This is a genomic window from Nocardioides antri (genome assembly GCF_008373765.1).
Classification (GTDB): domain Bacteria; phylum Actinomycetota; class Actinomycetes; order Propionibacteriales; family Nocardioidaceae; genus Nocardioides; species Nocardioides antri.
Window position 1 is genome coordinate 110,534 of the sequence record NZ_VUJW01000006.1, and the last position, 57,003, is coordinate 167,536.

54 protein-coding genes and 1 tRNA gene (2 of these 55 only partly in view) are annotated in these 57,003 nt (G+C 71.1%); 37 read left to right on the forward strand and 18 right to left on the reverse strand.

Features of this window, described 5'->3' with window-relative positions:
- Both F0U47_RS12610 and F0U47_RS12615 read left to right on the forward strand, forming a co-directional pair.
- Window positions 1–294 carry the 3' portion of a peptidylprolyl isomerase gene (locus tag F0U47_RS12610; protein WP_149750827.1) on the forward strand. The gene continues 264 nt to the left of window position 1, outside the view, so the window shows 294 of its 558 coding nt (coding positions 265–558); the start codon falls outside the window, past its left edge; its stop codon occupies window positions 292–294.
- 1 nt (window position 295) lies between these two features.
- Window positions 296–1,234: a rhomboid family intramembrane serine protease gene (locus F0U47_RS12615; RefSeq protein ID WP_149750828.1), complete on the forward strand. Its 939-nt coding sequence runs from the start codon at window positions 296–298 to the stop codon at window positions 1,232–1,234.
- A gap of 79 nt (window positions 1,235–1,313) precedes the next feature.
- Here the strand turns inward: F0U47_RS12615 and F0U47_RS12620 are convergent, their stop codons facing one another.
- A complete protein-coding gene (locus F0U47_RS12620) occupies window positions 1,314–1,838 on the reverse strand; it encodes a cell division protein CrgA (protein ID WP_149750829.1) in 525 nt (174 codons plus the stop codon).
- An 86-nt stretch (window positions 1,839–1,924) separates the two neighbouring features.
- Between F0U47_RS12620 and F0U47_RS12625 the strand changes: the two genes are divergently transcribed.
- Window positions 1,925–2,725, forward strand: coding sequence for a DUF881 domain-containing protein (locus F0U47_RS12625; RefSeq protein WP_149750830.1), 801 nt, complete (start codon window positions 1,925–1,927; stop codon window positions 2,723–2,725).
- On the opposite strand, the gene pknB is transcribed toward F0U47_RS12625, so the two are convergent.
- From pknB to F0U47_RS12660, 7 genes are read right to left on the reverse strand one after another with little or no spacing between them, the layout of a single operon-like run.
- Entirely contained in the window at window positions 2,726–4,672 is a 1,947-nt protein-coding gene (gene pknB, locus F0U47_RS12630) for a Stk1 family PASTA domain-containing Ser/Thr kinase (RefSeq protein WP_149750831.1), read from the reverse strand.
- Window positions 4,669–6,171: a serine/threonine-protein kinase gene (locus tag F0U47_RS12635; protein ID WP_149750832.1), complete on the reverse strand. Its 1,503-nt coding sequence runs from the start codon at window positions 6,169–6,171 to the stop codon at window positions 4,669–4,671. Before F0U47_RS12635 ends, pknB begins: the two co-directional genes overlap by 4 nt.
- The gene (locus F0U47_RS12640) at window positions 6,164–7,675 is read right to left on the reverse strand and encodes a peptidoglycan D,D-transpeptidase FtsI family protein (protein WP_149750833.1); all 1,512 of its coding nucleotides are present in this window, start codon (window positions 7,673–7,675) and stop codon (window positions 6,164–6,166) included. The genes F0U47_RS12635 and F0U47_RS12640 overlap by 8 nt, the downstream gene beginning before the upstream one ends.
- Window positions 7,672–9,063, reverse strand: a complete 1,392-nt coding sequence (locus F0U47_RS12645; protein ID WP_149750834.1) for an FtsW/RodA/SpoVE family cell cycle protein — start codon at window positions 9,061–9,063, stop codon at window positions 7,672–7,674. Before F0U47_RS12645 ends, F0U47_RS12640 begins: the two co-directional genes overlap by 4 nt.
- 6 nt (window positions 9,064–9,069) lie before the next feature.
- On the reverse strand, window positions 9,070–10,605 hold the full coding sequence (locus F0U47_RS12650) for a PP2C family protein-serine/threonine phosphatase (protein WP_246159593.1): 1,536 nt from the start codon (window positions 10,603–10,605) through the stop codon (window positions 9,070–9,072).
- A gap of 4 nt (window positions 10,606–10,609) precedes the next feature.
- Window positions 10,610–11,086: an FHA domain-containing protein FhaB/FipA gene (locus F0U47_RS12655; protein ID WP_149750835.1), complete on the reverse strand. Its 477-nt coding sequence runs from the start codon at window positions 11,084–11,086 to the stop codon at window positions 10,610–10,612.
- Window positions 11,079–11,819, reverse strand: coding sequence for an FHA domain-containing protein (locus tag F0U47_RS12660; protein ID WP_149750836.1), 741 nt, complete (start codon window positions 11,817–11,819; stop codon window positions 11,079–11,081). The genes F0U47_RS12655 and F0U47_RS12660 overlap by 8 nt, the downstream gene beginning before the upstream one ends.
- Window positions 11,820–11,952: 133 nt before the next feature.
- Here F0U47_RS12660 and F0U47_RS12665 point away from each other — a divergent pair.
- A tRNA-Leu gene (locus F0U47_RS12665) sits at window positions 11,953–12,036 on the forward strand.
- Window positions 12,037–12,139: 103 nt separating this feature from the next.
- On the opposite strand, the gene F0U47_RS12670 is transcribed toward F0U47_RS12665, so the two are convergent.
- Window positions 12,140–12,550, reverse strand: coding sequence for a DUF2000 family protein (locus F0U47_RS12670; protein ID WP_246159594.1), 411 nt, complete (start codon window positions 12,548–12,550; stop codon window positions 12,140–12,142).
- Window positions 12,551–12,599: 49 nt separating this feature from the next.
- Between F0U47_RS12670 and F0U47_RS12675 the strand changes: the two genes are divergently transcribed.
- Complete coding sequence (locus tag F0U47_RS12675; RefSeq protein WP_149750837.1) at window positions 12,600–13,397, forward strand: helix-turn-helix transcriptional regulator; 798 nt, start codon at window positions 12,600–12,602, stop codon at window positions 13,395–13,397.
- A gap of 103 nt (window positions 13,398–13,500) precedes the next feature.
- Window positions 13,501–13,920, forward strand: a complete 420-nt coding sequence (locus tag F0U47_RS12680) for a VOC family protein (RefSeq protein ID WP_149750838.1) — start codon at window positions 13,501–13,503, stop codon at window positions 13,918–13,920.
- A gap of 2 nt (window positions 13,921–13,922) precedes the next feature.
- Here the strand turns inward: F0U47_RS12680 and F0U47_RS12685 are convergent, their stop codons facing one another.
- A complete protein-coding gene (locus F0U47_RS12685; protein WP_149750839.1) occupies window positions 13,923–15,779 on the reverse strand; it encodes a carboxypeptidase-like regulatory domain-containing protein in 1,857 nt (618 codons plus the stop codon).
- A gap of 83 nt (window positions 15,780–15,862) precedes the next feature.
- Between F0U47_RS12685 and F0U47_RS12690 the strand changes: the two genes are divergently transcribed.
- Window positions 15,863–16,513 (forward strand): nitroreductase family protein, encoded by a 651-nt coding sequence (locus F0U47_RS12690; protein WP_149750840.1) that lies wholly within the window; start codon window positions 15,863–15,865, stop codon window positions 16,511–16,513.
- A gap of 36 nt (window positions 16,514–16,549) precedes the next feature.
- Window positions 16,550–17,032, forward strand: a complete 483-nt coding sequence (locus F0U47_RS12695; protein ID WP_149750841.1) for a glutathione peroxidase — start codon at window positions 16,550–16,552, stop codon at window positions 17,030–17,032.
- Window positions 17,033–17,038: 6 nt separating this feature from the next.
- Here F0U47_RS12695 and F0U47_RS12700 read toward each other — a convergent pair whose 3' ends face one another.
- From F0U47_RS12700 to F0U47_RS12715, 4 genes are all read right to left on the reverse strand, one after another.
- On the reverse strand, window positions 17,039–19,357 hold the full coding sequence (locus tag F0U47_RS12700) for an MMPL family transporter (RefSeq protein ID WP_149750842.1): 2,319 nt from the start codon (window positions 19,355–19,357) through the stop codon (window positions 17,039–17,041).
- Between the two features lie 41 nt (window positions 19,358–19,398).
- A complete protein-coding gene (locus F0U47_RS12705) occupies window positions 19,399–19,989 on the reverse strand; it encodes a TetR/AcrR family transcriptional regulator (RefSeq protein WP_246159595.1) in 591 nt (196 codons plus the stop codon).
- A gap of 65 nt (window positions 19,990–20,054) precedes the next feature.
- The gene (locus tag F0U47_RS12710; RefSeq protein WP_149750843.1) at window positions 20,055–20,744 is read right to left on the reverse strand and encodes a response regulator transcription factor; all 690 of its coding nucleotides are present in this window, start codon (window positions 20,742–20,744) and stop codon (window positions 20,055–20,057) included.
- Entirely contained in the window at window positions 20,741–22,024 is a 1,284-nt protein-coding gene (locus tag F0U47_RS12715; RefSeq protein ID WP_149750844.1) for a sensor histidine kinase, read from the reverse strand. The genes F0U47_RS12710 and F0U47_RS12715 overlap by 4 nt, the downstream gene beginning before the upstream one ends.
- Before the next feature lie 169 nt (window positions 22,025–22,193).
- Between F0U47_RS12715 and F0U47_RS12720 the strand changes: the two genes are divergently transcribed.
- The 11 genes from F0U47_RS12720 (at window position 22,194) to F0U47_RS12770 (ending at window position 33,611) form a co-directional block, all read left to right on the forward strand.
- Window positions 22,194–22,502: a hypothetical protein gene (locus F0U47_RS12720; protein ID WP_149750845.1), complete on the forward strand. Its 309-nt coding sequence runs from the start codon at window positions 22,194–22,196 to the stop codon at window positions 22,500–22,502.
- Window positions 22,489–23,844: a cytochrome P450 gene (locus F0U47_RS12725; protein ID WP_246159596.1), complete on the forward strand. Its 1,356-nt coding sequence runs from the start codon at window positions 22,489–22,491 to the stop codon at window positions 23,842–23,844. The genes F0U47_RS12720 and F0U47_RS12725 overlap by 14 nt, the downstream gene beginning before the upstream one ends.
- A 66-nt stretch (window positions 23,845–23,910) precedes the next feature.
- A complete protein-coding gene (locus F0U47_RS12730; RefSeq protein WP_188111331.1) occupies window positions 23,911–24,930 on the forward strand; it encodes a vWA domain-containing protein in 1,020 nt (339 codons plus the stop codon).
- Window positions 24,906–25,529 (forward strand): YfbK domain-containing protein, encoded by a 624-nt coding sequence (locus F0U47_RS12735; RefSeq protein ID WP_149750848.1) that lies wholly within the window; start codon window positions 24,906–24,908, stop codon window positions 25,527–25,529. The genes F0U47_RS12730 and F0U47_RS12735 overlap by 25 nt, the downstream gene beginning before the upstream one ends.
- 59 nt (window positions 25,530–25,588) lie before the next feature.
- Window positions 25,589–27,100: a fatty acid desaturase gene (locus tag F0U47_RS22030; protein ID WP_149750849.1), complete on the forward strand. Its 1,512-nt coding sequence runs from the start codon at window positions 25,589–25,591 to the stop codon at window positions 27,098–27,100.
- Window positions 27,097–27,291, forward strand: a complete 195-nt coding sequence (locus F0U47_RS12745) for a ferredoxin (protein ID WP_149750850.1) — start codon at window positions 27,097–27,099, stop codon at window positions 27,289–27,291. Before F0U47_RS22030 ends, F0U47_RS12745 begins: the two co-directional genes overlap by 4 nt.
- Before the next feature lie 17 nt (window positions 27,292–27,308).
- A complete protein-coding gene (locus F0U47_RS12750; RefSeq protein WP_246159597.1) occupies window positions 27,309–27,902 on the forward strand; it encodes a TetR/AcrR family transcriptional regulator in 594 nt (197 codons plus the stop codon).
- A gap of 92 nt (window positions 27,903–27,994) precedes the next feature.
- A complete protein-coding gene (locus F0U47_RS12755) occupies window positions 27,995–29,215 on the forward strand; it encodes a M15 family metallopeptidase (RefSeq protein WP_149750852.1) in 1,221 nt (406 codons plus the stop codon).
- A gap of 147 nt (window positions 29,216–29,362) precedes the next feature.
- Entirely contained in the window at window positions 29,363–30,538 is a 1,176-nt protein-coding gene (locus F0U47_RS12760; protein ID WP_149750853.1) for a CaiB/BaiF CoA transferase family protein, read from the forward strand.
- Window positions 30,539–30,547: 9 nt separating this feature from the next.
- Window positions 30,548–32,011: a flavin-containing monooxygenase gene (locus F0U47_RS12765; protein ID WP_149750854.1), complete on the forward strand. Its 1,464-nt coding sequence runs from the start codon at window positions 30,548–30,550 to the stop codon at window positions 32,009–32,011.
- A gap of 166 nt (window positions 32,012–32,177) precedes the next feature.
- Window positions 32,178–33,611 (forward strand): DEAD/DEAH box helicase, encoded by a 1,434-nt coding sequence (locus F0U47_RS12770; protein WP_149750855.1) that lies wholly within the window; start codon window positions 32,178–32,180, stop codon window positions 33,609–33,611.
- A 14-nt stretch (window positions 33,612–33,625) separates the two neighbouring features.
- Here the strand turns inward: F0U47_RS12770 and F0U47_RS12775 are convergent, their stop codons facing one another.
- Window positions 33,626–34,366, reverse strand: coding sequence for a MerR family transcriptional regulator (locus F0U47_RS12775; RefSeq protein WP_149750856.1), 741 nt, complete (start codon window positions 34,364–34,366; stop codon window positions 33,626–33,628).
- A 78-nt stretch (window positions 34,367–34,444) separates the two neighbouring features.
- Here F0U47_RS12775 and F0U47_RS12780 point away from each other — a divergent pair, with 78 nt between their 5' ends.
- The 3 genes from F0U47_RS12780 to F0U47_RS12790 all read left to right on the forward strand — a co-directional run bounded on the left by F0U47_RS12780 (window position 34,445) and on the right by F0U47_RS12790 (window position 39,542).
- The gene (locus F0U47_RS12780) at window positions 34,445–35,656 is read left to right on the forward strand and encodes an acetyl-CoA C-acetyltransferase (protein ID WP_149750857.1); all 1,212 of its coding nucleotides are present in this window, start codon (window positions 34,445–34,447) and stop codon (window positions 35,654–35,656) included.
- Window positions 35,657–35,692: 36 nt separating this feature from the next.
- Complete coding sequence (locus tag F0U47_RS12785) at window positions 35,693–37,897, forward strand: 3-hydroxyacyl-CoA dehydrogenase NAD-binding domain-containing protein (RefSeq protein WP_149750858.1); 2,205 nt, start codon at window positions 35,693–35,695, stop codon at window positions 37,895–37,897.
- A gap of 154 nt (window positions 37,898–38,051) precedes the next feature.
- Entirely contained in the window at window positions 38,052–39,542 is a 1,491-nt protein-coding gene (locus F0U47_RS12790) for a M28 family metallopeptidase (protein WP_149750859.1), read from the forward strand.
- Between the two features lie 98 nt (window positions 39,543–39,640).
- On the opposite strand, the gene F0U47_RS12795 is transcribed toward F0U47_RS12790, so the two are convergent.
- Both F0U47_RS12795 and F0U47_RS12800 read right to left on the reverse strand, forming a co-directional pair.
- Window positions 39,641–40,609 (reverse strand): DUF4349 domain-containing protein, encoded by a 969-nt coding sequence (locus F0U47_RS12795; protein WP_149750860.1) that lies wholly within the window; start codon window positions 40,607–40,609, stop codon window positions 39,641–39,643.
- A 40-nt stretch (window positions 40,610–40,649) separates the two neighbouring features.
- On the reverse strand, window positions 40,650–41,975 hold the full coding sequence (locus F0U47_RS12800; protein ID WP_149750861.1) for an aminotransferase class I/II-fold pyridoxal phosphate-dependent enzyme: 1,326 nt from the start codon (window positions 41,973–41,975) through the stop codon (window positions 40,650–40,652).
- A gap of 109 nt (window positions 41,976–42,084) precedes the next feature.
- Here F0U47_RS12800 and F0U47_RS12805 point away from each other — a divergent pair, with 109 nt between their 5' ends.
- Genes F0U47_RS12805 through F0U47_RS12845 form a run of 9 tightly spaced genes read left to right on the forward strand, consistent with a single transcriptional unit; the run spans window position 42,085 to window position 52,028 of the window.
- A complete protein-coding gene (locus F0U47_RS12805) occupies window positions 42,085–42,924 on the forward strand; it encodes a nitrilase-related carbon-nitrogen hydrolase (RefSeq protein ID WP_246159606.1) in 840 nt (279 codons plus the stop codon).
- Window positions 42,925–42,933: 9 nt separating this feature from the next.
- Complete coding sequence (hydA, locus tag F0U47_RS12810; protein ID WP_149750863.1) at window positions 42,934–44,364, forward strand: dihydropyrimidinase; 1,431 nt, start codon at window positions 42,934–42,936, stop codon at window positions 44,362–44,364.
- A gap of 36 nt (window positions 44,365–44,400) precedes the next feature.
- On the forward strand, window positions 44,401–45,423 hold the full coding sequence (locus F0U47_RS12815; RefSeq protein ID WP_149750864.1) for a TIGR03842 family LLM class F420-dependent oxidoreductase: 1,023 nt from the start codon (window positions 44,401–44,403) through the stop codon (window positions 45,421–45,423).
- 4 nt (window positions 45,424–45,427) lie between these two features.
- Complete coding sequence (locus F0U47_RS12820; protein WP_246159598.1) at window positions 45,428–46,375, forward strand: ABC transporter permease; 948 nt, start codon at window positions 45,428–45,430, stop codon at window positions 46,373–46,375.
- Window positions 46,375–47,175, forward strand: a complete 801-nt coding sequence (locus tag F0U47_RS12825) for an ABC transporter ATP-binding protein (RefSeq protein WP_149750865.1) — start codon at window positions 46,375–46,377, stop codon at window positions 47,173–47,175. Before F0U47_RS12820 ends, F0U47_RS12825 begins: the two co-directional genes overlap by 1 nt.
- Before the next feature lie 11 nt (window positions 47,176–47,186).
- Entirely contained in the window at window positions 47,187–47,966 is a 780-nt protein-coding gene (locus F0U47_RS12830) for an ABC transporter permease (RefSeq protein WP_149750894.1), read from the forward strand.
- 32 nt (window positions 47,967–47,998) lie between these two features.
- Window positions 47,999–49,108: an ABC transporter substrate-binding protein gene (locus F0U47_RS12835; protein WP_246159599.1), complete on the forward strand. Its 1,110-nt coding sequence runs from the start codon at window positions 47,999–48,001 to the stop codon at window positions 49,106–49,108.
- A 47-nt stretch (window positions 49,109–49,155) separates the two neighbouring features.
- Window positions 49,156–50,517, forward strand: a complete 1,362-nt coding sequence (locus F0U47_RS12840; protein WP_149750867.1) for an aspartate aminotransferase family protein — start codon at window positions 49,156–49,158, stop codon at window positions 50,515–50,517.
- 2 nt (window positions 50,518–50,519) lie between these two features.
- Complete coding sequence (locus tag F0U47_RS12845; RefSeq protein ID WP_149750868.1) at window positions 50,520–52,028, forward strand: CoA-acylating methylmalonate-semialdehyde dehydrogenase; 1,509 nt, start codon at window positions 50,520–50,522, stop codon at window positions 52,026–52,028.
- A 151-nt stretch (window positions 52,029–52,179) separates the two neighbouring features.
- On the opposite strand, the gene F0U47_RS12850 is transcribed toward F0U47_RS12845, so the two are convergent.
- Window positions 52,180–52,602 (reverse strand): Hsp20/alpha crystallin family protein, encoded by a 423-nt coding sequence (locus F0U47_RS12850; RefSeq protein WP_149750869.1) that lies wholly within the window; start codon window positions 52,600–52,602, stop codon window positions 52,180–52,182.
- A gap of 164 nt (window positions 52,603–52,766) precedes the next feature.
- Here F0U47_RS12850 and F0U47_RS12855 point away from each other — a divergent pair, with 164 nt between their 5' ends.
- The 6 genes in view from F0U47_RS12855 to F0U47_RS12880 are tightly spaced (at most 55 nt apart) and all read left to right on the forward strand, a layout consistent with a single transcriptional unit that may run on beyond the window.
- Window positions 52,767–53,168: a DnaJ domain-containing protein gene (locus tag F0U47_RS12855; protein ID WP_149750870.1), complete on the forward strand. Its 402-nt coding sequence runs from the start codon at window positions 52,767–52,769 to the stop codon at window positions 53,166–53,168.
- Window positions 53,159–53,485 carry a MerR family transcriptional regulator gene (locus F0U47_RS12860; protein WP_149750871.1) on the forward strand — a complete coding sequence of 109 codons (327 nt, stop codon included), beginning with the start codon at window positions 53,159–53,161 and terminating at the stop codon, window positions 53,483–53,485. The genes F0U47_RS12855 and F0U47_RS12860 overlap by 10 nt, the downstream gene beginning before the upstream one ends.
- Before the next feature lie 42 nt (window positions 53,486–53,527).
- Complete coding sequence (locus F0U47_RS12865; RefSeq protein WP_223162761.1) at window positions 53,528–54,019, forward strand: DUF4383 domain-containing protein; 492 nt, start codon at window positions 53,528–53,530, stop codon at window positions 54,017–54,019.
- A 55-nt stretch (window positions 54,020–54,074) separates the two neighbouring features.
- On the forward strand, window positions 54,075–54,728 hold the full coding sequence (locus tag F0U47_RS12870; RefSeq protein ID WP_246159600.1) for a TetR/AcrR family transcriptional regulator: 654 nt from the start codon (window positions 54,075–54,077) through the stop codon (window positions 54,726–54,728).
- Window positions 54,728–55,570, forward strand: coding sequence for a TIGR03084 family metal-binding protein (locus tag F0U47_RS12875; protein ID WP_149750872.1), 843 nt, complete (start codon window positions 54,728–54,730; stop codon window positions 55,568–55,570). Before F0U47_RS12870 ends, F0U47_RS12875 begins: the two co-directional genes overlap by 1 nt.
- A protein-coding gene (locus F0U47_RS12880) for an acyclic terpene utilization AtuA family protein (protein ID WP_149750873.1) crosses the window boundary here: on the forward strand, window positions 55,570–57,003 show its 5' portion. 327 nt of this gene lie beyond the right edge of the window; the window shows 1,434 of its 1,761 coding nt (coding positions 1–1,434); its start codon is at window positions 55,570–55,572; its stop codon lies off the right edge, out of view. Before F0U47_RS12875 ends, F0U47_RS12880 begins: the two co-directional genes overlap by 1 nt.

The window sequence follows — 57,003 nt, forward strand, 5'->3', positions numbered from 1 at the left end:
GGCCCGGGCTACACCTTCGACGACGAGCCCCACCCCGAGCTGGTCTTCGACAAGCCCTACCTGCTCGCCATGGCGAACGCCGGCGTCCAGGGCGGCCACGGCACCAACGGCTCGCAGTTCTTCATCACGGTCGGCGCGACGCCGTGGCTCAACCAGAAGCACACGATCTTCGGCGAGGTGGCCGACCAGGCCGGGCGCGACGTCGTCGACGCGATCGCCGCGGTCCGGACCGGCCCGATGGACCGCCCGGTCGAGCCGGTCGTCATCGAGTCGGTGGAGATCACCGGCGCCTGACATGAGCGACGCTCCCGTCGGGGTGCCGACCTGCTACCGGCACCCCGACCGTGAGACCTACGTCCGCTGCCAGCGCTGCGACAAGGCGATCTGCCCGGACTGCATGCGCGACGCGTCGGTCGGCTTCCAGTGCCCCGACTGCGTCAAGGAGGGCGTGAAGAGCACGCGCCAGGCGCAGGCGGCGTACGGCGGCCGCCGGTCCGCGAACCCTGCGCTGACCTCCATCGTGCTGGTCGCGCTCAACGGGCTGGTGTGGCTGGCGATCATCGCCACCGGGTGGAAGTCGAGCCCCCTGATCCACCGGCTCGCCCTGGTGCCCGCCGGCCTGTGCGAGTCGAAGGACGACCCGGGTGGCCGCTACCCGCTCGCCACCCCGGACCGCTGCGCCTTCGCCACCAGCCCACCGGGCGACGGCAGGTGGGTCGACGGGGTCGCAGACGGCGCCTACTGGCAGCTCCTGACGAGCATGTTCGCCCACATCGAGATCTGGCACATCGCGGTGAACATGCTGGCGCTGTGGATCCTCGGTCCCCAGCTCGAGGCGGTGCTCGGCAGGGCCAGGTTCCTGACCGTCTACCTCGTCGCCGGCCTCACCGGCTCGGTCAGCGTCTTCTGGCTCGCCGGTCAGCACACCCCCACGCTCGGCGCGTCCGGGGCGATCTTCGGACTGTTCGGGGCGCTGCTCGTGATCGTGGTCAAGGTCGGCGGCGACCTCAGCCAGATCCTGTGGCTGCTCGCGATCAACGCGGTGATCACCTTCGTCGTCCCCAACGTCTCGTGGCAGGGCCACCTCGGCGGCTTCCTCGGCGGCGCGCTGGTCGCCGGGCTCCTGGTCTACGCGCCGAAGAGCCGGCGCACACAGCTGCAGGTCGCGGGGGTGCTGCTCGTCGTCGCGGCCCTCGCTGCCGCCACGGTGGCCCGCACCGCGATGCTGGCCTGACCTTCATCCCCAGGGTTTCCCACAGGTGTGGGTAACTACAAGGCTGTAGTTATCCCCTGGGTGTGGAGAAACCTGTGAACTACTCCCACTTCGTGGCGAAGGTGAAGCCGACCGCCATGAAGGCGATGCCGACGAACAGGTTCTTCTGCTCGAGGTCGTTGAAGACGGCCAGGTCCTGGGCGTGGTCGCCGGTGCCGACGACGTAGTACGTGCAGATCCACAGCAGGCCGAGGATGAAGCAGCCGAGCATCCCGACCACGACGCCGCGGCCGCGACCGAGCGGGGTCGACGGGTGGGCGGCGATCATCAGGCCGATCATGATGGCGGCGAAGCCGATCAGGTAGTTCCACTCCTGGAGGTCGCCCACGAAGTTCCAGCCGGTGACCACGCCGGGCTCGAAGCTGTCCGGGTCGAGCGCCGGCTTGTCGTCGTCGCCGAAGCCGGCGACCGGGCGGACGCCGATGTAGTAGTACGCGATCCAGGCGATGCCCCCGAGGACCAGGAGGAGCGAGACCAGGAAGCGCACGCTGAACACCGGTCCGCTCGACGGGTCCTTGAACGCCGAATTGTCCGAGCGCTTGAGGCTCGGGAGCGAGAACTTCACGGGTGGGGCTCCTCAACTCTGCACCGGTGGCGAACGGGATCGACACCTTGGTAGGCCGTACGCGGTCGCCGCCTACCCTAGTGACCATGACGGATGCGGACGCCGACGGGCCGACGGAGGAGGGCCCGCGCACGTCGCTTCGTCCGCGCCGTTCGCTCGCCTGGCGGATCGGCACGCCGTTGGTCGTCGCGCTCAGCGGCGCCCTCTTCGTGGTGTCCGCCGCCGACAGCGGCGGCACCGACCTGCGGCCCGGGCGCTACACCGACCTGGCCGGGCTGGTGGAGGCCGAGGCCGCCGACTACGAGGACGTCCGGCAGGAGCTCGAGGACCTCGAGGAGGAGGTCGACGAGCTCGCCGGCAACGTGCGGTCGCTCCGGGTCACCCGCACCCGCGGCCGGATCGAGGACCTGCAGGACCCGGCCGGACTGGTGGCGCGGAGCGGGCCCGGGGTGAGCGTCACCCTCTACGACGCCCCCGAGGAGAATCTCGGTCCCGCGGTCGACCAGGGCTACAAGGTGGATCGCCTCGTGGTGCACCAGCAGGACATCCAGGCCGTGGTCAACGCGCTCTGGCGCGGCGGCGCCGAGGCCGTGACGATCGCCGGCCAGCGGGTGATCACCACGACCGGCATCAAGTGCGAGGGCCCGGTGGTGCAGCTCCAGGGTGTCCCCCACCCGCAACCCTACGTCGTGGAGGCCGTGGGCGACCCGGAGGAGCTCACCGAGGCGATCGAGCAGGACCCGCTGGTCACCGGCTACCGCGCCGACGCCGCGAACCCCTACCTCGAGATCGGCTTCGAGATGAAGACCGAGGACCTCGTCAAGGCGCCGGCGTACGACGGCCTCCTCGACCTCCAGTACGCCGAGCCTCTCGGCCAGGGGTCCTAGCTAGTCGTCCCCGCCACCGGGCACCGGGACGCTCAGCGGGTCGAGCGGGTCGCTGCCCTCCTCGACCTCCCGACCGTCGCGGAAGCCGTCGCCGTCGGTGTCCGGGTTGTTGGGATCGGTGCCCGCGGACGCCTCCTCCTCGTCGGACAGGCCGTCGCGGTCGGTGTCGGTCTCGGTGTCGGGAGGCGGCGCCGACGTGGTCGGCTCCTCCTCCTCCTCCTCGAAGACCGAGACGAAGATCGTGACCGTCTCGTTCTGGTCGAGCTCCTCGCCCTCTCCGGGGATCACGTCGGTGACCTCGCCCCGCGGCCGCTCGGAGTCGGAGTCCTCGCGCACGTCGACCTGGAACCCGGCCTCGATGATGAGCCGCTCCGCCTCGCCCTGCCGCAGGCCGATCACCGGAGGCACCACCTCGGGCCCGTCGGAGACGCAGAGCGTCACGCTGTCGTCGCGGCCGACCGAGACGTCGGGTTCGGGCGTCTGCGATACGACCGTGCCGTCGGGATCGTCGGTGTCGCACCGCTCGGGGGCGATGCTGATGTTCTTGCGCCGGATGCCGGCGTTCGTCAGCGTCTCGATCGCGACCCGCTCCACGTCGCCGCGCACGTCGGGCATGGCGAAGTCGCACGGGCCGCTGCTGAGCACGAGGGCCACCTCGGACCCCGGCTCGACGTAGGTCTCGCCCTCGGGATCCTGCTCGACGACGTAGCCGGCGTCGTACTGGTCGCTGCACTGGCGCTGACGGTCCTCGATCCCCAGTCCCTCCTCGGCGAGCAGGTCGCGGGCGGCCTCGCGCTCCAGGCCGGTCACCGGCGGCACCTGCACGTCGGTCGGCTCGTCGGGGAACAGCTGCGGCCAGACGATGTAGGCGGCGGCGAGCAGGGCCAGCACCAGCAGGCCGAGCACGAGCCAGAGCCACGGCTTGCGGTTGCCGTCGTCATCGTCCGAGGGCACCGGGCGCTGCCGGACCATGGTCTCGCTGACCCCGTTGCCGGTCGGCACGACCGCGGTCACGCTGGTCGGCGGGTCGTCGACCGGGACCGGCGGCGGGGCGACCGCGGTGACCGGTCGGCCGGCGAGGTAGCGCTCGATGTCGTCGCGCATCTGCGCCGCCGACTGGTAGCGGTCCTCGACCCGCTTGGCGAGCGCCTTCATCACGATCGCGTCGATCTGCGGGGTGAGGTCGGAGTCGTGGTGGGACGGGGGTACGGCGGGCTCGCGCACATGCTGGTAGGCGACCGCGACCGGGCTGTCGCCGACGAACGGCGGCCGGCCGGTGAGGAGCTCGTAGAGCAGGCAGCCCGCGGAGTAGACGTCGGAGCGGGAGTCGACCGACTCGCCCCGTGCCTGCTCGGGTGAGAGGTACTGCGCGGTGCCGACGACGGCCGCGGTCTGGGTCATCGACGACGCGGCGTCACTGATCGCGCGGGCGATGCCGAAGTCCATCACCTTCACGTCGCCCGAGGGGGTGAGCATCACGTTGCCGGGCTTGATGTCGCGGTGGATGATGCCGGCGCGGTGGCTGTAGTCGAGCGCCGACAGCACGCCGCTGGTGATCTCGAGCGCGCGCTCGGGCAGGATCTTGCGGCCCTCGCGGAGGATGTCGCGCAGCGTGCGGCCGGCGACGAACTCCATCACGATGTAGGGCTGCGCCACGCCGTCGCCGGCAGGCTCCTCGCCGGTGTCGTAGACCGCGACGATCGCCGGGTGGTTGAGGGACGCCGACGACTGCGCCTCGCGCCGGAACCGCGCCTGGAACGTGGCATCGCTCGCCAGGTCGGTGCGGAGTCGCTTGACCGCGACGACCCGCCCGAGGCGGGCGTCGATGCCCTTGCGCACCTCCGCCATGCCACCGCGGCCCAGCAGCTCGCCGAGCTGGTAGCGACCACCGACGGTGGACCCGGAGCCGGTGGCTCCGCGCGGGTCCGTAGGCCCGCCGTCCGTCATTCGCTCCCGCCTTCCGTCGTCTCGGTCGTTCCAGTGTCAGTGGTCGGCGGTGTCGTCGGCGGCGTCGTCTCGGTGGTCGGCGTGGTGACGGGCGCGGGGCCCCACCAGTGCACCTCGATCGTCTCGCCGACCTCGACGGTGCCGGTCGGGTTCAGGCTCGCCACCGTGCCCTCCTCCTCGCCCCCAGGATTGGTCTCCTCGACGAACTGCACCGGCAGGCCGAGCCGGTTCAGGTCTGCCTCCACCTCGAACCGGTCGCGTCCGACGTAGTCGGACGGGTCGATCTGCACCGTCTCGGGCGCCGTGGTCGTCGGGGTGGTGGGCTCGCTGGTCGTCGTCTCCGAGGTGGCGGAGGTCGTGGGCCGGGTCCGGTCGCGGGTGGGCGTGTCGTCCGTGGCGGTCGGATCCTCGTCGTCGCCGCCGAGGAGGAGGAAGGCCACCACGATCGCCGCAGCCACGAGGAGCAACACGATCAGCACCGCGGGCAGCACCGACCTCGACCGCTTCTCGGCCGGTTCGTCGCCCTCGTAGGCGGCGGGCCGGTCGAGCCGTGGCGTCGGCACCGGGGCCACGGCAGCGGCGGCGACCTGCTCGGACGTGCGCGGCAGGACGGCGGTCGCGTCGGTGACCGGCGGCGGCACGGCGCCGGCCGGGGGTCCGACCTCGGCGCCCCGGAGCGCGGCGGCGAGCGCGGCGCCGTCGGCGTACCTCTCCGTGGGGTCCTTCGCCAGTGCCCGGCGGACGATCGTGCGCAGGTCCTCCGGCAGGTCGGTGGGCAGGTCCGGGATCGGCTGCTGCAGGTGGGCGAGCGCCGTGGCCACGGGGGAGTCGGCCTCGAACGGACGGCGGCCGGTCAGGCACTCGAACCCGACCACGCCGAGGGAGTAGACGTCGGACGCCGGGGTCGACGGGTTGCCGCGCGCCTGCTCGGGCGAGAGGTACTGCGGCGTGCCCATCACCGCGCCGGTCCGGGTGATCTGGGCGTCGTCGCCGGCGCGCGCGATGCCGAAGTCGGTGACCTTCACCTGGCGCTCGGGGGTGACGATGAGGTTGGCGGGCTTCACGTCGCGGTGGACGATGCCGGCCCGGTGGGCCACGGCCAGCGCGTCCGCGGTCTGCGTGAGCAGGTCCCGGACCACGGCCGGGTCGAGCGTCCGGTCGTTGCCGCGCGCCTGGGCGAGCAGGGCCGAGAGCGGCTGCCCCTCGACCAGCTCCATGACGAGGTACGGCGACCCGGCGCTCCCGGGACCTCCCGGGTCGGAGGAGTAGTCGAAGACCCCCGCGATACCGGGGTGCTGGAGCGCGGCCGCGTTGCGGGCCTCGGTCTCGAAGCGGGTGCGGAACTGGGGGTCGTCGGCGTACTCGTGCTTGAGCACCTTGACCGCCACCGGCCGGTTGAGCCGGGTGTCGGTCGCCCGCCACACCACGCCCATCCCGCCCGTGGCGATGCGGTCGTCGAGCCGGTACCGGTGGGCCGCGTCGGCGTACTGCTCAGTCATCTAAGACTGCCTCCATCACTGCCTTTGCGATCGGACCACCGAGCTGGCCACCTGCGATCTCCTTGCCGGGCGCCTCCTGGATCATCACCGCGACCGCCACCTCGGCGTCGTCGGCCGGTGCGAAGGACACGAACCACCCGTACGGCGGCAGGCCCTCCACGCCCCGCTGAGCGGTCCCGGTCTTGCCGGCGACGCTGACGCCCGGGATCGCAGCAGGGAAGGCGGTGCCGTTGTCGACAGTCTCGACCATGAGCTCCGTGACCTGGTCGGCGGTGGTGGGGCTGACGGCGTCGCGGATCTTCTCCGGTTCGGTGGTCTCGAGCGTCTCGACCTCCGCGGACTGGATCTCGTCGACGAGGTAGGGCCGCATCAGCGAGCCCCGGTTGCCGAGCGCCGCGACCACCATCGCCATCTGCAGGGGCGTCGCCTGGACCTCGAACTGGCCGAAGCCGGTCTGCGCGGTCTGCGCGTCGTTGAGCTCCTCGCTCTCGCCGTCGACACCCTCGACGCTCGTCGGGTAGACCGACTGGGCCTGCGGCTGGAGGTCGAGCAGGTAGTCGCTGTTGAACCCGAAGCTCTCGGCCTGGTCGCGCATCTTCTCGGGGCCGAGCTCGACCGCCATCTTGGCGAACGCCGTGTTGCACGACTGCGCCATCGCGGTGGCGAAGGAGACCTCCGCCGGGCTGCACCCGAACCGGCCCTCGTTGTCGATCACGTTGTCCGGGCCGGTGGTGCCCGGCGTCTGCCAGGTCGCCCCGGACGGAACCTGGTCGTCGGCGCTGTAGAGCCCGTCCTCGATCGCCGCCGCGGCGGTCACCACCTTGAACGTGGAGCCGGGGAACAGCCGGGTCTGGGTCGCCCGGTTGACCAGCGGCTCCTGCTCGTCGTCGTCGAGCCGGTTGTAGGTCTCCTCGGACTCCTCGAACTCGTGGGTGGCCAGCTCGTTCGGGTCGTACGTCGGCAGCGACACCATCGCCAGGATCCGGCCGGTCTTCGGCTCGATGGCCACGACCGACCCCTCGCCCTCGGGTCCGACCGTCTCGAGGAGGGCGTCGTAGGCCGCCTGCTGCGCCTCCGGGTCGAGGGTGAGCAGGACGTTGCCGCCCTTGTTGTTCTGGTTCTGGGCGAGGTCGATCAGGCGGGTGACGAAGAGGCGGTCGTCCTCGCCGGAGAGCACCTCGTTCTGCGTGCTCTCGACACCGGTCTGGGTGCCGAGGGTGAGGAAGCCGGTGATGTGGGCGTAGAGGCGCGGCTTGGGGTAGACGCGGAGGTACTTGTAGCGGTCGTCGTACTCCTCGCTGCGCGCCAGGATGATCTGGTCGCGACCCTCGCCGGTGAGGATCTCGCCCCGCTGCCGGCTGAACGCGTCCTCGGCAACCCGCGCGTTGAGCGGGTCCTCGTTGAGCTCCTCGGCGTGCCAGAACTGCAGGTAGGTGACGTTCACCATGAGCGCCAGGAACAGGAACATGCAGAAGATCGAGACGGTGCGGATCGGCCGGTTCACCGGTCATCACCCGCCTGGACCTTGACGACCTGGGTCTGCTGCTGGTCGGGGTCCTCGGTCTCCTGAGGGGCCTCCGGAAGAGGACGCCGTGCCTGGTCGGAGATGCGGAGCAGCAACGCGATGATCACCCAGTTCGCGACGAGGGAGGAGCCGCCGTAGGACAGGAACGGCGTCGTGAGACCGGTCAGCGGGATGAGCCGGGTGACGCCCCCGATGACGACGAAGACCTGGAGGGCGAAGACGCCGGCGAGGCCGGTGGCGACCAGCTTGCCGAAGCCGTCGCGGGAGATCAGGGCGGCGCGGAGGGCGCGCTCGACGATGAGGCCGTAGAGCAGCAGCACCGCCAGGACCGCGGTCAGCCCGAGCTCCTCGCCGATGGCCGCCATGATGAAGTCGGACTCGGCCTCGGGCACCCGGGACGGCATGCCCTGGCCGAGCCCGCGGCCGGTCAGCTCGCCCCACGCGAAGCCGTAGAGCCCCTGCACGAGCTGGTAGCCGTCGCCGTCGCGGTCGGCGAACGGGTCGAGCCAGATCTCGACGCGCTGCTGGACGTGGCCGAAGATCCGGAACGCCACCGCGGCCCCGCCGAAGAAGAGCGCGCCGCCGACGACCAGCCAGCCGGGCCGCTCGGTCGCGACGTAGAGCATGATCAGGAACAGGCCGAAGAACAGCAGGCTGGAGCCCAGGTCCTTCTGCAGGACCAGGATGCTGAGGCTGACGCCCCACATCACGAGGATGGGGCCGAGGTCGCGGCCGCGCGGGAAGTCGATGAAGAGCAGCCGGCGACCCGCGAGCGCGAGCGCGTCGCGGTGGACGACCAGGTAGCCCGCGAAGGTGATGACGAGCAGCAGCTTCGCCACCTCGCCGGGCTGGAAGCCCACCGGGCCGAGCCGGATCCAGATCCGGGCACCGTTCACCTCGTTGCCGATCACCGGCAGCATCGGGAGGACCAGCAGCGCGATCGCCGCGAGGCCCGAGGTGTAGGTGAAGCGGGCCAGCAGCCGGTGGTCGGGCAGGAGCACCAGCGTCGCGACGAACAGGACGACACCGACGGTCATCCAGATCAGCTGCTGGTCCGCGCGGCCGGTGTCCTCGGCCAGGTCGAGTCGGTGGATGATCGCGAGCCCGAGCCCGTTGAGGGCGGCGACGATCGGGAGCAGCACCGGGTCGGCGTAGGGCGCGACCATGCGCACCACCACGTGGGCGGCGATCACGAGCGCGGCCAGCCAGCCGCCGTACCCGACGAGGTTGGCCGGGACCTCGCCGTCGACGCCCAGGCCCACCGACGCATAGGCGCCGATCCCCACCACCAGGGCGAGGATGAGCAGGAACAGCTCAGCACCACGCCGGCGGCGGTGCACGAACTGCAGGAGGAGGGCGTTGGCCACGGTCGGCTACTCCTGGCCGTCCGCCGGCACGGCGTCCGCGGCGATCCGGAGGACCGTGTCCTTCGCGTCCTCGTAGCTGTCGGCGTCGATGCCCTCCTCGACCTGGGCGCGCGCGCCCTCGGGAAGGTCGTCGAGCGCCAGGTCGGTCGTGCGGTAGACGCTCGACAGGCCGGGCAGGCCGTCGATGCCGCGGTAGACGGCGACCTGGCCTTCGTGCTCGCCGACGTAGTACTGCTGCTGGCTCCACCAGTACGCCGACGCGAGCCCGATCCACACGAGCCCGAGCACGATCACTGCCGCCAGGAGCCGCCGCAGCCAGGTGAAGCGGCGCGGCGCGAGCGGGGCGTAGCGGTAGGTCTCGGGATCGACCGGAGGGTCGGCCTGGATGGCGTAGCCGACGCCCTCCGGGATCTCGGCGTCGACCGGCTCGAGCTCGCCGGTGTCGCCGGAGCGGTGGCCGCGGAAGAGGCCGCGCGGCGTCCGCCGCTTCAGCTCCGCGGCCGCACCGACGACCATCGGCTCGAGGTCGGAGTACGACGCGTCCGCGGCCGCCTGCTCCTCGGTGAGCACGTCGGCGACGACGCAGGTGACGTTGTCGGAGCTGCCGGCGTCGAGGCTGGCGCGGACCAGCTCGATCGCGGCGAACTCGGGCGACCCGCTGGAGAGGATGTCGGCCATCCGGGCGTCCTCGAGGACCCCCGACGCACCGTCGCTGCAGAGGAAGACCCGGTCGCCGGGCGCGAGCGCTATCGCGAACAGGTCGGGCTCGACCTCGTGGAGCCCGTCGAGTGCCTTGAGGATCAGGTTGCGGTGGGGGTGGACCCGCGCCTCCTCCTCGGTGATCCGGCCCTCGTCGATGAGGCTCTGCACGAAGGTGTGGTCGGTGGTGATCTGGGAGAGCTCGCCGGCCCGGTAGAGGTAGCCGCGGGAGTCCCCGATGTGGCCGATGGCGATCCGCTGGCCGTCGAAGAGCGCGACCGTCGCGGTCGTGCTCGTGCCGCTGAGGGCAGGGTCCTGGTCGACCTGGACCGCGATCGACTGGTGCGCCTCGTGCAGCCCGTCGGTCACTCGGGTGAGCAGGTCCGCGGAGCCGGGAGCCTCGTCGAGCTGGCGCAGCTCGTAGACCGCGGTGCTCGACGCGATGTCGCCGCGGGCCGCGCCGCCGACGCCGTCGCAGACCGCGAGGAGCCACGGACCGGCGTAGCCGGAGTCCTGGTTGTCCTTGCGGACCCGGCCGACGTCGGAGATGGCGTAGTAGGAGAGGCGCAGCTGCTCGGTCGTCGGCCCGGCGATGTCGTCGTCGTCGCCGACGGGGACGGCCGGCTGCTCGGGCGCGTCCACGGTCGGGCCTTCCGGCGGGCGCGGCTGGGACGCGGCGTCGGGCAGCGGCCGTGTCATCGTCAGGTCAGCCGGGGCATCGGGCGGGGGCGGCTGGTCGGCCGGCGGCGGCTCCGTGGGAGGGGCCGGCTGCCCAGAGCTGTCGGGATCGGGCGCGTCGGGCCCGTTCGGCTCGTCCGGGAGCGTCTGGTCTTCTGACGTCAAGTGACTACTTCCTCAGCTCGAGGATGGTCTTGCCGATGCGCACCTGCGCACCGAGCCCGATCGTGGTCGGTTGCGTGATGCGCTGGGTGCCGAGGTAGGTGCCGTTCGTGGAGCCGAGGTCCTCGACGTACCACTGGTCGCCGGAGGCGGCGATCCGCGCGTGCCGCGTGGAGACGTAGTCGTCGTCGAGCCGGATCGCGGCGTCGTTGCCGCGGCCGATGAGAATGGGGGCGTTCGCAAGGGCTGCGGTCACGCCGGTGTTCTGCCCCTGGATCACCGCGACATGCGTCGGCGAGCCGCGCCGCTTCGGTGGAGCCTTCTGCTTGGCCGGCTTCGGGGGCTTGGGCTGCGTGCCTCCGGCCGGCGACGGAACCCGGGCCCCGAACATGTCCGAGCGGATCACGGAGATCGCGGAGAGCACGAAGATCCACAGGATCGCGAGGTAGGCGATCCGGACCAGGAACAGCGTGAGCTCAGACATCGGTGACCTCTTCCTCGAGGAGCCGGACGACCAGGGAGGTGTGGCCGATCTGCACGCGGGACCCGTCGCCCAGCGCGGCGCGGCTCACCTTGCGCCCGTCGACGGTGATCCCGTTGGTGGAGCCCATGTCGTGGACCTCGATCTGCAGCGGCCCGGCGCCCGGGGCGGCAGACGGCGCAGGCTGCGCGGTGACGAGGAACTCGGCGTGGCGACGGCTGACGCCGGGGTCGTTGATCCGCAGGTCGGCCTCGCTGCCCCGCCCGACCACCAGGCCCGGGGGCTGCAGCGGGTGGCGGGTGCCGTTGACCTCGAGCACGGCGCGCGTCCGGTGGCGGGTGTTGTAGCGGGCGTGGCCGCTCACCGTCGCCTCCGCCTTGCCGAGCACCCGGAACCGGCCGGTGCCGAGGTCGTCGGCGGAGACGAACTGGATCCGGATCGGGCCCGGGAAGACGTAGGACTGCAGGTCGGCGTGCTCCTGCAGCTGGTCGGTCAGCTCGGCCGCGAGCGCGGAGTCGTACGGCGCCAGCCGATCCAGGTCAGAGCTCGACAGCTCCACGGTGAACGCGTTGGGCACCAGCCGCCGCTCGCGCGAGAGGATCTGCGCCTTGTTGTCGAGCTCCCGCTGGAGGGCGGCCGCGATCTCGACCGGCTGCACGGCGCTGCGGAACGTACGGGCGAAGACTCCCGAGATCGCCTGCTCGAGCTTCTGCTCGAACCGTTGCAATCCACCCACTGGGAGCCTCCTTCCCGTCTGCTCGCATGCTGCGTACCCGACGGTGCCGGGTTCGCTCGATCGTATCGGTGCCCACCGGTTTGGGACGCGAGGCGGCCCTGGGATAGCCTTGCCCGGCTGTTCAGACAGCGACGCGCGAGTGGCGGAATAGGCAGACGCGCACGGTTCAGGTCCGTGTGTCCGAAAGGACGTGGGGGTTCAACTCCCCCCTCGCGCACGTGTGACGAAGCCCCGGATCCTGGATCCGGGGCTTCGTCTGTTCAGGGGTCTGGTTGCGGTCGGCGGGGTCCTCGCGGTTCACGGGTGCAGTGCGGAGCCCTTCACCACCTTGTCGACGGCGTTCCGGGGACCGTGCACCGCGATGCCCACGAGTCGAGGTCGGTGCCGTGGACGGCCGCGACGACCGCGCGGTTCGCGGCGTCGTGGCCGGTGCGGAACATGTCGGAGGTGTAGACAGCGAGGGGCAGCCGGCGTCGTACGGCCCGCTCCCGGGCCGCGGCCAGGCTCTCCTTGCACCCCTCGAAGACGAGCACGGGCAGTCCCAGCAGGCGCAGGTACGTCGTCCCGTCCGCGTCGGCGTACGGCTCGCCGATGAGCTGGGGATGCTCCGCGGCGATGCCGCTGGCGAGGAACGCGGTGACGTTGAGTCGCTGCCAGGTCTCCAGGTCGTCGCGGACGACGATGGCGACCTTGGTGTCGAACGGCGGGGTCAGGATGTCGGGATCTGTCACCGGTCCAGAGTCGGCCGTCCGGCTGCGTCTCGTCTTGTACGTTCCTGACATGGAACCGGCCCCGCGGATCCGCGCGTGGCGGCCCGCCGTCCCGGGCGTCGCGGAGGTCCTCCACGCGCACTTCCCGCGCCACCAGTACCCGATGCACACCCACGACACCTGGACCCTGCTCGTCGTCGACGCGGGCGCGATCCGCTACGACCTCGAGCGCCACGAGCACGACGTACGACGCTCCCTGGTCACGGTGCTGCCGCCCGGCGTGGCCCACGACGGCCGGCACGCCACGCCCGCGGGCTTCCGCAAGCGGGTCCTCTACCTGGACGCCGGCCAGATCGACGTCGACCTCGTCGGCCGCGCGGTCGACCACCCCGGATGGGTGGACCCGCCGCTCCGGGCGGAGGTCGACCGGGTCCACCGGGCGGTGACGGCGCCGGGTGACGAGCTGGAGGCCGAGTCGCGGCTCGCGCTGGTGGTCGAGCGTCTCGCCCGGCACCTCGCACGCGAGGAGGTGGACCGGTCCGAGCCGCGGGCGCCGGCCCTCGTCCGTCGGCTGCGCGAGCTGCTCGACGCCCACGTCGTCGACGGGATCACCCTCGAGGAGGCGGCGCGGGTGCTCGACGCGCACCCGTCGCACCTGGTGCGCGCGTTCCGCCGCGAGACGGGCATCCCTCCCCACCGCTACCTCACCGGCCGTCGCCTCGACGCGGCCCGGCGTCGACTCCTCGCGGGAGAGCGGCCTGCCGACGTGGCGGTCGGCACCGGCTTCTACGACCAGGCGCACCTCACCCGGCACTTCCGGCGGCTGCTGGGCGTGACGCCCGCCGAGTACGCCGGGTCGGGGCGCTGACCCTGCCTCAAGCTGTGCCCGCAGCCGGTTCCGGTTGTCCCCGGCGCGCCCTACGTTGGTCCTGCCGGCCGGCGGGGTCGGCGACCGGACCAGGAGGACCACCGTGGGAGCGCTGCTCAACCCCTATCTCAGCTTCAAGGACACCGCCCGGACGGCGATGGAGTTCTACCAGGAGGTGTTCGGCGGCGAGCTCACCGTCAACACCTTCGGGGAGTACGGCGACCCCGACTCCCCGGCGTCGGAGCTGGTCATGCACAGCATGCTGACGACGCCGGACGGGTTCACCCTGATGGCCTCCGACACCCCCGAGGGCATGGCGTTCACCCCCGGGTCCCAGATCACCGTCAGCCTCGCCGGCGACGGCGACGACGTCGACACCGTCCGCGGCTACTGGGAGAAGCTCGCGGACGGCGCGACGGTGAACGTCCCGCTGGAGCAGCAGGTCTGGGGTGACGAGTTCGGTCAGCTCACCGACAAGTTCGGCATCGGCTGGATGGTCAACATCGGCGGCAGCGCAGCCTAGGCCTACGTCGAGGCGCCCCGGAGCACGAGCTCGACGTCGCCGAGCTCGATGTCGCCGTCGATGGTCAGCTCCGGCTGCTCGGCCTCGAACCAGTGGGCCGTGCCGGGCTGCCAGGGGAAGTACACCCACAGGCTGCGGGCCCAGACCTCGTCGCGCGGCAGCACGGCGAGGCCGCCGGTGGCCGTGCCGGTCGGAAGCCGCCGGATCGTGAACTCACCGGAGGAGCCGCGGGTCCGCGCCCGGGTCGGGTGCTCGGTGGTCGGGTTGGTGACCTGACCCTCCGGGTGGACGACCTCGTAGCCGATGTTGGTGATGACCGGCAGGTCAGTGCCCTCGTAGACGAACCGTCCGGTGACGGTGTGGCCGGTGTCGAGCGGCACGTCGTACGTCCGCGAGGCCCAGATCTTCACGTCCTCGTGGCAGACGGCGGTGTAGTTGTGCGGGAAGCCGTCGGCCGCGACCATCCACTCGCCGGGCACGAGGCCGCGGATGACGTAGCGGCCCTCGGCGTCGGCCTTCTCGATCTCGTGGAAGCCGCCGTGGCTCTCCGGCGCGTCGGCCGGGCAGAGGTCGCTCGTGGTCGCCTCGACCACCGCGTGCGGCGCGGTGCGCCCGCGCAGGGTGAGCAGCGGCTTGTCGAGCCGCAGCCGGCCGAGGTCGTAGTCCCGCAGGCTGCGGACCCGGAAGGTGCGCAGGCCGTAGCCGTCGCCGTCCTTGGCGGCCAGCGTGTAGGTCCCGCGCTTGAGACCGGGGTACGTCGCGACGCCGTCCTCGCGGAGCAGGTTGGGGTAGAGCACGTTGCCGCGGGAGTCCCGCAGCTCGCTGTCGACCCGGCCCTCGGTGCCGCGGAAGCGGACGGTCGCGGTGGCGCCGCGGGTCAGCGGCACGCTCGCCTCGACCCGGTCTTCGCCCTCGGCGACCGGCACCTCCTCGGCGTGGGGGATGAACGCCCCGCCCTGGCGCAGCACGCCGACCTGGTAGTCGCCGGGGGTCAGGCCGGTGAACTTGAAGCCACCCCGCCGGGTGGTGAACAGGCTGGCGATCAGGTCGCCGTCGGCGTGCGCGAGGAAGATCTCGGTACGCCGGGCGGGCTCGCCGGTCCGCCCGTCGACCGCCGTGCCGGCGAGCGTGGTGCCCGCGTCGAGCCGTCCGGTCACCCGGCCCGGGTGCTCGGCGTCGATGGTGACCGGCTCCGACTCCCACGGCACGGTGCCGAAGCCGCCGGCCCGCAGGTAGTAGGTGCCGGGCGCGAGGCCGTCGAGGGAGAACCGGCCCTGGCCGTCGGTCTGGCCGTCGAGGGTTTTGGTGTGGTTGAGCCGCATCACCTGGATGTTCTCGAAGCTGGCGCCGGTGAGGGTGCCCTCGATCTTCGCGGTCGGCTGGACCTCGATCGTGCCGACCTCGAGGTCGGCGGCGCTCGCGTCGTAGAGGTCGGTGTGCTGCAGCCAGCTGTCGTGCTGGCCGTCGGGGCCGACGTACCGGATCAGGTGTCCGGCCTCGGTCAGCGGGGTGCAGGTGGCGGTGCGCTCCTCGTCGTGGTCGCAGACCTGGACGAGGAACCCCTTGCCGTGCTGGCGCACCCGGAACTGGCCGTCGGCGTCGGTGACAGCCCACCGGTCGGTGGTGTCGTCGATCATGCCGAACTCGGGGATCTCGCGGGGCGGCAGCACGTTGACGAGGGCGCCCTCGACGGGCGCGCCGGTCCGGTCGACGACCACGCCGGTCACCCAGCCGAGGTCTGCTCGGTCGGGCTCGGCAGCGGTGGCGGTCGCGGAGAACGCGGTCAGGGGCAGCGTGGTGGCCGCCAGGCCGGCGGCGAGGACCGCGGCGGCGGTGGGGGAGATGCGGGGGGTGGGCACAGTGGTTCCTTCCAGAGGGTTGCGGCAGGAGGACGCCACCGGTCGCCGAATGGTTGCAACGGCTCATCCCGGAGGATGGGGACATGACCGACGACGAGCAGCCGACCCACGCGCCGATGCCGGGCGCGGAGGCACTGGCCGAGCCCCTGCGTTCGCGCTGGAGCCCCAGCGTGTTCGACGCCGAGCACCGGCTGCCGACCGCCGACATCGTGACGTTGCTCCACGCCGCGCAGTGGGCGCCGAGCAACGGCAACCTGCAGCCGTGGCGGTTCGTCGTGTGCGAGCGGGGCGACCGCGCGCACCAGCTCCTGGTGCCGCACCTGAGCCGCGGCAACTCCGGATGGGTCCCGCGAGCGTCGCTCGTCCTCCTCGCCGCCACCCAGGTCGCCGACGCGCCGGACCGGCGGGAGGACGAGAAGCCGGTCGACGCCGCGACCAACCTCTACTGCCTCGGCCAGGCAACCGCCCACCTCACCCTCCAGGCCCAGGCGATGGGGCTCTGGGCCCACCAGTTCGCCGGCGTCGACAAGGACGCCGTGGCGGACGAGCTCGGGCTGCCGCCGTACTGGCGGATCGTCGCGGGCATCGCCGTCGGCGTCCGCGGCAACCCGGCAGAGGTCCCCGAGCGGGACCGGCTGCGCGAGCACAAGGTGCGGGTCCGCCGGGACCTCACCGAGATCGCGTACGGCGACTCATGGGGCCGTCCGTGGTCCCGTCTCACGGACGAGGCCTGAGGGTCGTCCGGGGCCCGGCCTGCCACACTGGGCCTCATGCCGACGCTTCACGACTTCAAGGCCACGAGCATCGAGGGCGACGAGATCGACCTGGCGTCGTACGCCGGCTCGGTCGTCCTCGTCGTGAACACCGCGTCGGAGTGCGGCTTCACACCCCAGTACGCCGGCCTCCAGCGCCTCCACGACAGCTACGCCGACCAGGGCTTCGCCGTGCTCGGCTTCCCCTGCGACCAGTTCGGCAACCAGGAGCCGGGGGCCGACGAGGAGATCGCCGCCTTCTGCGAGCAGCGGTTCGGCGTCACCTTCCCGCTGTTCAGCAAGGTCGAGGTCAACGGCGACGACGCCCACCCGCTGTTCCGGTGGCTCAAGGAGGAGAAGGGCGGGCTCCTCGGCGGCGCGATCAAGTGGAACTTCACCAAGTTCCTGGTCGGCCGCGACGGCCTGGTGATCGGCCGCTACGGGTCGACGACCAAGCCGGGCAAGATCCGCCCGGACATCGAGCAGGCCCTCGCCGGCTGAGCCGGGTCAGCGGCCGGCGGGAGCGAGCTCCTTGTCGAGGTCGTCGTCGAGGTCGTCCTGGCTCACCGTCGCGCCCGGGATCGAGTCCCGCTCCAGCGACGTGCCCTCCACGTCGACGTTCGGCAGGATTCGGTCCAGCCACCTCGGCAGCCACCAGGCCTTCTCACCGAGCAGGTAGAGCAGCGCCGGGATCAGCGCCATCCGGACGATGAACGCGTCGAAGATGATCGACGCCGCGAGCGCGAAGCCCATCGACTTCACGACCGCGTCGTCCTCGAGCATGAAGCCCGCGAAGACGGCGGTCATGATCGTGGCGGCCGCGACGACGACCCGGGCGCTGTTGCGGAACCCGTCGACGACGGCCTCGCGGGTGGAGAGCCCGTGCACGTGGGCCTCCCGCATCCGGGTCACGAGGAACACCTGGTAGTCCATCGCCAGGCCGAACACCATGCCGATCAGGAAGATCGGCATGAAGCTGACGATCGGCTGGCCCTCGAAGATCCCAAGCGCCCCCTCCTGGAAGACCGCGACGGTCACGCCGAGCGTGGCGAGCACCGAGAGCAGGAAGCCCAGGGTGGCGGTGAGCGGCACCAGGATCGAGCGGAACACCAGCACCAGCAGGAGGAACGCCAGCCCGACGACCACGGTCAGGTAGATCGGCAGGGCGCTGGTGAGCCGGTCCGACACGTCGGTCGTGATCGCGGTCAGTCCGGTGACGCCGGTCGTCGTGCCGGTCTCGTCCTCGATGTCGGACTGGCCGTCGCGCAGGGACTCCAGCAGGTCGAGCGTGGCCGGGTCGTCGGGACCGGACTCCGGCGTCACCTGGATCATCGCGCCGGTGCCGACGCCCTGCGGGGCGCCGTCCGCACCGAGCGGCGCGTTGGTCGCGACCAGGCTGGCGTCCGCCACGTCGTCCTGGCCGGCGGCCCAGGCTGCGACCTCCTCGAAGGCCGACTGTCGCTCCGCGTCGTCGGCGATGTCGCGGCCGTCGACCACGACCAGCAGCGGGCCCTCGCGACCCGGGCCGAACGCCTCGGAGACCAGGTCGGACGCCTGGCGACGGGTGCTGTCGGTGGGAGCCGTGCTGTCGGTCGGGAACGCCAGGTACATCTGGCCGATCGGGATCGCCAGCGCACCGAGGCCGATCACCACGATGGCCACGACCGCGACCGGCGCGCGACCGACCAGGCGGCCCCAGCGGACGCCGTTGTTGAGCACGAGGCCCTGCTCGTCGCGGTTGATCCGCTCCTTGCGGATCCGGCCGCGGAACGTCCACGACTTCAGCAGGCCGAGGATCGCGGGCAGCAGGGTGAGCGCGACCAGCACCGCGATCAGCACGGTGGCCGCAGCGGCCAGGCCCATCGCGGTCAGGAACGGGATCCGCACGACGGCGAGCGCCGACAGGGCGATGAGCACGGTCAGTCCGGCGAACACGACCGCCGAGCCCGCCGTACCGACCGCGATGCCGGTGGCGTGCTGCCGGTCGTCGGTGTGGTGCAGCTCGGTCCGGTAGCGGGCCAGGATGAAGAGCGTGTAGTCGATGCCGACCGCGAGGCCGATCATCGTGGCGAGCATCGGGGTGCTCGTGCCGATGTCGGTGACGGCGGTCATCGCGGTGATGCCGGTCATGCCGAGACCCACGCCGAAGATCGCGGTCACGATCGGCATGCCGGCGGCGATCGCCGAGCCGAACGTCAGGAGGAGTACGACGAGCGCGATGCCGATGCCGATCAGCTCGGCCGCGCCGCCCGGCGGCGACATCGCCCGCATGCCGGGGCCGTTGGCCTCGACCACGAAGCCGTCGGTCGAGTGCTCCTCGAAGAGCTCCTCGGCGGCCTCGATGGTCTCGGGCTCCAGGTCGGAGACGGTGTCGACGTCCCACTCGAACGTGAGCAGGCCGACCCGGCCGTCCTCCGACAGCGGGCTGAACGCCGGCGGGGCGTTGGCCGCCGCGACGTTCGGGTCGACCAGCCCGGGGTTGTCCGCCGGGTCGTCGCTCATCTGCGGCAGGTCCGGCACGGCCGCGATGAGGTCGGCGATCGCGTCGGCGTACGGCTTCTCGGCGAGGGTGTGTCCCTCGGGGGCGGCGACGACGACGTTGACGGTCGCGTCGTCGAACGCGTCGCCGGCCTCCGGGAAGAGCTCCTGCTGAAGGTCCGCGGCCTCCTCCGACGGGATGCCGGGGATGGTGAACTCGTCCGACATCGGCTTGGAGAAGGCCCCGGCGACGCCGACGAGCGCGATCGCCAGGAGCAACCAGCCGGCGACGAAGAGCGGCCACCGCCGGAAGGCGGTCGTGCCGAGACGGTAGAGCAAGCGGGCCATGGGATCTCCTGGGTCCTGGTGGGAGGTGCCGGGTCGCGGCGTCAGCTGTTGAGGACGGCGCGCGCGTCGGAGACGGCGGCGTCGACCAGCTCGGGGAGCGGGCGGGCGAGGTCGGCGTCGGAGCGGTCGAGCACCGAGTCGACGATGGTGATGAGCAGCTGGACGAGCAGCCGCGCCCGGTAGGCGTCGTAGTCCTCGCCCTCGCGCTCGAGGATCATGTCCCGCGCCTGGTCGGTGATCGTCTCGAAGCGCTCGTGGGCGATCGCGAGGACCCGGGCGTCCTTGCGCATCACGTCGCGGCGCAGGTGCACCAGCTCGAGGTCGGCACCCTTCTCCTCGAGCGCCTCGACGGCGATGTGGACGAGGTCGTCGAAGAGCCGGCCGGTGGGACCGCCGGCGACGAAGACCTCGACCGTGGTCTCGGGGATCTCGTGCTCGGGGCCGAGCACGACGTCGGCCTTGCTGTCGAAGTAGTTGAAGACCGTGCGGCGCGACACGTCCGCCGCAGCGGCGAGGTCGTCCATCGTCCAGCCGTCGAAGCCCTTGTCACGGGTGAGCCCGAGCGCGCACCGCTCGAGGCGCCGGGTGGTCTCCGCCCGTCGCGCCTCCCACTTCGTGGCTGCCTCGGTCACGAGAGGAATCTTTGCACTCAAATCGTTAGGAGTGCAAAACTGTGACGGCTGTCACGCAGCCGCCGTCAGGAGGTGGCGGGACTGACCAGGCCGTGGTCGTAGGCGTAGACGATCGCCGCGGGCCGGTCGCGCAGGTGCAGCTTCGTGAAGATCCGGCCGATGTGGCTCTTGACGGTCAGCTCGGAGATCACCAGCTCGGCCGCGATCTCGCCGTTGCTGCGCCCGATCGCGATGGCCCGCAGCACCTCGAGCTCACGCGGGGTGAGCACGTCGGCGACCGCCTGGCCGTTCGCCGGGGAGGCGGGGGCGCTGGAGCGGTAGCTCCGCAGTACCCGGCCGGTCACCGCAGGGTCCAGCCAGGAGTCGCCGGCAGCGACCGCCCGCACCCCGCGGATCAGGTCGTCGGCCGAGGAGTCCTTGAGCAGGAAGCCGGCAGCTCCGGCACGCAGGGCGCCGGAGAGCATCTCGTCGTCGTCGAAGGTCGTCAGCACGAGCACCGGCGGTGCGTCGGGGTCCTCGGCGAGCCGCCGGGTGGCGGTGATCCCGTCGACGTGGCGCATGCGCAGGTCCATGAGGACGACGTCGACGCCGCCGTCGGTCGCCAGCTCGGCGAGGGTGTCCGGCACCTCCGCACCGTCGGAGCACTCCGCCACGATCTCGAAACCGTCGCGGCGTCGGAGGATCCGCCGGAGGCCCGACCGGACCAGCTCCTGGTCGTCGACGAGCAGCACCCGGACCGGTACCGCCGCGGTCACGACGCCGCCCCGGACGCTGCCGCGCCGGGCAGCCGGCCGAGCCCGGGGATCGTGTGGCCGCACGGCAGCTCCAGGCCGCGCTGCCCGAGGTGTACGTCGACCAGCCAGTCGTCCCCGTCCGGGCCCGCCGTGAGCGCCGCTCCCAGCTGGGCCGCCCGGGCGTGCATCCCGGCCAGGCCGGAGCCGGGACCGTCGGCCCGCCGGGGGCGCGCCCCGTCGAGCTGGTTCCGGATGACGAGCCGGGCGCTCCCGCGCGAGACGGACAACGACACGTGGGCAGTGCTGCCGGGGGCGTGCTTGGCGACGTTCGCCAGCGACTCCTGGGCGATCCGGTACAGGCCGAGGCCCGTGGCATCGGGCAGCTGGGCGAGGTCACCGCGCTCGGCGTACTCCACGTGGAGGCCGGCCTGGTCGACCTCCCGCACCAGCGCGGCGATGTCGGCCGCGCCGGGGAGCGCCTGCCGGGTCCCCGCTCCGTCGGCCATCGCGCTCACGGTGCGGCGGATGTCGGTCATCGCCCGCCGGCCGACCTGCTCGGCGTCCGCGAGCGCGGCGTCCGCCTCGTCGACCGCGTCGTCGGCCGACACCGCGCCGGTCGCGACGTCGCGCAGGGCGTGCCGGGCGCCGGTGATGTGGAGCAGGGTGACGCTCAGCGAGTGCGCCACCAGGTCGTGGATCTCCCGCGCGATCCGCTCCCGCTCGGCCGTCGTCGCCTGCTGCCAGGCGGACTCGCGCGCCTCACGCTCGGCCAGCAGGGCGCGCATCTGCCAGAGCAGCATCGCACCGACGACGAAGCCGACCTCCAGCAGGATGGCGTGGACGGGGATGCCCACGACGCCCGGCCCGAAGAGGGCCGCGGCACCGAGGATGCCGTAGGCGATGCCCCCGACCGCGAACCCCGGTCGCAGCCCGTCGCGGGCCGTGACGTCCGCGACGACGAACGCCAGCAGACCCGGAGCGGCGTCGATCGGCGCGTGCTCGAGGCTGGGCGCCACCGAGAGCAACCAGCCCGCCGCGACGAGAGCGGGCAGGGCGTCGAGCCACCACGGCAGCCACTTGCCGAACCCCAGCTGGACGACCGGCGCCAGCAGGACGAGGGGGATGGTGAGCAGGAGCGGGTCAGGTGTCCACAGGGCGTCCCTGAGCCCGAGCGCCAGCCCGACGCAGGCCAGCTGGCCGCCGAAACCGATCATCGGCACCCACCAGGGATAGAGGATCCCGCGGGCAGCGCACTGCTCCTCGATGCGCGCATGGAACCTGCGCAGGATCGTCCAGCTCACACCAGCCAGCGTAGGCACCCCCGCGGGTGTGCGCATCCGACCGCAGAGGGCTAGTCCGCCTAGTACCAGGGTCGCAGTCGAAGTGCCTGCCCTCGGGCGATGTCCGGAGGGCCGGGCCCGCCTAGCGTTCTGGACACCGAAGCATTGACCCCCGAGGACGGTGAGCACCATGACCTGGAGCGAGACCAAGCGCCGCTGGCACATCATGCGGGAGATCGAGGAGCTGTTCCTCCAGGACCCGGGGGCCGCCCTTCCCTGGAACGACGAGCTCGCCGAGCTGTTCGGTGACCGCGACCACCTCGTGACCGCGCTGCGCTACCGCTGGCAGCTGACCCGCCAGGCCCAGCTGGACACCGACTCGCCCGAGCCGGCGTGGGAGGAGCAGCAGGGACGGGTGGAACGGCGGACCCGCACCCTGCTGCGGATCCTGGACCGCGCGGCTGCCGAGGCGCAGGGTGGACACCGTGCCGTCGCCTAGCACCCTCCTCTCCACACCGCAGTCCTTCGTCGCCTGGTCGATCGCGCACGGGCTGCAGCGCCGGTTCCTACACCGCGCGGCCGCCAAGGGCGACGTGATGGCCGGGCTCGCCACTGACAGCGCGTTGTACGACGACCCGTACCCCTCCTACGAGCAGCTCCGTGCCCAGGGCCGGGTCGTGCGCAACGGCCTGGTCGCCGGCACCGTCGACCACGCCGTCGCCAACGCGATCCTGCGCAGCGACGACTTCGGCACCGGCGCCGGCCAGGGCGAGCTGCCCGCCCCGCTGCGGCGACTGCACCAGCTGGTCCGCGACACCGACACGCTCAGCCCGGTCGACCCGCCGTCGATGCTCGTGGTCGACCCGCCGGTCCACACCCACTACCGCCGACTGGTGTCCCGCGCGTTCACCGCCCGCAAGGTCGGCCGGATGGCCGACCGCGTCGATTCGGTCGCGACCCGGCTGCTCGACGACCTCGGCCGCGAGCCGACGTTCGACCTGGTCGGGCGCTACGCCGCGCAGCTGCCGGTCGCCGTCATCGCCGACATCCTCGGCGTCCCCGAGCACGAGCGCGGCCCGCTCCTGGAGTGGGGCAACCTCGCGGCGACGACGCTCGACCCCGGCCTGAGCTGGGGGCAGTACCGCGCGGCGGAGGTCGCGCTCCGCCAGATGCACGCGTGGTTCGACCACCACCTCGACCGGCTGCGGCGCGACCCCGGCAGCGACCTGCTGAGCCAGGTCGTCCAGGATCCGGAGGCCGCCGACCTGAGCCGGGACGAGCTCCACGCGATCGGGCTGCTCGTCCTCGGCGCCGGCTTCGAGACCACCGTGAACCTGATCGGCAACGCGGTCGCACTGCTCGACGCCCACCCCGACCAGCGGCGCTGGCTGCAGGACAACCCGGACGGTTGGGGCAACGCTGTCGAGGAGGTCCTGCGGCACGACGCGCCGGTCCAGCTGACCATGCGGGCTGCGTCGTGCGACACCGAGGTCGGCGGGGAGCGGATCGCCGAGGGGGAGGCGGTGCTCGTCTACCTCGGCGGGGCCAACCGCGACCCGGCGGTGTTCGACGACCCCGCCACGTTCGACGTACGACGCACCAACGCCGCCGAGCACGTGGCGTCCTCCGCTGGCGTCCACTTCTGCCTGGGGGCGAGCCTGGCGCGGCTCGAGGCCACGGTCGCCCTGCGCACGCTCTTCGACCGCTACCCCGACCTGCGCGTGGTCGGCCGGCCCGAGCGGCGCACGACCCGGGTGCTGCGCGGCTGGGAGTACCTCCCCGTCTCGACCGTCGCGGACGCGTCCTCGGTCCCGCGTCCTGATCTCCGCTCCGTGGGGTGACCGGCCCGTAACTGGCTCGCAACTGGCTCCTAGGAACCGATGCCGGGCTCCGGACGTCGGAGGCCCATGACTCCTCGGATCCCCGACACCGCCGCCGCGGCCGTCGCCGCGCTCCTCGCCACCGCCGTCCTCGCCGCGTGCTCGGGCTCCGCCCCCGACCCCGACAGCAGGCGCGGGATCGACACCCGGTCCTACTACGAGGACTACCCCGAGGTGGTCTACGAGAGCGACGGGTCGCACTCGATGCCCCAGGCCACCGTGGCGGAGGGCTCCGGCGGCGAGCACCCGCGGATCCCGGCCACGAACCAGGACAACACCTTCCGCGACCACGGCACGAGCGGCTTCGTCGAGACCACGGCGGACCCACGGTCGACCTTCGCGCTCGACGTCGACACCGGGTCGTACGGCGTCGCCCGCACCCTCCTCCGCGACGGCTACCGGGTGCCGCGGGCGTCCATCCGGGTCGAGGAGTGGGTCAACGCGTTCGACTACGACGACCCCGCGCCCACCGACGCCGACCTCGGCCTGACCACCGAGACCGGCACGACGCCGAGCCTCGACGACGGGACCCAGCTGGTCCGGGTCGGTGTGGCTGCGCGCGAGGTGTCCGCGGACGACCGGCCGCCGGTGAACGTGACCCTGGTCGTCGACCGGTCGGGGAGCATGAACATCCGGGAGCGGCTGGGCCTGGTGCAGTCCTCCCTCGCGCTCCTGGCGGACCGGCTCGACGCCGACGACACGGTCTCGGTCGTGTCCTTCGAGGACGAGGCCCGGCCGATCCTGGAGCCGACCCCCGCCAGCGACACCGAGGCGATCCTCGAGGCGGTCGAGGCCCTGGAGCCGGGCGGCAGCACCAACCTCGAGGCCGGCCTGCGGCTCGGCTACGAGCAGGCACGGGAGGCGGCAGCCCAGGGTGACCGGACGCCGTCAACCTCGTCGTCCTCGCCTCCGACGGCGTCGCCAACGTCGGCAACACCGGGCCGGGCTCGATCATCGAGACCATCCAGGAGGAGGGCCGCTCGCCCGACGGCGGCATCCACCTGGTCACGGTCGGCTACGGCATGGGCAACTACAACGACCACCTGATGGAGCAGCTCGCCGACCTCGGTGACGGGTTCTACGCATACGTCGACACCTACGACGAGGCCGAGCAGCTGTTCGGTGAGGACCTGGTCACGACGCTGACGCCGGTGGCCGGCGAGGCCCGTACGCAGGTCAGCTTCGATCCCGGGCTCGTGACGTCGTACCGCCTGATCGGCTACGACAACCGCGCGATCGCGGACGAGGACTTCACCGACCCGGGGACGGACGCCGGCGAGCTCGGCGCCGGCCACCACGCCACCGCTCTCTACGAGGTCCGCCTCGCGCCGGGCGTCGAGCCGGGGGCCGTGATCGGCAACGCCGCGGTCCGCTGGACGCCGGTGGGTCCCGGCGCCGATGCCGCTGCCCAGGAGGAGGCCGTGGTCGACGTGGTGGCCGCGGACGACGAGCAGCCGTCGTACCGGCTGGACCTGGCGGTGACCGTGGCGGACCTGGCGCAGGTGCTCAAGCTGGCGGCGCCGTACGCCGATCGCGGGATCACCCTCGACGACGTGCTGGCGCGGGCGGAGGCGCTCGCGGCCGCGGGCGTCGCCGGCGCCGCGGAGCTGGTGACGCTCGTGGAGCAGGCGATCGCGGTCGCCTGACCAGGTTTACATCCGCGGGGGTCTTGTCAAACGGGTTTACAAACACTACCGTCTTGTCAATGAGCCCCGAACAGATCGGCAAGACCGTCCCGGACGGCACGACCGAGGTGTGGAAGGACCGGAAGCGGTACCTCTGGCTGCTCGGCCTGATGGTCCCCGGCTTCGGCCTCCTCGCCGTGGCCTCCTACCTCTACCTCGACTGGTGGTGGCTGCTGCTGGCCGGGCCGCTCCTCATCAACGTGATCATCCCGGTGCTCGACCTCGCGCTCGGGCTCGACCCGTCGAACCCGCCCGACGACATGATCGAGCAGCTCGAGAACGACCGGTACTACCGCTGGGTCGTCTACCTGTACCTGCCGATGCAGTTCGCCATCCTGATCGGTGGCGCGGCGATGCTCGGTGACATCAACCCGGTCCGCTGGGCTGCCGACCTCCTCGGCGCCACCGGCGGCATCGCCGACGTCCTCGGCGCGGGCATCGTGCGCGACCTCGCCGACGACCCTCTGGCCTGGTGGGAGAAGGTCCTGCTCGCGATCTCCCTCGCCGGCGTCCAGGGCATCGGCATCAACACCGCGCACGAGCTCGGGCACAAGAAGGAGTCGGTCGAGCGCTGGCTGTCCAAGATCGCGCTGGCGCCGACGTTCTACGGACACTTCTACATCGAGCACAACCGCGGCCACCACGTGCGGGTGGCCACGCCGGAGGACCCCGCGTCGTCGCGGCTCGGCGAGTCCTTCTGGGCGTTCTGGCCGCGCACCGTCACCGGCTCGCTGAAGAGCGCCTGGGAACTGGAGGCCAAGCGCTACAGGCGCAAGGGCACCCACCCGTTCCACCTCGGCAACGACGTGCTCAACGCCTGGCTGATGTCGCTGGTGCTCTACGGCGCCATCACGTTGATGTTCGGCTGGCAGGTGCTGCCCTACCTCGCCATCACCGTCGTGTTCGGGTTCTCGCTGCTGGAGATCGTCAACTACCTCGAGCACTACGGGATGCTGCGGCAGAAGGTCGGCGAGAAGCAGCGCTACGAGCGGGTGCTGCCGATGCACAGCTGGAACAGCAACAACATCGTCACCAACATCTTCCTCTACCACCTGCAGCGGCACAGCGACCACCACGCCAACCCGACCCGTCGCTACCAGACGCTGCGCGACTTCAAGGAGTCGCCCGCCCTGCCGACCGGCTACGCCGGGATGCTGACGCTGGCGCTCTTCCCGCCGCTGTGGCGCAAGGTGATGGACCCGCGCGTGGTCGACCACCTCGAGGGCGACGTGACCCTGGCCAACATCCACCCGCGCAAGGTGGAGAAGTACCTCCGGAAGTTCCCGCCGCCGGCCGAGCACGACGTCCACAAGGACGACTTCTTCGCGCAGAAGTTCGAGGGCGAGGTGCTCGCGGCGAGGTGTCCCGGCTGCTCCTACGTCTACGAGGTCGCCGCGGGCGACGAGCACGAGGGCTTCCCGGCCGGCACGGCGTGGAGCGAGATCCCGGAGGACTGGACCTGTCCGGACTGCGGCGTCCGCGACAAGATCGACTTCATCCCGTTCGACCCGGAGAAGGTGGATGCCTCATGAAGATCGTCGCGGATCTGGAGAAGTGCGAGGGCCTCGGCATGTGCGAGGCGATGGCCAACGACTACTTCGAGGTCGACGAGGATGAGGACCAGGTCAACATCCTGGACGACTCGCCGCCGGAGTCGGACCGGGCCCATGTGTACGCCGCGGTCCAGGCCTGCCCGGTGCTTGCGCTGTCGCTGACGGACTGATGTCTATCCTCGCTCCTGTGAGCGCGCAGCCCGCCGGGGCGTCACCGGTCGTCGTCGGAGGACTTCGCGAGCGCCTGTGCGACGCCGCCCAGGCGGTGATCACCAACGAGGGCTGGGCGCGGGTCACCATGGCGCGGCTCGCGGACGAGGTCGGCGTGAGCAGGCAGACCGTCTACAACGAGATCGGCACCAAGAACGACCTTGCCGAGGCCGTCGTGCTGCGCGAGCTCGACCGGTTCCTCGCCGGCGTGGTCCGCTCCTTCGACGAGAACCCCGACGACCTGGTCCAGGCGATCCGCGACTCGGCCCGGCGGGTGCTCAAGTACGCCCAGAACAACGCGCTCCTGCACGCCGTCGTGTCGGCCACCCATGGCGCCGACACCGAACTCCTGCCGCTGCTGACGACCCACGCCGAGTCGCTGCTGGTGGCGGCCAAGATGGTGGTCGGCGAACGGCTCGAGGGCTACGACATCGACCTCGAGCCCGACCGCCTCGACGCGAGCATCGACATGGTGGTCCGGCTGGTGCTCAGCCACGTCATGCAGCCCTCCGCCGACCCGGCGACGACCGCGGACGACATCGCGTGGGTCGCGGAGAAGGTCCTCGGCTGACTGACCGGACCCCCCGCACCGGCGCCGGATGCGGGACACTGGGCGACGTCCTATCGGTTTCCGAACTACCCTCAGCGGGGGAGGGAAGTTCTATGGGGGTTGCGCACCGACGCGCGCGGCTGGCGTTCGTGAGCGCCGTCGTGCTGCTGGCTGCTGCCTGCAGCAGCCCGGCTGACCCGGCCGAGGACGAGACGAGCGGCGCCGCGTCGGGGACCAGCTCGGTGCCCGACGGCGGCGGGCCGTCGTACGCCGTGCACACGGTGGAGCCGCCGGGTGAGTTCGACCGCATCGAGCCTGACGACATGCTGCTCGAGAGCACCGAGACGATCCCCGACGAGCTCATCCGGCGGATCCGGAACATCCGGCTCGAGGGCCGCAGAGCCGTCAGTGCCATCACGCCGCTGTCGCTCTCCAGCTTCTCGCTGGAGAACCGGGCCTATCGGATCGCCGCGGTCGACGTCGAGGGGTACCGCCGGTTCGCCGGTCCGGACGACAATGGTGCGAGGTTCCAGGAAGCCTGGGAGCGCGTCGCGGGCGGCGAGATCGCGGTGCTTGACGCGCTGAAGGGCCGGATCCCCCTCGACAAGGACGACTATCTCGCCGTCGGTTCGGGCGAGCAGACCTCGCCGATCCACGTGGGCGCCTGGACTTCGCAGGTCGGCACCATCGACGCGGTCGTCAACGAGGCGTGGGGAGAGGCCCTCGACTTCCCCGAGAACAACGCGCTCGTGATCAGCACCGGCGCCTACTCGCCGCAGGCGGTCAAGGAGAAGCTGGAGCCGCTCCTCGAGGACAACATGGCGATCACCGACCTCGACATCGTCGCTCAGACCGGCATCGACCCTGGCGCGTCCCGGACCGCGCTGGTCATCGGCACCTTCGCCGAGGCGGTCGGCGTCTACCGCTACACCCCGATCGGCGGCGGCCGGGTGCAGCCCGACCCGGCGTGGGTGCGGGAGCACATCGTGACCGAGACGGTGCCCATCCTGGGCAGGCTCACCTGCAACAAGTACATGATGCCGCAGCTCAGGGAAGCGCTCCTGGAGGTGCAGACGCTCGGTCTAGCCCACGAGATCAAGTACCACGTCGGCTGCTACTACCCGCGGTTCATCGCCGGGTCGACGACGCTCTCCAACCATTCCTTCGGCCTGGCGATCGACATCAACTCGCTCGAGAACCAACGGGGCACCGTCGGCGAGATGCACCCCACCGTGGTGCAGATCTTCAAGAAGTGGGGCTTCGCCTGGGGCGGCGACTGGACCTGGACCGACCCCATGCACTTCGAGCTCGAGCGGATCGTCCAGCCCGGCTGACGGGCGGGGTTGTCCGCCCTTCCCACGGGTTGTCCGCCTCTGCAACGGCCGACAACCCGCGGAATACCCGGTCGACCGGGTATCCCGCGCCCCGCGCTCGCCCGAACCGTGACAGCGACACTGTCAGCATTGTGCAATGATCGGCCCATGACGCTCCAGAGCATCGAACTGGGCCAGGGCACCGGCCCGCTCCGCGGGATCAAGGTCGTCGAGATCGCCGGCATCGGCCCCGGTCCGCACGCCTGCACGATCCTCGCTGACCTCGGCGCCGACGTGATCCGGGTCGAGCGGCCCGGGGGCCAGCTCCTCGCCGGGGGCAGCCACGACCTGCTGACCCGGGGACGTCCCAGCGTCGCGCTCAACCTCAAGGACCCGGCAGCGGCCGGGGTCGTGCTCGACCTCGTCGCGAACGCCGACGTGCTGGTCGAGGGCATGCGCCCCGGCGTCGCGGAGCGGCTGGGCATCGGCCCCGACGAGTGCCGTGCACGCAACCCGCGGCTGGTCTACGGCCGGATGACCGGCTGGGGCCAGGACGGCCCCTGGAGCCAGGCGGCCGGCCACGACATGAACTACATCGCGATCACCGGCACCCTGCACGGGCTCGGCCAGGTCAAGGAGAAGCCGCAGTTTCCGGCGAACCTGGTCGGCGACTTCGGCGGCGGCTCGACGTACCTCGTCATCGGCATCCTCGCCGCCCTGCTCGAGGCCAGGGTCTCCGGCGAGGGGCAGGTCGTCGACGCCGCGATCGTCGACGGGACCGCGCACCTCAACACGATGCTCGCGGCGTTCCTCGCCGCCGGGACGTTCAAGGAGGAGCGGGTCAGCAATCTGCTCGACGGCGGCGCGCCGTACTACGACATCTACGAGACCGCCGACGGTGAGCACATGTCCGTCGGCTCGCTGGAGCCGCAGTTCTTCGCCCAGCTCGTGGAGCTGCTCGACATCGTGGACCAGGTGCCCGGCCAGTTCGAGTTCGACCGGTTCGACGAGATGCGGGAGCTCATCGCGTCGCGCTTCAAGGAGAAGACCCGCGACGAGTGGTGCGCGGTCTTCGACGGCACCGACGCCTGCGTCGCGCCCATCCTCAAGTTCAGCGAGGCGGTCGACCACCCGCACATGAAGGCGCGGGAGGTCCTGGTCGAGAAGGACGGGATCGTGCAGCCGCAGCCGGCGCCGCGGTTCTCCCGCACGCAGGCGACCCTCGGGATGGCGCCGCCGCCGAAGGCCGGCGCCCACACCCGAGAGGCGCTGACCGCCTGGGGCGTCGCGAACGTCGACGATCTCCTACTGCGGGGGGTCGCGGTGCAGGTTGACGAGGAGTAGGAACCACCCATGGAGCACGTCGACGTCCTCATCATCGGAGCCGGGCTCTCGGGCGTCGGCGCTGCCGCGCAGGTCCGCACCCGCCTGCCCGGGAAGTCCGTGCTCGTGCTCGAGTCCCGCGACGCCAAGGGCGGCACGTGGGACCTCTTCCGCTACCCGGGCATCCGGTCCGACAGCGACATGTTCACCTTCGGCTACACCTGGCGGCCGTGGCAGAGCGATGTCGCGCTCGCGGACGGCCCGCTGATCCGGGAGTACATCGACACCGTCGCCGAGGAGTACGACGTCGACCGGCTGATCCGCTACCGCCACCGGGTCACCCACGCGGCCTGGGACTCCGAGCAGGCGCGCTGGACCGTCACCGCGAGCGTCGGCGACCCCGCTGCCGGGGAGACGGTCACCCTGACCGCGGGCTTCCTGTGGTCGTGCGCCGGCTACTACCAGTACGAGCAGGGCTTCCAGCCGACCTGGCCCGGCATGGCCGACTTCCGCGGCGAGATCATCCACCCGCAGCACTGGCCCGACGACCTCGACTACGCCGGGAAACGGGTCGTCGTGGTCGGCAGCGGCGCGACCGCCGTGACGCTGGTGCCGGCGATGGCCACCGGCCCCGGGGCGGCCGAGCACGTGACGATGCTGCAGCGGACGCCGACGTACGTCATCAACCGCGGGCGGCACGACCCGGTGGCCCGCCTGCTCAAGAAGCTGCGGATGCCGGACCGGGTGGTCTACCGGGTGGCTCGGTGGGCCAACATCCTGCAGGCGGTCGGCTTCTACAAGTTCAGCATGCGCTGGCCGGCACGGGCGAAGGCCCTCATCCGCAAGGGCGTCGTGAGCCAGCTGCCGCCGGACTTCGCCGTCGACGAGCACTTCGCGCCGCCGTACAACCCGTGGGAGCAGCGACTCTGCTTCGTGCCGAACAACGACCTCTTCAAGGTGCTGAGCGACGGGGACGCGTCGGTCGTCACCGACACCATCGAGACGTTCACGCGTGACGGGCTGAGGTTGACGTCGGGACGCGAGCTGGCCGCCGACGTCGTGGTCACGGCCACCGGGTTCCAGATGCAGCTGCCGTTCGGCGGCATCGACTTCGTCGTCGACGGCGAGCCGATGGACCTGCCGTCGCGGCTGGCCTACAAGGCGCTGATGCTCAGCGGCGTGCCGAACCTCTTCTTCACCCTCGGCTACACCAACGCGTCGTGGACCCTCAAGGCCGACCTCGTCATCGACTACGTGTGCCGGCTGCTGGCCCACATGGGCCAGCACGGCTACCGGACCGCGGTGCCGGAGCCCGACCCGACGGTGGAGCGGCGTCCGCTGATGCTGCTGAGCTCCGGATACATCCAGCGCTCGGCGCACCTGCTGCCGGGCGAGGGCGACCGGGCGCCGTGGCGGCTCGACCAGAACTACCTGGTCGACCGGCGGATCATCCAGCGGGCGCCGATCGACGACGGCGTGCTGCGCTTCACGTAGTCGCGGATTCTTCCGACGGAAGGATCGCCCCCTAGGCTGGTGCCATCGGTCCGGCAGGTCTTGCCCCGGGCCCCGCGCGCCAGCCGCGCTCCTCGTACTCGAGGCCCGCTTCCCTTCCCGCCGCCGGCGGGACAGCACGGCGAGACGCCGACCGAGAGATTTCCTCGTGACCTCCACCTTCGCCGATCTCGGCGTGCCCACCGACCTGCTCGCCGTCCTGACGGCCGACCAGATCACCGTTCCCACCCCGATCCAGGCGGCGACGCTGCCGGACTCGCTGGCCGGCCGTGACGTCCTCGGGCGTGGCCGCACCGGCTCCGGCAAGACCTACGCCTTCGGCCTCCCGCTGGTCGCGCGCCTCGCGCAGGCCGGTCGCCGTCCGGTGACCAAGCGGCCTCGCGCCCTGGTCCTGGCGCCCACCCGCGAGCTGGCCAGCCAGATCCACGCGACCATCAAGCCGCTCGCCGACGCGGCCGGCCTCAGCACGACGACCGTCTTCGGCGGCGTCGGCCAGGGCCCGCAGGTCAGCGCGCTGCGCCGCGGCGTCGACATCCTCATCGCCTGCCCCGGCCGGCTCGAGGACCTGATCCAACAGGGCCACTGCAGCCTCGCGGACGTCCAGATCACCGTGCTCGACGAGGCCGACCACATGGCCGACCTCGGCTTCCTGCCCGCCGTACGACGCCTGCTCGACCAGACGCCGAAGGGCGGTCAGCGGATGCTGTTCTCCGCGACCCTCGACGGCGCGATCAACGTGCTCGTGAAGCGGTTCCTCGCGAACCCCGCCGTGCACGAGGCCGACTCGGCGCAGTCGCCCGTCGCGAAGATGGACCACCACGTGCTGCACGTGAACCGTGAGCTGCGCCTGCAGGTCCTCCTCGACCTCGTGAGCGCTCCCGGCCGGACCGTCGTCTTCACCCGCACCAAGCACGGTGCGAAGGCCCTGGCCCGCCAGCTCAACAGCGCCGGCGTCCCCGCGGTCGACCTGCACGGCAACCTGAGCCAGGGTGCGCGCACCCGCAACATGGACGCCTTCCACAGCGGCCAGGCCACCACGCTGGTCGCCACCGACATCGCCGCGCGCGGCATCCACGTCGACGACGTCGCCCTGGTGATCCACGCGGACCCGCCGGCCGAGCACAAGGCCTACCTGCACCGCTCCGGCCGCACGGCCCGCGCTGGTGCCGCCGGCACGGTGATCACGCTGATGACCGACGACCAGCGCGGCGACGTACGCGCTCTCACGCGGGCGGCCGGCATCAAGGCCACGACGACCCGCGTCGACAGCGCCGGCCACCCCGTGCTGAAGGACCTCGCTCCCGGCGAGCGCTCGCGTCCGGGCGGCCTCAAGACCGAGGTGACCACCACCTCCTCGGGCGGCGGTCGCTCGCGGCCGAAGTCCGGCGGTGCGCGGTCGGGCGCCAAGCCGCGCCCGAAGGCCGGCGCCCGCAGCGGTGCCGGCAGGTCCGGTGGCTCGGGCAACGGCGGCTCAGGCAACGGTGGCTCTGCCGGTGGAGGACGCCGGCGCAGCAGCCAGCGTCGGTCCGGCGGTAACGGCGGCGGCCACAGCGCCTCGACGTTCAGCTCCGGGCGCCGCTGATCCCGGGCTGACCCCTACCTCCGCGGGTTGCGGGCGGTCCGGGCGACGGCGGACTCGTAGGCCGTCACCAGGCCGCCGACCGAGAGCGGCTTCAGCCGCTCCATGACCTCGCGGAAGTGCTCGGACCGGTCGTCGTCGTACAGCGGGGCGAGCTTGTCGCGGATGACCTCGTAGAGCTCCTTCGCCATCTGCTCGCCGTGCTCGCGGTAGACGGCCGCGGCCGCGACGGCGACCTCGCGCGGGAAGCCGAGCTCCAGCAGCCGGAGCCCGATCGCGAGCTGGTTGCCGGCGACGAGGTACGACGCGTCGCGCCGCCGCAGCACGCCGAGGGCCTGAAGCGTCGCGACGTCCTCGTCCGACAGGCTGCGACCGGCCTTCCGCTCGAGCTGGGCGTGGTCCATCTCGACCGGGAGGTCGGACTGCCACGGCGCCAGCATCGTGCGCGCGAGCGCGATGTCCTCGGGCGTGGCCTCGTCGGGGATCCCGGCGACGTACCGCTCGATGGCGGCCAGCGTGAAGCCGTGGCTCTGCAGCTCCTGGACGAGCTCGAGCCGCGCAACGTGCTCGGGCGTGTAGTAGCCGGACCGGCCGCGCCGCACGGGCGGAGGCAGCAGGCCCTTGGTCGTGTAGAACCGCACGGTCCGCACGCTCAGGCCGACCCGCTGGGTGAGCTCGTCGAGCGTCAGCAGACCCTCGGTGGCGCCGCTCTGCGCACCCGGTGTGACATCCGTCGCATGACCCTCTCCCTTGACCATGACAGTAATAGTGTCACAATCGGGTCAGCGACCTTTGAAGCGCGCTGACGCGCGCGTTCCCGAATCCCAAGGACGGTCATGGCAGAAGCATTCGTGTACGACCACCTCCGCACCCCCCGCGGCAGGGGCAAGGCGACCGGCACCCTCCACGAGGTGAAGCCCGTCGACCTCGCTGTTGGTCTCCTCAACGAGCTCGAGGTGCGCAACCCCGGCCTCGACACCCACCGCGTCGACGACGTCATCCTCGGCGTCGTGAGCCCGGTGGCCGACCAGGGCGGCGACATCGCCAAGACGGCGGCGCTGGCCGCCGGCTACCCCGAGACCGTCGCGGGCGTGCAGCTCAACCGCTTCTGCGCCTCCGGCCTCGAGGCCGTCAACCAGGCCGCCGGCCGCGTGCGCGGTGGCTTCGAGGACCTGATCGTCGCCGGTGGCGTCGAGTCGATGAGCCGGGTGCCGATGGGCTCCGACGGTGGCGCCTGGGCCCAGGACCCGGCCACCGCTCTGAAGACCAGCTTCGTCCCGCAGGGCATCGGCGCCGACCTGATCGCCACGATCGAGGGCTGGAACCGCGAGGACGTCGACGCGTACGCCGCCGAGTCGCACCACCGCGCCGCCAAGGCGTGGGCGAACGGCTACTTCGAGGGCGCCGTCGTACCGGTCAAGGACATCAACGGCATCACCGTGCTCGACCGTGACGAGACGGTCCGCCCGGACACCTCGGTCGAGGGCCTCGCCGGTCTCAAGCCGAGCTTCGCCCAGATCGGCGCGGACGCCGGCTTCGACAACGTGGCGCTCGAGAAGTACCACTGGGTCGAGAAGATCAACCACGTCCACCACGCCGGCAACAGCTCCGGCATCGTGGACGGCGCCGCTCTGACCCTGATCGGCAGCGAGCAGGTCGGCCAGGACCTCGGCCTGACCCCGCGGGCGCGGATCCTCGCGACCGCCGTGTCGGGTGCCGACCCGGTGATCATGCTGACCGGTCCGGCCCCGGCCGCGCGCAAGGCGCTGGCCAAGGCCGGCCTCGAGGTCGGCGACATCGACCTGTTCGAGATCAACGAGGCGTTCGCCGCCGTCGCGATGCGGTTCATGCGCGACATGGGCATCAGCCACGACATCACCAACGTCAACGGCGGCGCGATCGCCATGGGCCACCCGCTCGGCGCGACCGGCGCGATGATCCTCGGCACGCTGATCGACGAGCTCGAGCGGCGCGACCTGCGCCGCGGCCTCGCCACGCTCTGCGTCGGCGGAGGCATGGGCATCGCCACCATCATCGAGCGCGTCTGACGCTGGACACCGAGACAGGACTGGAACCACACACTGATGAGCACTGACACTCAGACCGCTGTGCGCTACGAGCGGGACTCCGACGGCATCGTCACCCTGACGCTGGACGACCCCAACCAGAGCGCCAACACGATGAACGAGCTCTACCGCTCCTCCATGGAGGCCGCGGTCGAGCGCCTGTACAGCGAACACGGCGACGACGACGGCGCTATCAAGGGCGTCGTGATCGCCAGCGCGAAGAAGACCTTCTTCGCCGGCGGCGACCTCAAGCTGATGACCCAGACGACCAAGGAGAACGCCCCCGAGGTGTTCGCCCTCGCCGAGAGCATCAAGGCCGCCCTGCGGCGCCTCGAGCTGTTCCCCAAGCCGGTCGTCGCCGCCATCAACGGCGCCGCCCTCGGCGGCGGCCTCGAGATCTGCCTGGCCGCGAACCACCGGATCGCCGTCGACGACCGCAGCGTCAAGGTCGGCCTGCCCGAGGCCAGCCTTGGCCTGCTCCCGGGCGGTGGCGGCGTCACCCGCACCGTGCGGATGTTCGGCATCCAGTCGGCGCTGATGGACTTCCTGCTCCAGGGCACGCAGTTCGACCCGCAGAAGGCCAAGGACAAGGGCCTCGTCAACGAGCTGGTCGCGAGCCGTGAGGAGCTGGTCCCTGCTGCGAAGGCGTGGATCAAGGCCAACCCGGACGCGTCCGCCCAGCCGTGGGACGCCCCCGGCTACAAGATGCCCGGCGGCAGCCCGAAGTCCCCGGCTCTCGCCGCGTTCCTCCCGGCGTTCCCGGCGCTCCTGCGCCAGCAGCTGAAGGGTGCGGACTACCCGGCGCAGAAGGCGATCCTGTCGGCCGCGATCGAGGGCGCATCCGTCGACTTCGACACCGCCTCGCGAATCGAGTCGCGCTACCTCACCAACCTGGTGGTCAACCAGAACTCGAAGAACATGATCCAGGCGTTCTTCTTCGACCTCCAGGCGATCAACTCCGGCTCGCTCCGCCCGCAGGGCATCGAACCGTGGAAGGCCACGAAGGTCGGCGTGCTCGGCGCGGGCATGATGGGCGCGGGCATCGCCTACGTCTGCGCCAAGGCCGGCATGGAGGTCGTCCTCAAGGACGTCGCAATCGAGAACGCCGAGAAGGGCAAGGCGTACTCCGAGGGCATCCTCGACAAGGCGATCAGCCGCGGCAAGTCGACCGAGGAGAAGAAGGCCGAGCTGCTCGGCCGGATCAAGCCGACCGCCGACCCGGCCGACCTCACCGGCTGCGACCTGGTGATCGAGGCGGTGTTCGAGGACCCGTCCCTGAAGGCGAAGGTCTTCGCCGAGGTGGCGCCGTACGTCAACAAGGACGCGCTCCTCTGCTCGAACACCTCGACGCTGCCGATCACCGAGCTCGCTGACGGTGTCGACCGGCCGGCCGACTTCATCGGCCTCCACTTCTTCTCCCCCGTGGACAAGATGCCGCTGGTCGAGATCATCACCGGCAAGGAGACCTCGGACGAGGCGCTGGCCAAGGCCTACGACGTGGTCCAGCAGATCCGGAAGACCCCGATCGTCGTCAACGACAGCCGTGGCTTCTACACCTCGCGCGTCATCGGCTACATGGTCAACGAGGGCATGGCGATGCTCGCGGAGGGCGTGGCGCCGTACTCCATCGAGCGCGCCACCACCATGGCCGGCTACCCGGCGCCGGTGCTCCAGCTGTCCGACGAGCTCAACCTCGAGCTGATGGCGAAGATCGCCAAGGCCACCAAGGAGGGTGAGCTCGCCGCGGGTCACGAGTACGTCGAGCACCCCGGCATCGCGGTCGTCCACAAGATGCTCGAGGCCGGTCGTGCCGGTCGCCTCCGTGGCGCGGGCTTCTACGACTACGAGGACGGCAAGCGCGGCTCGATCTGGGCCGGGCTCGCCGACCTGTTCCCCGTCGCCGCGGAGCAGATCCCGCTCGAGGACATCAAGGACCGGATGCTGTTCGCCGAGGCACTCGAGACCGCGAAGTGCTTCGAGGAGGGCGTCATCACCTCGGCGGCCGCCGCGAACATCGGCTCGATCATGGGCATCGGCTTCCCGCCGAACACCGGTGGTGCCGCCCAGTTCATGACCGGCTACGAGGACAAGTCGACCGGCGAGGTCGGTCTCGACGCGTTCCTGAAGCGGGCCGACGAGCTGGCCGCCAAGTACGGCGACCGGTTCCAGGCCACCCCGTGGCTGCGTGAGCTCGCCGCCTCGGGTGGGTCCTTCCCCGCCTGATCCTGTTTCACCTCCGAGGGCCCGTCGCTTCTGCGGCGGGCCCTCGGGCGTGACGGGAAGTTTTCCGGTTCTGGGGATTCCCATCCGCGAAAGTCCGGCTTAGGGTCGCCGACGTGGGCGGCTCGGGTGCCGTCTCGGGACAAGGGAGTTCTCTGTGATCTCAGTACGTCGTGCTGTCGCGCTGTCGGCAGCGATCGGTTTGACCTCGGTGGGGCTGGCTTCGGCGTCCACCGCCCCCGGACAGGCCGCGGAGGCCAGGTGCGGGCAGGCCAACAGCTCGTTGGAGCAGGTCCTCGAGTGCGTGACGCTCAAGGGCGTGATGAAGCACCAGAAGGTGTTCGCGGAGATCGCGGCCGCCCACGGTGGCAACCGGGCGGCCGGAACCCCGGGCTATGACGCGTCGGCCGACTACGTCGCGCAGCGGATGACCAAGGCGGGCTACGTCGTGACCCGGCAGCAGTTCGACTTCCACGCGTTCGAGGAGGTCGGGCCCTCGGCGCTGCAGCAGACCAGCCCCGACGCGGTGACCTACACCGAGGACACCGACTTCGCAGCGACGCCGCACTCCGAGCCGGGTGACGTCACCGCGCCGGTGACCCCGGTCGACGTCGCCCTCGGGCTCGGCAACGCCTCGACCAGCGGCTGCGAGGCGGCGGACTTCGCCGGCTTCCCGGCCGGCAACATCGCGCTGATCCAGCGCGGTGTCTGCACCTTCGAGATCAAGGCCGAGAACGCCGCCGCCGCCGGTGCCTCCGGCGTCATCTTCTTCAACCAGGGCAACACCTCCGACGCGGGCCGGCAGGGCATCCCGGCTGTCACGCTGGGCAACGGCTACACGGGAGGCCTGCCGGCGGTCAGCACGACGTACGCCCTCGGCGCGGAGCTCTCCCAGATCTCCGGCCTGCGGATGCGCGTCTTCGCCAACGTCAGCCGGGTCGCGAGCGTGACCGAGAACGTCATCGCCGAGTCCCGCGGTGGCGACCCGGACAACGTGATCATGGCGGGCGCGCACCTCGACTCGGTCCCCGAGGGCGCGGGCATCAACGACAACGGCTCCGGCTCGAGCGGCCTCCTCACCGTCGCCGAGCAGGTGGCGAAGCTCAACCTGCCCAACAAGGTGCGGTTCGCCTGGTGGGGTGCCGAGGAGGGCGGTCTCGTCGGCTCGACGCACTACGTCAACACCCTGACGCCGGCAGAGCGATCCGACATCGAGATGTACCTCAACTTCGACATGATCGGCTCGCCCAACTACGGCCTGTTCATCTACGACGGCGACGGCTCGGCCTTCGGCCTCACCGGCCCGGCGGGGTCCGACGACATCGAGGCGCTGTTCGAGCGCTACTACGCCGATGTCGCCGGTGTCCCGTCCGAGCCGACCGCGTTCTCGGGTCGCTCCGACTACCAGGCCTTCATCCTCAACGGCATCCCCGCCGGCGGTCTCTTCACCGGAGCCGAGGTGCCCAAGACGGCGGCCCAGGTGGCGAAGTGGGGCGGCACCGCGGGCGTCGCCTACGACCCCTGCTACCACTCCGCCTGCGACGGTCTGGCCAACCTCAGCCACGAGGCCCTCGCGATCAACGCCGACGCCATCGCCTACGTGGTCTACCTCTACGCATCCGGCGGCGAGGTGATCAACGCCGGCTGACCCGACCCGTAGGACACCAGAGGGCTCGTCGCTGCTGCGGCGGGCTCTCTGTCGTCCTTCGTCGAATCGGCCCACCACGGGTCCCGAATCAACGGGGATCAGGCATCGGCGGGGGCGGTGACAGGTGCGTCGTCCCTCCGCAGGAACCGCCGCACCAGGAGCCAGAGAGGACCGCCGATGAGGAGGAGCACGACGGCGAAGGGGAGGACCTGGCCGGTCAGGGTGGCGACGTCGGTGCCGAAGGACTTCAGCGCGTCCCAACCGTTCGAGAGGCCGGCGAGGAAGCCGGACTCCTCGGGCTCGTCCTTCTTCTCCTTCTTCTTCTCCGGCGGGGGGAGCGAGATGTTGACGGTGATGGTCGACATCGACGTCTGGTTCTGGAGGTAGTCCAGCCGCTGCTCGAGCGAGTCGAGGTCGGCCTGGCGTCGGGTGAGCTGGCCCTCGATCCGGATGATGTCGCTGATCGACTGGGCGCGGTCGAGCAGGAACTCGACGCGGCGGAGGCTACGACGCTGGGCGCGGATCCGGACCTGGGTGTCGATGACCTTGGTGGTGACGTCCTCGGAGCCGGAGCTCGACGACTGCAGGTCCGCCGCCTGCTCGAGGTCGGCGAGGGCGGCTGTGAAGTCGTCGACCGGGATCCGCAGCAGCAGGCGCGCGGTCTTCAGCTCGCCCTCGTCGTTGGTCGTCGTCTCCCGCTCGGTGATCTCGCCGAAGTACCGGTCGGTGATCTCCTGGACGTCCACCACAGCTGCCTCGACGTCGTCGCTCTCGAGCGAGACGTTTCCCTTCGCGATCAGCTTGCGGTCGGACTCGACCGGCTCGGCCGCGGACTCGAACTGCGCGTTCAACGCGGAGTCGTCGAGCGCGTCGTTCGCCTCCGCCTCCCTGAGAGCAGGGCCGTCCAGGTCGGTCGGCGCCTCCGCCGACTCGTCCCCGGCCCCTTCGAACGAGCCCGACGGCCGGCCGTCCTCGTCCCCCGACGAAGTGCATCCCGAGGCCGCGAGCAGTGCGGCGACCAGCGCCAGGAGAAGCCGGGAAGGACGACGACGCGCGGCAGGCCTCATATGTGTACGACGGCAGCCGGGGTCCGATCGGTTCCGCGGGTCAGACAGCGACGGCTGCCGCGGCGAGCGCGGTCGCCACGTCGGCGGCGTCGTCCGGCGACACCAGCCCCGAGGTGACCCGCACGAACGGCTCGCCGTCGACGGCGAGGAACGGGCTGCTGCCGGCGACCCGGATGCCGGACGCCGCGAGGTGCAGCAGTGCCGCCCGCTCCTCCCGGACCGGCAGCCACAGGTTGATGCCGTCCGGTACGGCGACGTGGACGCCCAGTGCGACCAGGGCACCGGCCAGCGTCCGCTGCCGCGCCATGTACTGCCGCCGCGCCTCGCCCACCTCGTCGAGCGACTGCGAGCTGGTGAGCAGGTCGAGCAGGATCGTCTGCACCATCCGCGACGTCCAGGCCGGTCCGAGCATCCGGCGGGCGACGATCCGGTCGACGATCGCGGCGGGCCCACCCAGTGCGGCGATCCGCAGGTCGGGACCGTGCGACTTGGAGAACGACCGCACGTGCACCACCCGGTCCGGCAGCCAGTGGCCGAGGCTCACGTCGGGTGATACCGAGATGCCGGAGGAGTGGTCGTCCTCGACGATCCACGGCACGTCCGCACGTCTCCGGCGCAGCACCCGGACCAGCTGCTGCGCCCGGGCCTGGGTCATCGAGACGCCGGTCGGGTTGTGGGCGCGCGGCTGGAGCACGACGGCGACCGGCCGGGCGTCGAGCGCGCGCCGCAGGGACTCCGGCGTGACGCCGGACCCGTCGAGCGCGACCGGCACGACCTCGGCGCCGAGCGCCTCGACCAGGTCGAAGAACGGCGGGAAGCCGGGGGACTCGAGCACCACGCGGTCGCCGTACGACGCAACCTGTTCGAGCATGCGCGCCACGCCGTCGGTCGCGCCGTCGACCACCGTGATCGCCTCGGTCTCGTAGGGCCAGGACGCGAGCAGCACCTCACGCAGCTCCGGCAGCACCGGCTCCTCCTGGTAGGCGAGGGTCCCCGCCCGCTGGGAGACGCGGTGGAGCGCCGGCCCGAGGTCCGGCAGCAGCGTCGGGTCGGGCGTTCCGCGCGAGAGGTCGAGCCGCAGCCCGTCCGGGCCCGCGCCGACGAGGCCGCGCTGCCGCGGTGACAGCCAGGGCGTCGGGGTGTCGCGGACGTAGGTGCCGGCGCGGCCCCGCGACACCACCAGGCCGGTACGACGCAGCGCCTGCCACGCCGCGGAGACGGTCGCCGGGGACACCCCCAGCTCGGCGGCGACGTCGCGGACCGTCGGCAGCCGATCGCCGGGTGCGAGGTCGCCGGCGCGCACCGCGCGGCTGAACGCACCCGCGATGCCCTGCGGGGTGCGATCGGCGATCGTCGAGAGATCCATGTGGCCCCAACCCTTGACAGCGGGGAAATCACAGCGAAATGTTCAACCCGGAAGATAACAGAACTCGGGAGCCCATTCCGACCCCCAGCGGAGGTGGACCTTGACCATCGTGCGCGCCGCCATCAGCCAGACGACCTGGACCGGCGACAAGGACTCGATGCTCGACAAGCACGAGCAGTTCGCTCGCGACGCGGCAGCCCAGGGTGCGCAGGTGATGTGCTTCCAGGAGCTGTTCTACGGCCCCTACTTCGGCATCACCCAGGACCAGAAGTACTACCGCTACGCCGAGCCGGCCGACGGCCCGATCGTGCAGCGCTTCGCCTCCCTGGCGAAGGAGCTCGGCATGGTGATCGTGCTCCCGATCTACGAGCAGGAGCAGGCCGGCGTCTACTACAACACCGCCGTCGTCGTCGACGCCGACGGCACGATCCTGGGGAAGTACCGCAAGCACCACATCCCCCAGCTGGAGAAGTTCTTCGAGAAGTTCTACTTCCGGCCCGGCAACCTCGGCTACCCGGTGTTCGACACCGCGGTCGGCAAGGTCGGCGCCTACATCTGCTACGACCGACACTTCCCCGAGGGCTGGCGCGAGCTCGGCCTCAACGGCGCCCACATCGTCTTCAACCCCAACGCCACGAAGCCCGGCCTGAGCAACCGGCTGTGGGAGGTCGAAGGCCCCTGCGCCGCGGTCGCGAACGGCTACTTCGTCCTCCAGCCCAACCGGGTCGGGCTCGAGGACAACGAATACGGCGCCGAGGCGGTCGACTTCTACGGCACCAGCCAGGTCATCGACCCGCGCGGCAACTTCGTCGGCGAGCGCGGTTCCTCGGAGAAGGAGGAGCTCCTCGTCCGCGACCTCGAGATGGACATGGTCCAGCAGATGCGCGACGACTGGCAGTTCTACCGCGACCGCCGGCCCGACTCCTACACCGCCATCCCGCGGCCTTGAGGGGGACCGATGACCATCCTGATCAAGGGCGGCACGGTCGTGAACGCGACCGGCACGGTGGACGCGGACGTGCTGGTCGACGGCGAGCGGATCGTCGCCGTGCTCGCTCCGGGCAGCGAGAGCCTGGGCTCTGACGCGGGCGCCGCCGACAAGGTGATCGACGCGTCCGGGAAGTACGTCATCCCCGGCGGCATCGACGCCCACACGCACATGCAGCTGCCGTTCGGCGGCACCGAGGCGTGCGACACCTTCGAGACCGGCACCACCGCGGCCGCGTGGGGCGGCACGACGTCGATCATCGACTTCGCCGTCCAGAAGTACGGCGAGCGGGTCGAGGACGGGCTCGCGGCGTGGCACGAGAAGGCCGACGGGAACTGCGCGATCGACTACGGGTTCCACCAGATCATCGGCGGCGTCGACGACGAGTCGCTGAAGGCGATGGAGGGCCTGATCGACGAGGGCATCACGTCCTACAAGCTGTTCATGGCCTACCCCGGCGTGTTCTACAGCGACGACGCCCAGATCCTGCGGGCGATGCAGAAGGCCCGTGAGACCGGGCTGTTGACGATGATGCACGCCGAGAACGGCCCGGCCATCGACGTCCTCGCCGCGCAGCTGGCGGAGTCCGGCAAGACCGCGCCGTACTACCACGGCATCGCGCGCGCCTGGCAGATGGAGGAGGAGGCGACGCACCGCGCGATCATGCTCGCCGACGTCACGGAGGCGCCGCTCTACATCGTCCACATGAGTGCGAAGCAGGCCGTCGCCCAGGTCGCCTGGGCCCGCGACAACGGCAAGAACGTCTTCGGCGAGACCTGCCCGCAGTACCTCTACCTCTCGCTCGAGAAGAACCTGGGCGCCAAGAGCGACGAGTGGGGAGACTTCGAGGGTGCGAAGTGGGTCTGCTCGACGCCGCTGCGGTCGGAGGAGGAGGGCCACCTCGAGGCGATGTGGCAGGGCCTGCGCACCAACGACCTGCAGATGGTGTCGACCGACCACTGCCCGTTCTGCATGAAGGACCAGAAGGAGCTCGGCAGGGACGACTTCCGCGCCATCCCCAACGGCATCGGCTCCATCGAGCACCGGGTCGACCTGCTCTACCAGGGCGTCGTCGACGGGCGGATCTCGCTGCCGCGGTGGGTCGAGCTGATCTCGACGACGCCGGCCCGGATGTTCGGGCTCTACGGCCGGAAGGGCGTGATCCAGCCGGGTGCCGACGCCGACATCGTCGTCTACGACCCGAACGGCCACACGTCGATCGGGGTCGGGAAGACCCACCACATGGCGATGGACCACTCGGCGTGGGAGGGCTTCGAGATCGACGGACACGTCGACGTGACGATCTCGCGCGGCGCGGTCCTCGTCGAGGACGGCGAGTTCCGGGGGACCAAGGGCCACGGCCGGTTCCTGAAGCGCGACCTGACCCAGTACCTGGTCTGAGGCCCTTCGACAGGCTCAGGGACCGAAAGGAAAGAGATGGACTTCGGCGTCGTACTCCAGACCAACCCGCCGGCCTGGCGCACCGTCGGGCTCGCGAAGGAGGCGGAGCAGCACGGGTTCGACTACGTGTGGACCTTCGACTCCCACCTGCTGTGGCAGGAGCCCTACGTCATCTACAGCCAGATCCTCGCCGAGACCCGGCGGGTGATCGTCGGGCCGATGGTCACCAACCCGGCGACCCGCGACTGGACGGTCACGGCGTCGGTGTTCGCGACCCTCAACGAGATGTACGGCAACCGCACCGTGGTCGGCATGGGCCGCGGCGACTCCGCCGTCCGCGTGCTCAACGGCAAGCCGACCACGCTCAAGGAGGTCCGCGAGGCCACGCACGTCATCCGCGAGCTGGCCAACTGCCGGCCGGTCGAGCACAACGGCTCGAAGCTGCAGTTCCCCTGGGCCCGCACGTCCGCCCTCGAGGTGTGGATCGCTGCCTACGGACCGCTCGCGCTGAAGACCGCGGGCGAGGCGGGCGACGGCTTCATCCTCCAGCTCGCCGACGTCGACGTCGCGCGGTGGATGATCGGCCGGGTCCGCGAGGCGGCCGAGCAGGCCGGGCGCGACCCGGACGCGCTCACGTTCTGCGTCGCCGCGCCGGCGTACGTCGGCAGCGCCGACCAGATCGACCACATGCGCTCGCAGACCCGGTGGTTCGGGGGGATGGTGGGCAACCACATCGCCGACATCGTCAGCAAGTACGGCGAGGATGCCGACTTCCCCGACGTGCTCGTCGACTACATCAAGGGCCGCACCGGCTACGACTACAACACCCACGGCAAGGCCGACAACGACCACGTCGACTTCGTGCCCGACGAGATCGTCGACCGGTTCTGCCTGCTCGGGACACCGGAGCAGCACGTTGCGAAGCTCAGGGCTCTGCAAGAGATCGGCGTCGACCAGTTCGCCATCTACCTCCAGCACGACAACAAGGAGGAGACGATGCGGGTCTACGGCGAGACGGTCATGCCGCCGCTCCGCGAGCACGTGACGGCGAAGGCCTGACCCGTTGACCACAGCCCTTGCCGACCCCACCAGTCCGGTCCCCGAGACCGCGCCCGTCGCCCGCTCCGGCCACCGCCGCACGTGGGTGGCGCGGCTGCGCGCCGCCGTCCTCGGCCTGCTCGGGCTCGTCGGCGTCGCCGGCCTGTGGGAGGGCTACAAGGCGGTGGGGCCGGAGGAAGGCGTCCTGGTCGGGGAGAACCGGGTCCTTCCTCGTACGACGGACCTGGCGATGCCGCACGTGTGGGACATGGTGCAGCGGCTGTTCGAGCCGGTGACCAGCCTCGGCGACGCCGAGCCGCTGTGGCGGGTGGTGCTCGACGCCTCCGTCGTGTCGCTCGGCATCGCGACCGTCGGCTGGCTCGTCGGCACCTCCGTCGGTCTGCTGCTTGCCGTGCTGATGCAGCGGGTCCGGATCGCGGAGTGGGGCCTGCTGCCGTGGATCGTGCTCAGCCAGACGGTGCCGCTGATCGCGTTCGCGCCGGTGGTCCGCAGCTGGGGCTCCCGGATCGAGATCGCCGGCTGGGAGTGGCCTTCGTGGCTCTCCGTCGCCGTGATCGCCAGCTACCTCGCGTTCTTCCCGGTCGCGGTCGGCGCACTGAAGGGCCTGCAGTCACCGGACCGCATCCACACCGAGCTGCTCCGGACCTACGCCGCGAGCGCGACCGACACCCTGCGCAAGGTGCGGATCCCCGCGGCCGTGCCCTACCTGCTGCCGGCACTGCGACTGGGTGCTGCCAGCGCCGTGATCGGGACGGTGGTCGCCGAGGTGTCGACCGGCTACCTCGACGGCGTCGGCCGGCTGCTCGTGTCCTACGCCGGCCAGGCGTCCGGCGACCCGGCAAAGGCGTGGGCCCCGATCTTCGGCGCGATCGGCCTCGGCCTGGTCGCGGCCGGGTTCGTCGCGCTGCTCGGCGCGCTGATGCGGAACTACCGACGTGGAGAGGCGGTCTGATGCAGGACGCGGTCCGGATCGAGGGGGTCAGCAAGACCTTCGTGACCCGCTCGGGACAGGTGCACGCTCTGGCCGACGTGAGCCTGACCGTCGGCGAGGGTGAGTTCGTCTCGCTGATCGGCCCGTCGGGGTGCGGCAAGTCGACGCTGATGAGGCTGGTCGCCGATCTCGAGCAGCCCACCGCCGGCACCGTCGAGGTGTTCGGCAAGACCGCCCGGAAGGCGCGGGTCGACCAGGACTACGGCATCGCCTTCCAGCAGGCGGGCCTGCTGCCCTGGCGGACGGTGGCTGCCAACATCGCGCTGCCGCTGGAGATCCACGGTGTCGGCCGGAGGGAGCGCCGGAGCCGCGTTGCCGAGCTCGCAGAGATGGTCGGTCTGTCCGACTTCGCCGACCACCACCCCGACCAGCTCTCCGGCGGCATGCAGCAGCGCGTGGCGATCGCGCGGGCGCTCGCGGAGCGGCCCCGGCTGCTCCTGATGGACGAGCCGTTCGGCGCCCTCGACGAGATGACCCGTGAGCGGATGCAGTCCGAGCTCGCGCGGATCACGGCCGAGACCGGCGCCGCGGTGGTGTTCGTGACCCACTCGATCCCCGAAGCGGTCTTCTTGTCCGACCGGGTGGTGGTGATGTCGCCGCGGCCCGGCCGGATCACGTCGGTGATCACCACCGGGATCGGCCGCGACACGGCGCGCGACGAGGCGCTGCGGGAGTCGCCGGCGTTCTTCGAGAAGGTCACCGAGGTCCGCGCAGCGCTCCACGGAGCGCCCGTCCGTTCGCCCGCGCTGGAAGGCCGGTAGCCGTGAGCACGATGTCCCCGACCACAGAGCGCGCTGCGCGAGTCGCCGCGCCGGTGCTGGTCGGCGTGCTCGGTCTTGCGGTGTGGCAGCTCCTGGTGTCGGTCCTGGGCGTCTCGGAGTACCTCCTGCCCAGCCCGTCGGAGATCTGGGCCGAGCTCGGCGAGAACTCACAGGCCATTCGCGAGGCTGCGTGGATCACCGGCGGCAACGCGCTCGCGGGCCTGGTGTTCGGCGCGGTCCTCGGCGTCGTCCTCGCCGCGCTCGCGGGCTGGGCGCGCTGGTTCGACGGCATGCTCGCTCCGGTGGTGGCGTCGGTGGCGGTGGTGCCGATCGTGGCGCTGGCTCCGGTGCTGAACTCGATGTACGGCGCGGACAGCGAGTACGGCCGCCGTGCCATCGCCGCCCTGGCCGCGTTCGTCCCCGTGTTCGTCAACACGCTCCGCGGGCTGCGGCAGACCACGCCGCTGCACCGCGACCTCATGAGCACCTACGCGGCCTCCGGGTGGCAGACCTTCCGAGCGCTCACGTTGCCGAGTGCGGCGCCGTACGTCCTCACCGGGATCCGCGTCGCCACGTCCCTCGCCGTGATCTCGGCGCTGGTGGCGGAGTACTTCGGCGGGCCCCGCGGAGGGCTCGGCAGCTTCATCTCCACGTCCGCGGCGACCAGTGCCTACGCCAGGGCCTGGGCCTACGTCGCCGCCGCGATCCTGCTCGGCCTCGGTGCCTACCTGGTCACCGTCCTCCTCGAGCGGCTGGTGCAGCACCGACTGCCCACCGGAAACCCCCGATGAAAGGAACCAGATTGAACACGAGAATCCGTCGCGTGATCGCGACTGGTGCGATCGCGGTCGCGGTCGGACCCATGCTGGCGGCCTGCTCGGGGGGCGACGATGGGGGCGACGGAGACCTCACCGAGGTGAAGCTGCAGCTCCAGTGGCTGCCGCAGGCCCAGTTCGCGGGCTACTACGCGGCGGTGGAGCAGGGGTTCTTCGAGGAGGAGGGGCTCGAGGTCGAGATCATCCCCTCCGGCGGCGACATCGTCCCCCAGGACGCGCTCGCCAACGGCGACGTCGACTACGCGATCGCGTGGGTGCCCAAGGTGCTCGGGTCGATCGAGCAGGGAGCGAACCTGACCAACATCGCCCAGATCTTCCAACGCTCAGGCACCCTCCAGGTGTCGTGGGCGGACTCGGGGATCGAAGAGGTCTCCGACTTCGAGGGCCAGCGGATCGGCTCCTGGGGCTTCGGCAACGAGTGGGAGATCTTCGCGGCGATGGCGGCCGAGGGTCTCGACTCCACGACCGTCGAGATCGTGACCCAGGACTTCAACATGAACGCCTTCCTGCAGGGTGACATCGACGCCGCACAGGCGATGACCTACAACGAGTACGCGCAGCTGCTGGAGACGCCGAACCCCGAGACGGGCGAGCTCTACACGCCCGAGGACTTCAACGTCATCGCCTACGAGGACACCGAGGGCGCCATGCTCCAGGACGCCATCTGGGCCGACACGGACCGGCTGGAGAGCGACGAGGAGTACGAGGAGACGACCGTCGCCTTCCTCAGGGCCGTCATCAAGGGATGGGCGTTCGCGCGCGACAACGTCGAGGAGGCCGCGCAGATCACGCTCGAGGCCGGCTCCAGCTGGGGTCCCAGCCACGAGCTGTGGATGGCGAACGAGACCAACAAGCTGATCTGGCCGGCGGAGAACGGCATCGGCGTGATGGACCCCGCCGCCTGGGACCAGACCGTCGCAGGTGCGCTGGCCGCGGTCAACGAGCAGGACCAGCACCTGATCACCGAGGAGCCGCCGGCGTCGGCGTACACGACCGAGTACATCGAGCAGGCGATCGATGACCTCGGTGACGAGGTCGACACCGTCGGCTCGGACTACCAGCCGATCGAGGTCACCCTGAACGAGGGCGGCAACTAGCCGTTGACGCCCTCCTTGACGGTGCACGAGATGAGAAGGAGCCGACGATGACGACGGTCACCGGACCGAACACGCCCGCAGACGCGGCCGGGACCGGCGGCGCCGAGCTGGACGCCCGCACCACCGAGCTGGACCGAGAGCACGTGTTCCACTCGTGGTCGGCGCAGGGAGGCCTCTCCCTGCTGCCGATCGCGGGCGGGCACGGCACGACGGTCTGGGACCACGCCGGACGGAGGTACCTCGACTTCTCCAGCCAGCTGGTCAACGTCAACATCGGCCACCAGCACCCTGCGGTGGTCGCGGCGATCCACGAGCAGGCGGCGACGCTGACGACGATCGGCCCCGCGACCGCCAACCTCACGCGCGGCCTGGCCGCGCAGCGGATCGCGTCGCGCGCCCCCGAGGGATTCAACAAGGTGTTCTTCACCAACGGCGGGGCCGACGCGATCGAGAACGCCATCCGGATGGCGCGCCTGCACACCGGGCGCGACAAGGTCGTGTCGACGTACCGCTCCTACCACGGCAACACCGGCGGTGCGGTCGTCGCGACCGGCGACTGGCGACGGATCCCCAACGAGTACGCCCGCGGTCATGTCCACGTCTTCGGGCCCTACCTCTACCGCTCGGAGTTCTGGGCGACCACGCCGGAGGAGGAGTGCGAGCGGGCGCTGCGACACCTGCGCCGGGTCGTCGAGTGCGAGGGGCCGGGGAGTGTCGCGGCGATCCTGCTGGAGACGATCCCCGGCACGGCGGGGGTCCTGGTGCCGCCGCCCGGCTACCTGCAGGGCGTGCGCGCCATCGCCGACGAGTTCGGGATCATGCTGATCCTCGACGAGGTGATGGCGGGCTTCGGCCGCGCGGGCGAGTGGTTCGCGCTCGACGCGCACGACGTCGTGCCCGACCTCATCGCCTTCGCCAAGGGCGTCAACTCCGGCTACGTCCCGGTCGGTGGCGTGGTCATCAGCGACGCCGTCGCGCGCACCTTCGACGACCGGGTCTTCCCCGGCGGGCTGACCTACAGCGGCCACCCGCTCGCGGCCGCCTCGATCGTCGCGGCGCTCGACGCGATGGAGAGCGAGGGCATCGTCGCCCACGCGAAGCAGATCGGCGCCGACGTGATCGGCCCCGGCCTCGCGGAGCTCGCCGACCGGCACCCAGTCGTCGGCGAGGTCCGCGGCACCGGCGTGTTCTGGGCGATCGAGCTGGTCGCCGACCGGGCGACCCGGGAGCCGCTCTCCGCGGCCCTGATCGGGCGCGCCAAGGGAGAGCTGGTCAGCCGTGGCCTGCTCCCGTTCATCGCCGACAACCGCATCCATGTCGTACCTCCCTGCGTGGTCACCTCCGATGAGGTGGCCCAGGCCCTGGCGACGTACGACGAAGTTCTGTCCCTGCTCGACAAGGAGCTCTAGAAATGACCGGTCTCGAAGTTCTCGACCACTGGATCGCCGGCGCGCCCGACGCGGGCGATCCTCAACAGCCCGGTCGCACCGGCCCCGTCTACGACCCCGCGCTCGGCGTGGTCTCCAAGGAGGTGCGCTACGGCACCGCCGGCGACGTCGGCCGGGCGGTCGCCGCCGCCAAGGAGGCGTTCGCCAGCTGGGGCACGACCTCGATCACCAAGCGGCAGCAGGTGCTCTTCGGCTTCCGCCAGCTGCTCAACGAGCGCAAGGACGAGCTGGCCGCGATCCTGACCTCGGAGCACGGCAAGGTGCTGTCCGACGCGGCGGGCGAGGTCGCGCGCGGCCTCGAGGTCGTGGAGTTCGCCTGCGCGATGCCGCACCTCACCAAGGGCGCGTTCTCGCCCAACGTTTCCACCGACGTCGACGTCTACTCCGTCAAGGAGCCGCTCGGTGTCGTCGGCATCATCAGCCCGTTCAACTTCCCCGCCATGGTGCCGATGTGGTTCTTCCCGCTGGCGATCGCGACCGGCAACGCGGTCGTGCTCAAGCCGAGCGAGAAGGACCCGAGCGTCGCCAACTGGATGGCCGCGCTGCTCAAGGAGGCCGGGCTGCCCGACGGCGTCTTCAACGTGGTCCACGGCGACAAGGAGGCCGTCGACGCGCTCCTGACGCACCCCGACGTCGCCTCGATCTCGTTCGTCGGATCGACGCCGATCGCGAAGTACGTCTACGAGACCGCCACCTCCCACGGGAAGCGGGTGCAGGCGCTGGGTGGTGCGAAGAACCACATGCTGGTGCTCCCCGACGCCGACCTCGACCTGGTCGCCGACTCCGCGGTCAACGCGGGCTTCGGGTCCGCCGGCGAGCGGTGCATGGCGATCTCGGTCGTCCTCGCCGTCGAGCCGATCGCCGACGAGCTGATCGAGAAGATCCGCGACCGGATGGGCAAGCTGGTCACCGGTGACGGCCGCAAGGGCTGCGACATGGGCCCGCTGATCACCCGCGAGCACCGCGACAAGGTGGCCGGTTACATCGACGTCGCCACGGCTGACGGCGCGGCGGTCGTGGTCGACGGCCGCGAGGCGGACTACGACGGGCCCGACGAGGGCTTCTGGCTCGGCCCGACGCTGATCGACAAGGTGCCGACCAGCTCCTCGGTCTACCGCGACGAGATCTTCGGTCCGGTGCTCTCGGTGGTGCGGGTGGCGTCGTACGCCGACGGCGTCGAGCTCATCAACGCCAGTCCCTACGGCAACGGCACAGCGATCTTCACCAACGACGGCGGCGCCGCACGGCGCTTCCAGCGCGAGGCCGAGGTCGGCATGATCGGCATCAACGTGCCGATCCCGGTGCCCGTGGCCTACCACTCGTTCGGGGGCTACAAGGCGTCGATCTTCGGCGACGCGAAGGCCTACGGCCCGCAGGGCGTGGAGTTCTTCACGCGCGAGAAGGCCGTCACCAGCCGGTGGCTCGACCCGTCGCACGGAGGGATCAACCTGGGCTTCCCCCAGCACACCTGAGAGTCCCGGCTCGCTCGGCCTTGAGGTGCCCGGGCGGGGCACCGCGACCGGTTGGCACGATCGCGGTGTCCCGCCGGGCGGTCAGTGAGTGCTCGGTCGCGGTGGTGCGCTCACCTCCTTCCCAGGCCGAGCACGTCCTTCACGCGTGCTGTCAGGCGTGGATCTCCTTGCGTTTTCCCACGCCGCTCACCTCGATCCGGCGCGGCTTGGCCTTCTCCGCGATGGGGATCCTGAGGGTCAGCACGCCGGCGTCGTAGTCGGCGGTGAGCCGGTCGGCGTCCAAGGTCTCGCCGAGGAACAGCTGGCGGTTGTACACGCCGTAGAACCGCTCGTCGACGACCTTCTCCGCGCTTTCGGCGGCCTGCGGCTTGCGCTCCGCGCGCACGGTCAGGACGTTCTGCTCCACGGTCAGGTCGATGGAGTCTGGCGTCACACCCGGCAGGTCGAGGTGGACCACGAAGGTGCCGTCCTCGCGATAGGCGTCCATCGGCATCATCGCCGGACGGGCCCGGGTGCCCAGCACGGCCTCGGTCAACCGGTCGAGGTCGCGGAACGGATCGGTGCGCATCAGCATTGCTTGTCCTCCTCTCGGGTGACTGACGACCGGTCTACCACGGTCATCAGATTATCTTCGGTCTCTGTCTTAGATTTTGCCTCTTCCGCTGATAAAATCAAGACCGAAAATCCGGTCAGCGTCCGGCGCCGGCGCCGACCCCGAGAAGGAGATCGGAGGCAACCATGGGGCTCGTCGATCCGAAGGTCCGGGCGGCGTTCGCGCTCCTCGGCCTCCGGCCGGACGCCGACCAGCTCGCGGTGCTGGCGGCCTACCGTCGGCTGGCCAGGGCCACCCATCCGGACGTGTCGAGCGAGCGCGACGCGGCCGAGCGGTTCACCGCGCTCTCGGCGGCCTATCAGCAGGCGATGGCTGCCGCGCCCGAACGGACCGCGCCGGCGGACCCGCCCGAGGAGGCGCCGTCGACGGCCCGACCCTTCCCGCGGGCGACCCCGGCCACGGGCCGGCCCTTCGTCGCCGGTCCGGTGCGTGTCGAGCCGGCGCCCGGCGAGGGGTGGGGAGAGGAGATCCTGTGGATCGGACCGGTCGTCCGCCTGCACAGGGGAGGCCGTCGAGGATGGACCTGAACCGCGACCATGCGCTGTTCTCGATCTCGGTGGCCTCCGAGCTCACCGGGGTGAACCCCCAGATGCTGCGCACCTACGAGACGCGCGGTCTGCTGGCCCCCCAGCGCACCGAGGGCGGCACCCGTCGCTACAGCAGCCAGGACCTGGAGCGCGTCAACAAGATCACCACCCTGCTGGAGGCCGGTCTCAACCTTGCCGGCATCGAGCACGTCCTGCGCCTCGAGGCCGAGACGCGCCGGCTGCGGGCCGAGGTCGACCGGCTGCGCGACTCAGCTGGCGGGCGACGGGGGGCGGACGCGCGCCGGTCCAGCAGCTAGCGGCGGTCGGGTCCGCTTCCCGACCAGGATCTGGGGCCTACCGTGGCGAGGACCATCGTCGACGACTCGGAGGCCGAGATGACCCGCGGTTGGACGTTCGCCCAGTGGGGGCTGCTGGTGATCAGCGTGCTCCACCTGATCCAGGCAGTGTTCGGATACCTCGCCGAGCCGAGCTTCGCGACCGGCCCCGACGCGCCGACCGAGCAGGTCCTCGGGATGGACTTCAACGGGTGGCACGCCGTCGCCGGTGTCGCTCTCTTCGGCCCTGGGCTGGTGTTCGCGCTCCGCAGCTCGTGGGCGGTCGCCTACCTGATCGTCGCGGCCATCGGGGGCGCGCTGCCTGGCGTCTGGGCACTGTTCTCCCACCAGGTCGCCTGGGTCCTCACCTTCCCCAACAACATCACCGACGCGATCGTCCACCTCGTCACCGCCGCGGTGATGCTGGCGATCGCGGGCATCCAGATCCGCCGGGACGGCGGACTCCGCCAGTCGCTCGGCGACCTGATGACCTCGGACCGCACCGTCGCGCGGTAGGCGAGGATTAACAGTCAGGCTTGACTGTTTGTTTGTGCGCCGTCATCCTGAACGGGTGACCGCGTCGTCGACCAGCTCCCGCGTCCCGCAGGAGGAGCGCACCCGCGCGATGCGGGCCCGCCTGCTCGAGGCCACCGTCGAGCTCCTGGTCGAGAAGGGCTTCAGCGGTACGACGACTACGCTCGTCTCCGAGCGCGCAGGCGTGAGCCGCGGCGCCCAGCTGCACCACTTCCCGACCAAGAACGACCTGGTGGTCGCGGCCGTGACCCACCTGACCGAGCGCCGCGGCGAGGAGCTCGCCGCTGCCGCCTCGCAGCTGCCGGCCGGCAAGCAGCGGACCCGCGCGGTGATCCAGATGCTCGGCGACCACTTCGCCGGTCCGGTCTTCACGGCCGCGCTCGAGCTGTGGGTGGCTGCCCGCACCGACGAGACCCTGCTCGAGGCGGTCGCACCGCTCGAGCAGGTCGTGGGCCGCGAGACGCACAAGATGACCGTCCAGCTCCTCGGCGCCGACGAGTCGCAGCCCGGGGTCCGCGAGCTGATCCAGGCGACCCTCGACCTGGTGCGCGGCCTCGGCCTGGCCAGCACCCTCGGCGACGACACCCGCCGTCGTCGCCGCATCCTCGACCAGTGGGCGGCAACGCTCGAGACGACCCTGGGTTTCGAGGCTCGCTTCGCTCGCACCTCAACCACCGATAAGGAGCAGTAGTGAGCGTGTTCGACGACGTCCTCGCCGACCTCACCGCCGAGGGCGACCAGCTCCGCGGTGCGGTCGTCGGTCTCGGCGAGGGCGGCTGGGCAACCCCGGTCCCCGCCGAGGGCTGGACCATCGCCACGACCGTGGCCCACCTGGTGTGGACCGACGAGGTCGCGGTCCTCGCGGCCAACGCAGACACGCCGGAGGGCAAGGGGGCCTGGGACGAGGTCGTGCTGCAGGCGATCGCCGACCCGACCGGCTTCGTCGACGCCGGCGCCCACGAGCTCGCGCAGCTCGCCCCGGCCGACCTGCTCGCCCGGTGGGACGCCGGCCGCGCTGCCCTGGGCGACGCGCTCCGCGCCGTACCCGACGGTCAGAAGATGCCGTGGTTCGGCCCGCCGATGTCGCCGACGTCGATGGCCACCGCCCGCTTCATGGAGACGTGGGCCCACGCGCTCGACGTGTACGACGCGGTCGGTGAGCGCCCTCCCGTCACCGACCGGATCAGGCACGTCGCGCACCTCGGCGTCCGCACCCGCAACTACTCGTTCGCGCAGCAGCAGCTGGAGCCGCCGGCCGAGGAGTTCCGGGTCGAGCTGACCGCGCCGAGCGGCGCCCTCTGGGTCTGGGGGCCTGAGGACGCCGCGCAGTCGGTGAAGGGCTCGGCCTACGACTTCTGCCAGCTCGTCACGCAGCGGATCCACCGCGACGACACCGACCTGGAGGCGGTCGGCGAGGACGCCGAGAGGTGGCTGACGATCGCCCAGTCCTTCGCCGGCCCTGCGGGCAACGGCCGGGTCTCGACCCGTTCGACAGGCTCAGGGACCACCAGCGCGACCACCGGAGGAGCCTGATGAGCACCGTACGGATCGGCAACTGCTCCGGGTTCTACGGCGACCGGCTCTCTGCCTTCCGCGAGATGCTCGAGGCGGCGACCGATGACAGCCCGCTGGACTACCTCACCGGTGACTACCTGGCCGAGCTGACGATGCTCATCCTCGGCAGGGACACGTTCAAGGACCCGAACCTCGGCTACGCCCGCACGTTCGTCAAGCAGGCCGAGGACGCCCTCGGCCTCGCGCTCGAGCAGGGCGTCAAGGTCGTCGTCAACGCCGGCGGCCTCAACCCGCGGGGGCTCGCCGAGAAGCTGCGCGAGGTCGCCCACGGCCTCGGTCTGGACCCGCGGATCGCGCACGTCGAGGGCGACGACATCCGCGGGCAGGTCGCCGACCTCGGCCTGCTGCACGAGACCTACGGCGACCCGCTGACGGCCAACGCCTACCTCGGCGCGTTCGGCATCGCGTCCGCGCTCGACCGCGGGGCGGACCTGGTCGTGACCGGACGGGTCACCGACGCCTCGGTCGTCGTCGGGCCGGCGATCGCCCACTTCGGCTGGTCGCCCGAGTCGTACGACGCCCTGGCGGGTGCCGTCGTCGCGGGCCACATCATCGAGTGCGGCACCCAGGCCACCGGCGGCAACTTCAGCGGCTTCCTCGACATCCCGAACCGCGACAAGCCGCTCGGCTTCCCGATCGCGGAGCTGGCCGAGGACGGCTCGATGGTGATCACCAAGCACCCCGGCACCGGCGGTGCGGTCACCGTCGACACGGTCACCGCGCAGCTCGTCTACGAGATCCAGACGACGAAGTACCTCAACCCCGACGTCACCGTCGACCTCACCTCGCTGCGGCTCGAGCAGGTGGGGCCCCCTGATTCAGACCGGGTGGCGGTCACCGGCGTCACCGGCTCGGAGCCGCCCGAGCAGCTGAAGGTCTGCCTCAACTACGTGGCCGGGTTCCGCAACTCCACGGAGTTCGTGGTGACCGGCCTCGACTGCGAGGCCAAGGTCGACTGGGTCAAGGCCCAGGTCGAGGCCGCGCTCGGTGACGACCGGCCGGCCAAGGTGGTGTGGTCCGGCTTCGGACCCGTCCAGCCGGACGCCGAGACCGAGGAGGGCGCGTCGCTCCTGCTCCGGGTGACGGCGTTCGACCCGAGCGCCGACAAGGTGGGCAAGGCCTTCACGGCACCGATGATCGAGCTCGCGCTCGCCTCCTACCCGGGGTTCAACGTCACCCGGATGCCCGGCCCCGGCACGGCGTACGGCGTCTACCGCCCGGCGTACGTCCCGCGCAGCACCGTCCAGCACACCGTCGTCCACCACGACGGCACGACCGAGGTGATCGAGGACCCGAAGACGGTCTCGACGACGGTCGACCCGACGGAGGGGCAGCGGCCGTCGCCGTACCCCGCCCCGACCGACACCCTCACCCGGCGGCTCCCGCTGGGG

Excerpts from the sequence above, each read along its gene's own strand:
- F0U47_RS12655 (WP_149750835.1), bottom strand. The coding sequence starts at position 11,086 with ATGTCTGAGCTCACGCTGTTCCTGGTCCGGATCGCCTACCTCGCGATC.
- F0U47_RS12825 (WP_149750865.1), top strand. The coding sequence starts at position 46,375 with ATGCAGGACGCGGTCCGGATCGAGGGGGTCAGCAAGACCTTCGTGACC.
- F0U47_RS22030 (WP_149750849.1), top strand. The coding sequence starts at position 25,589 with ATGAGCCCCGAACAGATCGGCAAGACCGTCCCGGACGGCACGACCGAG.
- F0U47_RS12700 (WP_149750842.1), bottom strand. The coding sequence starts at position 19,357 with ATGGCCCGCTTGCTCTACCGTCTCGGCACGACCGCCTTCCGGCGGTGG.
- F0U47_RS12860 (WP_149750871.1), top strand. The coding sequence starts at position 53,159 with ATGGACCTGAACCGCGACCATGCGCTGTTCTCGATCTCGGTGGCCTCC.
- F0U47_RS12780 (WP_149750857.1), top strand. The coding sequence starts at position 34,445 with ATGGCAGAAGCATTCGTGTACGACCACCTCCGCACCCCCCGCGGCAGG.
- F0U47_RS12760 (WP_149750853.1), top strand. The coding sequence starts at position 29,363 with ATGACGCTCCAGAGCATCGAACTGGGCCAGGGCACCGGCCCGCTCCGC.
- hydA (WP_149750863.1), top strand. The coding sequence starts at position 42,934 with ATGACCATCCTGATCAAGGGCGGCACGGTCGTGAACGCGACCGGCACG.
- F0U47_RS12795 (WP_149750860.1), bottom strand. The coding sequence starts at position 40,609 with ATGAGGCCTGCCGCGCGTCGTCGTCCTTCCCGGCTTCTCCTGGCGCTG.
- F0U47_RS12845 (WP_149750868.1), top strand. The coding sequence starts at position 50,520 with ATGACCGGTCTCGAAGTTCTCGACCACTGGATCGCCGGCGCGCCCGAC.
- F0U47_RS12615 (WP_149750828.1), top strand. The coding sequence starts at position 296 with ATGAGCGACGCTCCCGTCGGGGTGCCGACCTGCTACCGGCACCCCGAC.
- F0U47_RS12675 (WP_149750837.1), top strand. The coding sequence starts at position 12,600 with ATGGAACCGGCCCCGCGGATCCGCGCGTGGCGGCCCGCCGTCCCGGGC.
- F0U47_RS12775 (WP_149750856.1), bottom strand. The coding sequence starts at position 34,366 with ATGGTCAAGGGAGAGGGTCATGCGACGGATGTCACACCGGGTGCGCAG.
- F0U47_RS12830 (WP_149750894.1), top strand. The coding sequence starts at position 47,187 with ATGTCCCCGACCACAGAGCGCGCTGCGCGAGTCGCCGCGCCGGTGCTG.
- F0U47_RS12800 (WP_149750861.1), bottom strand. The coding sequence starts at position 41,975 with ATGGATCTCTCGACGATCGCCGATCGCACCCCGCAGGGCATCGCGGGT.
- F0U47_RS12785 (WP_149750858.1), top strand. The coding sequence starts at position 35,693 with ATGAGCACTGACACTCAGACCGCTGTGCGCTACGAGCGGGACTCCGAC.
- F0U47_RS12840 (WP_149750867.1), top strand. The coding sequence starts at position 49,156 with ATGACGACGGTCACCGGACCGAACACGCCCGCAGACGCGGCCGGGACC.
- F0U47_RS12635 (WP_149750832.1), bottom strand. The coding sequence starts at position 6,171 with ATGACTGAGCAGTACGCCGACGCGGCCCACCGGTACCGGCTCGACGAC.
- F0U47_RS12755 (WP_149750852.1), top strand. The coding sequence starts at position 27,995 with ATGGGGGTTGCGCACCGACGCGCGCGGCTGGCGTTCGTGAGCGCCGTC.
- pknB (WP_149750831.1), bottom strand. The coding sequence starts at position 4,672 with ATGACGGACGGCGGGCCTACGGACCCGCGCGGAGCCACCGGCTCCGGG.
- F0U47_RS12695 (WP_149750841.1), top strand. The coding sequence starts at position 16,550 with ATGCCGACGCTTCACGACTTCAAGGCCACGAGCATCGAGGGCGACGAG.
- F0U47_RS12735 (WP_149750848.1), top strand. The coding sequence starts at position 24,906 with ATGGGCAACTACAACGACCACCTGATGGAGCAGCTCGCCGACCTCGGT.
- F0U47_RS12625 (WP_149750830.1), top strand. The coding sequence starts at position 1,925 with ATGACGGATGCGGACGCCGACGGGCCGACGGAGGAGGGCCCGCGCACG.
- F0U47_RS12720 (WP_149750845.1), top strand. The coding sequence starts at position 22,194 with ATGACCTGGAGCGAGACCAAGCGCCGCTGGCACATCATGCGGGAGATC.
- F0U47_RS12730 (WP_188111331.1), top strand. The coding sequence starts at position 23,911 with ATGACTCCTCGGATCCCCGACACCGCCGCCGCGGCCGTCGCCGCGCTC.
- F0U47_RS12745 (WP_149750850.1), top strand. The coding sequence starts at position 27,097 with ATGAAGATCGTCGCGGATCTGGAGAAGTGCGAGGGCCTCGGCATGTGC.
- F0U47_RS12855 (WP_149750870.1), top strand. The coding sequence starts at position 52,767 with ATGGGGCTCGTCGATCCGAAGGTCCGGGCGGCGTTCGCGCTCCTCGGC.
- F0U47_RS12815 (WP_149750864.1), top strand. The coding sequence starts at position 44,401 with ATGGACTTCGGCGTCGTACTCCAGACCAACCCGCCGGCCTGGCGCACC.
- F0U47_RS12765 (WP_149750854.1), top strand. The coding sequence starts at position 30,548 with ATGGAGCACGTCGACGTCCTCATCATCGGAGCCGGGCTCTCGGGCGTC.
- F0U47_RS12850 (WP_149750869.1), bottom strand. The coding sequence starts at position 52,602 with ATGCTGATGCGCACCGATCCGTTCCGCGACCTCGACCGGTTGACCGAG.
- F0U47_RS12690 (WP_149750840.1), top strand. The coding sequence starts at position 15,863 with ATGACCGACGACGAGCAGCCGACCCACGCGCCGATGCCGGGCGCGGAG.